At 49.4% G+C, this 57,671-nt stretch carries 53 protein-coding genes, 1 pseudogene and 1 riboswitch (1 of these 55 running past the window's edge); of the genes and pseudogenes, 44 read left to right on the top strand and 10 right to left on the bottom strand.

The features are described 5' to 3' along the window. Window positions 1-562, bottom strand: partial view of a sensor histidine kinase gene (locus tag ACUUHJ_RS30185; RefSeq protein ID WP_472300863.1) — the 5' end (the start) only. 818 nt of this gene lie to the left of the window's left edge; only the first 562 of its 1,380 coding nucleotides appear in the window; the start codon lies at window positions 560-562; its stop codon lies beyond the left edge, outside the window. Window positions 563-761: 199 nt separating this feature from the next. On the opposite strand from ACUUHJ_RS30185, the gene ACUUHJ_RS30180 reads away from it, so the two are divergent. The 8 genes from ACUUHJ_RS30180 (at window position 762) to ACUUHJ_RS30145 (ending at window position 8,889) form a co-directional block, all read left to right on the top strand. Further along, the gene (locus ACUUHJ_RS30180) at window positions 762-3,440 is read left to right on the top strand and encodes a sigma-54-dependent transcriptional regulator (RefSeq protein ID WP_472300862.1); all 2,679 of its coding nucleotides are present in this window, start codon (window positions 762-764) and stop codon (window positions 3,438-3,440) included. A 204-nt stretch (window positions 3,441-3,644) separates the two neighbouring features. Continuing rightward, a complete protein-coding gene (locus ACUUHJ_RS30175; RefSeq protein ID WP_015893830.1) occupies window positions 3,645-3,947 on the top strand; it encodes a PTS sugar transporter subunit IIB in 303 nt (100 codons plus the stop codon). 7 nt (window positions 3,948-3,954) lie between these two features. Next, on the top strand, window positions 3,955-5,307 hold the full coding sequence (celB, locus tag ACUUHJ_RS30170) for a PTS cellobiose transporter subunit IIC (protein WP_289675101.1): 1,353 nt from the start codon (window positions 3,955-3,957) through the stop codon (window positions 5,305-5,307). Window positions 5,308-5,328: 21 nt separating this feature from the next. Beyond that, a complete protein-coding gene (gene chbG / locus ACUUHJ_RS30165; protein WP_472300861.1) occupies window positions 5,329-6,075 on the top strand; it encodes a chitin disaccharide deacetylase in 747 nt (248 codons plus the stop codon). A 12-nt stretch (window positions 6,076-6,087) separates the two neighbouring features. Further along, the gene (locus ACUUHJ_RS30160; protein ID WP_144618589.1) at window positions 6,088-6,414 is read left to right on the top strand and encodes a PTS sugar transporter subunit IIA; all 327 of its coding nucleotides are present in this window, start codon (window positions 6,088-6,090) and stop codon (window positions 6,412-6,414) included. After that, window positions 6,411-7,733: a 6-phospho-beta-glucosidase gene (locus tag ACUUHJ_RS30155; protein ID WP_472300859.1), complete on the top strand. Its 1,323-nt coding sequence runs from the start codon at window positions 6,411-6,413 to the stop codon at window positions 7,731-7,733. The genes ACUUHJ_RS30160 and ACUUHJ_RS30155 overlap by 4 nt, the downstream gene beginning before the upstream one ends. A gap of 13 nt (window positions 7,734-7,746) precedes the next feature. Beyond that, window positions 7,747-8,586 carry a Cof-type HAD-IIB family hydrolase gene (locus ACUUHJ_RS30150; protein ID WP_289675098.1) on the top strand — a complete coding sequence of 280 codons (840 nt, stop codon included), beginning with the start codon at window positions 7,747-7,749 and terminating at the stop codon, window positions 8,584-8,586. A gap of 39 nt (window positions 8,587-8,625) precedes the next feature. Beyond that, complete coding sequence (locus ACUUHJ_RS30145; RefSeq protein ID WP_064200285.1) at window positions 8,626-8,889, top strand: HPr family phosphocarrier protein; 264 nt, start codon at window positions 8,626-8,628, stop codon at window positions 8,887-8,889. A gap of 65 nt (window positions 8,890-8,954) precedes the next feature. Here ACUUHJ_RS30145 and ACUUHJ_RS30140 read toward each other — a convergent pair whose 3' ends face one another. After that, a complete protein-coding gene (locus tag ACUUHJ_RS30140; RefSeq protein WP_472300857.1) occupies window positions 8,955-11,108 on the bottom strand; it encodes a sensor histidine kinase in 2,154 nt (717 codons plus the stop codon). Beyond that, window positions 11,086-11,778, bottom strand: a complete 693-nt coding sequence (locus ACUUHJ_RS30135) for a response regulator transcription factor (protein ID WP_172139418.1) — start codon at window positions 11,776-11,778, stop codon at window positions 11,086-11,088. Before ACUUHJ_RS30135 ends, ACUUHJ_RS30140 begins: the two co-directional genes overlap by 23 nt. A gap of 174 nt (window positions 11,779-11,952) precedes the next feature. On the opposite strand from ACUUHJ_RS30135, the gene ACUUHJ_RS30130 reads away from it, so the two are divergent. Then, window positions 11,953-12,573 (top strand): class I SAM-dependent methyltransferase, encoded by a 621-nt coding sequence (locus ACUUHJ_RS30130; RefSeq protein ID WP_472301257.1) that lies wholly within the window; start codon window positions 11,953-11,955, stop codon window positions 12,571-12,573. 19 nt (window positions 12,574-12,592) lie between these two features. Continuing rightward, a complete protein-coding gene (locus ACUUHJ_RS30125; RefSeq protein WP_472300856.1) occupies window positions 12,593-14,248 on the top strand; it encodes a DEAD/DEAH box helicase in 1,656 nt (551 codons plus the stop codon). A 59-nt stretch (window positions 14,249-14,307) separates the two neighbouring features. Here the strand turns inward: ACUUHJ_RS30125 and ACUUHJ_RS30120 are convergent, their stop codons facing one another. After that, the gene (locus ACUUHJ_RS30120; protein WP_289675094.1) at window positions 14,308-14,649 is read right to left on the bottom strand and encodes a DUF779 domain-containing protein; all 342 of its coding nucleotides are present in this window, start codon (window positions 14,647-14,649) and stop codon (window positions 14,308-14,310) included. Between the two features lie 3 nt (window positions 14,650-14,652). After that, complete coding sequence (adh, locus tag ACUUHJ_RS30115) at window positions 14,653-16,173, bottom strand: aldehyde dehydrogenase (protein WP_106779198.1); 1,521 nt, start codon at window positions 16,171-16,173, stop codon at window positions 14,653-14,655. 296 nt (window positions 16,174-16,469) lie between these two features. Between adh and ACUUHJ_RS30110 the strand changes: the two genes are divergently transcribed. The 18 genes and pseudogenes from ACUUHJ_RS30110 to ACUUHJ_RS30025 all read left to right on the top strand — a co-directional run bounded on the left by ACUUHJ_RS30110 (window position 16,470) and on the right by ACUUHJ_RS30025 (window position 37,521). Beyond that, window positions 16,470-16,670 (top strand): helix-turn-helix transcriptional regulator, encoded by a 201-nt coding sequence (locus ACUUHJ_RS30110; RefSeq protein ID WP_047070021.1) that lies wholly within the window; start codon window positions 16,470-16,472, stop codon window positions 16,668-16,670. Window positions 16,671-16,677: 7 nt separating this feature from the next. Further along, window positions 16,678-17,067 carry a hypothetical protein gene (locus tag ACUUHJ_RS30105; RefSeq protein WP_106779201.1) on the top strand — a complete coding sequence of 130 codons (390 nt, stop codon included), beginning with the start codon at window positions 16,678-16,680 and terminating at the stop codon, window positions 17,065-17,067. Window positions 17,068-17,173: 106 nt separating this feature from the next. Then, on the top strand, window positions 17,174-18,901 hold the full coding sequence (locus tag ACUUHJ_RS30100) for a sigma-54-dependent Fis family transcriptional regulator (protein ID WP_472301256.1): 1,728 nt from the start codon (window positions 17,174-17,176) through the stop codon (window positions 18,899-18,901). Between the two features lie 342 nt (window positions 18,902-19,243). Continuing rightward, a complete protein-coding gene (locus tag ACUUHJ_RS30095) occupies window positions 19,244-19,474 on the top strand; it encodes a hypothetical protein (protein ID WP_106779205.1) in 231 nt (76 codons plus the stop codon). A gap of 428 nt (window positions 19,475-19,902) precedes the next feature. Next, window positions 19,903-20,979, top strand: coding sequence for a tartrate dehydrogenase (locus ACUUHJ_RS30090; protein WP_472300855.1), 1,077 nt, complete (start codon window positions 19,903-19,905; stop codon window positions 20,977-20,979). A gap of 20 nt (window positions 20,980-20,999) precedes the next feature. Continuing rightward, window positions 21,000-22,424, top strand: coding sequence for an aldehyde dehydrogenase family protein (locus tag ACUUHJ_RS30085; protein ID WP_472300853.1), 1,425 nt, complete (start codon window positions 21,000-21,002; stop codon window positions 22,422-22,424). Next, complete coding sequence (locus tag ACUUHJ_RS30080) at window positions 22,421-23,191, top strand: SDR family oxidoreductase (protein WP_472300851.1); 771 nt, start codon at window positions 22,421-22,423, stop codon at window positions 23,189-23,191. The genes ACUUHJ_RS30085 and ACUUHJ_RS30080 overlap by 4 nt, the downstream gene beginning before the upstream one ends. A 62-nt stretch (window positions 23,192-23,253) precedes the next feature. Then, a complete protein-coding gene (locus ACUUHJ_RS30075; protein WP_087350432.1) occupies window positions 23,254-24,309 on the top strand; it encodes a TRAP transporter substrate-binding protein in 1,056 nt (351 codons plus the stop codon). Window positions 24,310-24,374: 65 nt separating this feature from the next. Continuing rightward, the gene (locus ACUUHJ_RS30070; RefSeq protein WP_289675086.1) at window positions 24,375-24,842 is read left to right on the top strand and encodes a TRAP transporter small permease; all 468 of its coding nucleotides are present in this window, start codon (window positions 24,375-24,377) and stop codon (window positions 24,840-24,842) included. A gap of 7 nt (window positions 24,843-24,849) precedes the next feature. Further along, on the top strand, window positions 24,850-26,124 hold the full coding sequence (locus ACUUHJ_RS30065) for a TRAP transporter large permease (RefSeq protein ID WP_472300849.1): 1,275 nt from the start codon (window positions 24,850-24,852) through the stop codon (window positions 26,122-26,124). Window positions 26,125-26,140: 16 nt separating this feature from the next. Further along, a complete protein-coding gene (locus tag ACUUHJ_RS30060; protein WP_472300847.1) occupies window positions 26,141-27,505 on the top strand; it encodes an FAD-binding oxidoreductase in 1,365 nt (454 codons plus the stop codon). 117 nt (window positions 27,506-27,622) lie between these two features. After that, window positions 27,623-29,281 (top strand): formate--tetrahydrofolate ligase, encoded by a 1,659-nt coding sequence (locus tag ACUUHJ_RS30055; protein WP_472301255.1) that lies wholly within the window; start codon window positions 27,623-27,625, stop codon window positions 29,279-29,281. 135 nt (window positions 29,282-29,416) lie between these two features. Next, a riboswitch (cyclic di-GMP riboswitch) is annotated at window positions 29,417-29,517 on the top strand. Window positions 29,518-29,589: 72 nt separating this feature from the next. Then, the gene (locus ACUUHJ_RS30050; RefSeq protein ID WP_289675083.1) at window positions 29,590-31,563 is read left to right on the top strand and encodes a methyl-accepting chemotaxis protein; all 1,974 of its coding nucleotides are present in this window, start codon (window positions 29,590-29,592) and stop codon (window positions 31,561-31,563) included. 114 nt (window positions 31,564-31,677) lie between these two features. Beyond that, window positions 31,678-32,535, top strand: coding sequence for a transporter substrate-binding domain-containing protein (locus ACUUHJ_RS30045; protein ID WP_289675081.1), 858 nt, complete (start codon window positions 31,678-31,680; stop codon window positions 32,533-32,535). 250 nt (window positions 32,536-32,785) lie between these two features. After that, window positions 32,786-34,327, top strand: a complete 1,542-nt coding sequence (cshA, locus tag ACUUHJ_RS30040) for a degradosome RNA helicase CshA (protein ID WP_289675079.1) — start codon at window positions 32,786-32,788, stop codon at window positions 34,325-34,327. A 489-nt stretch (window positions 34,328-34,816) separates the two neighbouring features. Then, window positions 34,817-35,335 (top strand): annotated as a pseudogene (locus ACUUHJ_RS30035) (PTS transporter subunit EIIC); the annotation flags it as partial. A 188-nt stretch (window positions 35,336-35,523) separates the two neighbouring features. Next, window positions 35,524-37,245, top strand: coding sequence for a phosphoenolpyruvate--protein phosphotransferase (gene ptsP, locus ACUUHJ_RS30030; protein WP_472300846.1), 1,722 nt, complete (start codon window positions 35,524-35,526; stop codon window positions 37,243-37,245). Window positions 37,246-37,263: 18 nt separating this feature from the next. Then, window positions 37,264-37,521: an HPr family phosphocarrier protein gene (locus ACUUHJ_RS30025; protein WP_064200074.1), complete on the top strand. Its 258-nt coding sequence runs from the start codon at window positions 37,264-37,266 to the stop codon at window positions 37,519-37,521. 65 nt (window positions 37,522-37,586) lie between these two features. Here the strand turns inward: ACUUHJ_RS30025 and ACUUHJ_RS30020 are convergent, their stop codons facing one another. Both ACUUHJ_RS30020 and ACUUHJ_RS30015 read right to left on the bottom strand, forming a co-directional pair. Continuing rightward, complete coding sequence (locus ACUUHJ_RS30020) at window positions 37,587-39,263, bottom strand: sulfatase-like hydrolase/transferase (protein WP_472300845.1); 1,677 nt, start codon at window positions 39,261-39,263, stop codon at window positions 37,587-37,589. Between the two features lie 129 nt (window positions 39,264-39,392). Beyond that, window positions 39,393-40,460 carry a YeiH family protein gene (locus ACUUHJ_RS30015; protein ID WP_289675074.1) on the bottom strand — a complete coding sequence of 356 codons (1,068 nt, stop codon included), beginning with the start codon at window positions 40,458-40,460 and terminating at the stop codon, window positions 39,393-39,395. A gap of 128 nt (window positions 40,461-40,588) precedes the next feature. Here ACUUHJ_RS30015 and ACUUHJ_RS30010 point away from each other — a divergent pair, with 128 nt between their 5' ends. Continuing rightward, the gene (locus tag ACUUHJ_RS30010; RefSeq protein ID WP_015893794.1) at window positions 40,589-41,485 is read left to right on the top strand and encodes a LysR family transcriptional regulator; all 897 of its coding nucleotides are present in this window, start codon (window positions 40,589-40,591) and stop codon (window positions 41,483-41,485) included. Window positions 41,486-41,531: 46 nt separating this feature from the next. Here ACUUHJ_RS30010 and ACUUHJ_RS30005 read toward each other — a convergent pair whose 3' ends face one another. From ACUUHJ_RS30005 to ACUUHJ_RS29995, 3 genes are all read right to left on the bottom strand, one after another. Continuing rightward, a complete protein-coding gene (locus ACUUHJ_RS30005) occupies window positions 41,532-43,088 on the bottom strand; it encodes a sensor histidine kinase (RefSeq protein ID WP_289675073.1) in 1,557 nt (518 codons plus the stop codon). Further along, window positions 43,078-43,755 (bottom strand): response regulator transcription factor, encoded by a 678-nt coding sequence (locus tag ACUUHJ_RS30000; protein ID WP_289675072.1) that lies wholly within the window; start codon window positions 43,753-43,755, stop codon window positions 43,078-43,080. Before ACUUHJ_RS30000 ends, ACUUHJ_RS30005 begins: the two co-directional genes overlap by 11 nt. Before the next feature lie 207 nt (window positions 43,756-43,962). Further along, window positions 43,963-44,550, bottom strand: a complete 588-nt coding sequence (locus ACUUHJ_RS29995) for a hypothetical protein (RefSeq protein WP_472300843.1) — start codon at window positions 44,548-44,550, stop codon at window positions 43,963-43,965. A gap of 329 nt (window positions 44,551-44,879) precedes the next feature. Here ACUUHJ_RS29995 and eutL point away from each other — a divergent pair, with 329 nt between their 5' ends. From eutL to mdh, 15 genes are all read left to right on the top strand, one after another. Next, window positions 44,880-45,527 carry an ethanolamine utilization microcompartment protein EutL gene (gene eutL, locus ACUUHJ_RS29990; RefSeq protein ID WP_289675070.1) on the top strand — a complete coding sequence of 216 codons (648 nt, stop codon included), beginning with the start codon at window positions 44,880-44,882 and terminating at the stop codon, window positions 45,525-45,527. A 38-nt stretch (window positions 45,528-45,565) separates the two neighbouring features. Beyond that, on the top strand, window positions 45,566-46,051 hold the full coding sequence (locus tag ACUUHJ_RS29985) for a BMC domain-containing protein (protein ID WP_289675068.1): 486 nt from the start codon (window positions 45,566-45,568) through the stop codon (window positions 46,049-46,051). Further along, a complete protein-coding gene (locus ACUUHJ_RS29980; RefSeq protein ID WP_472300841.1) occupies window positions 46,051-47,544 on the top strand; it encodes an acetaldehyde dehydrogenase (acetylating) in 1,494 nt (497 codons plus the stop codon). The genes ACUUHJ_RS29985 and ACUUHJ_RS29980 overlap by 1 nt, the downstream gene beginning before the upstream one ends. Before the next feature lie 49 nt (window positions 47,545-47,593). Continuing rightward, window positions 47,594-47,881 (top strand): ethanolamine utilization microcompartment protein EutM, encoded by a 288-nt coding sequence (eutM, locus tag ACUUHJ_RS29975; RefSeq protein WP_007720104.1) that lies wholly within the window; start codon window positions 47,594-47,596, stop codon window positions 47,879-47,881. 9 nt (window positions 47,882-47,890) lie between these two features. Next, window positions 47,891-48,667 (top strand): phosphate propanoyltransferase, encoded by a 777-nt coding sequence (gene pduL, locus ACUUHJ_RS29970; RefSeq protein WP_289675066.1) that lies wholly within the window; start codon window positions 47,891-47,893, stop codon window positions 48,665-48,667. Window positions 48,668-48,682: 15 nt separating this feature from the next. Beyond that, a complete protein-coding gene (locus ACUUHJ_RS29965; protein ID WP_015893786.1) occupies window positions 48,683-49,510 on the top strand; it encodes a hypothetical protein in 828 nt (275 codons plus the stop codon). A 4-nt stretch (window positions 49,511-49,514) separates the two neighbouring features. Further along, window positions 49,515-49,802 (top strand): EutN/CcmL family microcompartment protein, encoded by a 288-nt coding sequence (locus ACUUHJ_RS29960; RefSeq protein ID WP_007720099.1) that lies wholly within the window; start codon window positions 49,515-49,517, stop codon window positions 49,800-49,802. 2 nt (window positions 49,803-49,804) lie between these two features. Further along, window positions 49,805-50,146, top strand: a complete 342-nt coding sequence (gene eutS / locus ACUUHJ_RS29955; RefSeq protein ID WP_007720097.1) for an ethanolamine utilization microcompartment protein EutS — start codon at window positions 49,805-49,807, stop codon at window positions 50,144-50,146. Then, a complete protein-coding gene (locus ACUUHJ_RS29950) occupies window positions 50,143-50,586 on the top strand; it encodes a EutP/PduV family microcompartment system protein (protein ID WP_015893785.1) in 444 nt (147 codons plus the stop codon). Before eutS ends, ACUUHJ_RS29950 begins: the two co-directional genes overlap by 4 nt. A 93-nt stretch (window positions 50,587-50,679) precedes the next feature. Further along, complete coding sequence (locus ACUUHJ_RS29945) at window positions 50,680-52,140, top strand: sensor histidine kinase (protein ID WP_016739633.1); 1,461 nt, start codon at window positions 50,680-50,682, stop codon at window positions 52,138-52,140. After that, window positions 52,106-52,702 (top strand): ANTAR domain-containing response regulator, encoded by a 597-nt coding sequence (locus ACUUHJ_RS29940; protein WP_015893783.1) that lies wholly within the window; start codon window positions 52,106-52,108, stop codon window positions 52,700-52,702. The genes ACUUHJ_RS29945 and ACUUHJ_RS29940 overlap by 35 nt, the downstream gene beginning before the upstream one ends. Window positions 52,703-52,844: 142 nt before the next feature. Beyond that, window positions 52,845-54,305 (top strand): ethanolamine ammonia-lyase reactivating factor EutA, encoded by a 1,461-nt coding sequence (locus ACUUHJ_RS29935; RefSeq protein ID WP_289675061.1) that lies wholly within the window; start codon window positions 52,845-52,847, stop codon window positions 54,303-54,305. Between the two features lie 21 nt (window positions 54,306-54,326). Next, window positions 54,327-55,688, top strand: a complete 1,362-nt coding sequence (locus ACUUHJ_RS29930; RefSeq protein ID WP_087351204.1) for an ethanolamine ammonia-lyase subunit EutB — start codon at window positions 54,327-54,329, stop codon at window positions 55,686-55,688. A 20-nt stretch (window positions 55,689-55,708) separates the two neighbouring features. Next, window positions 55,709-56,650: an ethanolamine ammonia-lyase subunit EutC gene (eutC, locus tag ACUUHJ_RS29925; RefSeq protein ID WP_289675060.1), complete on the top strand. Its 942-nt coding sequence runs from the start codon at window positions 55,709-55,711 to the stop codon at window positions 56,648-56,650. A gap of 30 nt (window positions 56,651-56,680) precedes the next feature. After that, window positions 56,681-57,622 carry a malate dehydrogenase gene (gene mdh, locus ACUUHJ_RS29920; RefSeq protein WP_172139361.1) on the top strand — a complete coding sequence of 314 codons (942 nt, stop codon included), beginning with the start codon at window positions 56,681-56,683 and terminating at the stop codon, window positions 57,620-57,622. Window positions 57,623-57,671 lie beyond the last annotated feature (49 nt).

Genomic DNA, 57,671 nt, shown 5'->3' with positions numbered 1-57,671 from the left:
GAGTACGCATGATATAGATGAAAATAAAGACGAAAAACAACGGAACGATGATGAGTACGTTCGTGAAAAAGCTGTTCTTTTTCACGAGTGGATCTTTTTCTCGCATGTACTGTACGACAAGCAGCGTACAGGAGAACAGAAAAAACGGAATCACCCATGCCACCATAATCCAGTAGTTAAAAAGCAGCTCGGGATAAACGGGTGTAATCCAAAGCATCCCAAGCGGTAGGCTGAGAGCGGCATATTGTATCGTCAGCTTTACTCTGCGAGACAAGAATTCAGCTGAGTGCACGGAAAACATGAGAAACGTATAGGGCAAGCCCGCTTGGCAAACAAAAGAAGAGATACGGCTTACTAATATCAGGGTGTTCGTGGTCCCCGGCTTTGCGGCCAGGTAATCTGCAAAATGGGGCATGATCGTCTCGTCAATCGCGCCTGAGATAAAGCCCCCAGCCCCAACAAAGGCAGTTGCACAAGCCCAGCGGATCGACGTTCGTTTCGGGTCTGTGAACAGTACGAACAGACCTAATGCCCATATGGTAAACACGATGAAAACCATCATGGATTTGCTATCTCCTGTCAATCATTATTTATCTATTATATCGTACACCAGAGAGAGGAGACGGAAAAATAAATCATCGGGACAAAAACGGGGGAAGGGGGAAAAAAGCAGCAAGCAGGTTTTTCCAAATATTCGTGGAAATGAAAAGGATTGGTTGTGCATTTCGTGACTTTCTATCTATTCAACGGCGGGTGATAGAGTGAAACGATTAGATTTAATATTCCAGACGTTAGTAGACGCTGGTCCTGATAAAAAAGTAAGCGCTTCCGATTTGGCTGAGAGGCTTGGTTTGAGTCGAGCGAATGTGAGCAGTGATTTGAACCGTTTGTGGAAGGAAGGCCGAATCGCGAAGGAAGAAGGGCGTCCGACGCTGTTTTTTGCCAAGCAAGGAAACGATTCGCTCTATTTGGCGGAGACGTCGCTGGACCGGCTGGCGAAAACCAACAAGAGCCTGATCACGCGTATTGAGCAGGCAAAGGCGGCCGTTTTGTATCCGCCGAGAGGGATGCATTGCTTGATTTTGGGAGAAACAGGTGTAGGGAAGTCGTGGTTCGCCGGGATGATTCACGAGTTTGCCGTTGATATTGGACGCCTGGAAAAGCATGCTCCTTTCGTGATTTTTAACTGTGCTGATTATGCCAACAACCCGCAGCTCTTAATCAGTCAATTGTTCGGAGTCAAAAAAGGGGCGTACACCGGAGCGGAGATGGATCGCAAAGGACTCGTGGAAAAGGCAGACGGTGGCATTCTCTTTCTCGATGAGGTGCATCGGCTGCCAGCGGAAGGACAGGAAATCTTTTTTACCTTTATGGATAAAGGCATATTCCGCCGCGTAGGGGAAACAGAGATGGAGCGGACGGCTCAGGTGCAGATTGTCATGGCCACGACAGAAAATCCGGAGTCGAGTCTCTTAAAAACGTTCATGAGGCGCATTCCCATGGTCATCAAGCTGCCATCTTTAGTGGAGCGTGGCTTGGAAGAGCGCTTTCGTATTACAATGGAGATTTTTCAAGAAGAGGCTTTTCGGTTGGGGAGAGAGATTCAGATATCGGCCAATGCTGTGCAGGCATTCTTGTGCTATCACTGCCCGAATAACATTGGACAGTTAAAAACGGATATTCAGCTCACCTGCGCCAGCGCCTATGCCGAATTCATTTCGTTAAAAAAGAATCAGCTGCACGTATCGGTTCAGGATTTGCCGCATCATGTCAAGCAAGGGCTGCTTTTGGTGAAGGATTACAAACAGGAGCTAGATGAAATCATTGGGACGGAGCACAACTGCTTTGTCGTGCAGCCATCCAAGGAGGGCATCTGGATCGGACGAGAAACAGGAGATACGACGGACAGTGTCTATGAAAAAATCGAGCAAAAAATATATGAACTGCAAAACCTCGGTGTGAGTGAAGAAGAATTGGAGTTTGACATCGAGAATTACTTTACGACCTTTATCAAAGGCGTCCATCAACGCGTGAATAAGGGCGACATGGCCCGGATTATTGACCCGTTCATCATTCATCTCGTGGAAGAGATCGTTCGCTTCGCAGAGGCTAAGCTGGAGAAGATTTTGAGCCAGAAGGTGATCTTTGGTCTCGCGTTGCATATTCAGACGTCGAAAGAGCGCCTCGCACAAGGCAAGCAGATCGTGAATCCGCAAATCAACCACGTGCGAATCAAATACAAGAAAGAGTTTGCCGTGGCGCTAGAGTGCGTGCGCATGATAGAAGAAGCGATACTCATGGATCTGCCGATTGGTGAGGCTGGATATTTGACCATGTTTTTCGTGCTCGACGATGTCAGCATGGAGGAAGAAAGGGAAACAATCGGGGTGCTCGTTATTACGCACGGCAGCGGCGGTGCGACAGCGATGGTCGATGTGACGAACCGATTGCTGGTCACACAATATGCGAGAGCCATCGACCTGCCGCTTGAAGAAGATTCCATGAATGTTTTGGAAAAAGCACTGAAAGTAGCCAGAGAGATCGGAAGCAAGGCTGGACTGCTGTTGCTCGTAGATATGGGGTCGCTGCTCGGCTTTGGTGAGATTATTGAGCGGGAGATCGGCATTCCGGTCAAGGTCATTCCGATGGTCAGCACGCCGCATGTAATTGAAGCCACTCGAAAAGCCATGCTCGGTCATTCACTTGAGGATGTTTACCGAGATGTCTTGGGCATTTCGCTCTACCAGCGGGAGGAGCAGTCGAAGGAGCAGGTGCAAAAGCATATTCCGGCGCTGACGATCGTCGCTGCATGCCTGTCTGGGGAAGGCAGTGCCTTGTTTTTGAAAAAGCTGCTGGAATCGAGGCTCAGGTACGATGAGAGCCTGCTGGAGTTTGTGCCGCTGCAACTGATCGATAAGGCTCAAGCCCGCAGTCAGCTTCGAAAAATCAAGGAGGAGAGAAAAATTCTCTTCGTGGTGAGCAATTACATTCTCGACCGCGAGTTGCGCCACCATAGCATGGACGATGTTTTGAATGGAGAGGCGATGTCTGATATCCAGCAAGTGATCGATCTGGAAGAGGCTTACTTGAAGATGCAAGAGTCCCTAGGAGAGCACCTGCAAATGGTGGACGGACAAGATATTCTCGCAGACGTGAGGATGTGTGTCGGCCGTATGGAGGAGCGACTGAACAATTATTTGGTTTTTGACACGCGAATTGGGGCCTACTTGCACATCTGCTGTCTGGTGGATCGCTTGAAAACAGGGACGCAATCCGTGGCGTATATTCAAAAAGACAGTTTTTTGCTGGAGAACCGCAAGCTGTACAGCTTAATCCGACATGAATTATTGCCGCTGAAAGATAAGTATGAGGTAGTAATCAGCGAAGACGATGTTTGTTTTATCATGAATTTCTTCATACACAATAAAACACTGGCGTAACCAGTGTTTTATTTTTTGACTTTTCCTTATTCAAAATCAAACACTACAGCGCTTACATAAAAACACTAGTGAGAGTGACGGGCGAATGAGGTAGCGAAATATGCCTGACTATGCGGTTTTTTTGGTAAGCGCATACATTTTTGGTGTTTTGGCACGAAACTTGCTCTTTCAGTAAGGCATCACTCGTTGAGAGGAGGGGGTACAATGAATATTTTATTGTGTTGTGCAGCGGGTATGTCGACAAGCTTGTTGGTTCAAAAAATGGAGGAGGCTGCCAGAGAAAAAGGGTTGGACGCTAAAATATGGGCAGTTTCCGCAGATGAGGTAAAAAATCATATTGACCAAGCAGCGGTGCTCTTGCTGGGACCACAAGTTCGTTACAAGCTGACAGAGATGAAAAAAGAAGGGGCATCCAGAGGAATTCCTGTAGATGTAATCAGCACGGTCGACTACGGTACATTGAACGGGAAAAACGTGCTTGAGTTTGCGCTTCGTCTAAAACAGTAGGAGGGGGATGCGTGTGGGCGGATTTGTTTCATTTATGGAAAACCGCATGATGCCGGTAGCGGGAAAAATTGCGGAGCAAAAGCATCTGCAGGCTATTCGTGACGGAATTATCCTTACATTGCCTTTGTTGATCATTGGTTCAATGTTCCTCATCATTGGCTTCATACCTATACCTGGTTATGACGAATTCATGATTGGGATTTTCGGTGAAAAATGGCGGACCAAGCTGCTGTATCCGGTAGGTGCTACGTTTGACGTCATGGCCTTGATCGTCAGCTTCGGCGTCGCCTACCGACTGGCGGAGAAATACAAGGTCGACCCGCTATCGGCAGGAGCCATTTCTGTCGCATCCTTCTTGCTCGCTACTCCATATCAAATCATGTTCACCCCGGAAGGAGCGAGTGCAGCTCAAGAGGTGGGCGGAGTCATTCCTCTCACACTGATGGGCAGTCAGGGATTATTTGTCGCGATGCTATTGGGTATATTGTCGACAGAGATTTATCGCAAAATCATTCAAAAGAAAATTGTCATTACCATGCCAGACGGAGTGCCTCCCGCAGTTTCCCGTTCCTTTGTGGCATTGATCCCAGCTGGTGCGGTGCTTTTGGTGGTTTGGTTATTGCGTATCCTCCTTGAAAACACGTCCTTCGAAAGTATTCACAATATTGTGAAGGATTTACTCGTCGGACCACTCAGCGCTGTTGGCAGCAGCTTGATTGGGGCCATTTTATGCGTGCTGCTTATTCACATTCTCTGGGCCATTGGCTTGCACGGTGCGGCGATTGTCGGTGGCATTATGAGTCCCATTTGGCTGACGCTGATGGATCAGAACCGAGCAGCATTCCAGACTAATCCAAACGGTGAATTGCCAAACGTCGTCACTACGCAATTTTTTGACATGTGGATATTCGCTGGGGGATCGGGTGCTACGTTAGCCCTCGTCGTCTTAATGGTATTTCGGGCACGCAGTAAACAGATGAAAAACATTGGCCGTCTTTCGCTTGGACCTGGTTTGTTTAACATCAATGAACCTGTCACGTTCGGTATGCCAATTGTCATGAATCCGCTTTTGATCATCCCATTTGTTCTGGCGCCTGTCGTATTGGTCATAATCAGCTATTTGGCCATGTCATTCGGTTGGGTGGCAAAACCAAGCGGGGTAGCAGTTCCGTGGACGACACCATTGTTGATCAGTGGATATTTGGCTACTGGTGGGAAGGTATCGGGTATGGTTCTCCAAGCGGTGAACTTCGTGATAGCGCTCGCGATCTACTATCCGTTCTTCCGTCTGTGGGATAAACAAAAGGTAAGCGAAGAAAAAGCCAGCACTGCTTCCGATAGTAATGCTGTGTCTATGTAAAAGCTAGAGGAGAGGCTATCTATGAAATTGATTGTGAATGCAGACGATTTTGGGTATTCCAAAGGCGTCAATCTGGGCATCGTCGAAGCACATCGGGAAGGAGTCGTTACTTCTGCGACCTTGATGGTCAATATGGAGGGGTTCGAGCACGCTGTAGGGCTGGCCAAAGAACATCCGACGCTCGGAGTAGGCATTCATCTGGTACTCACATGTGGATCGCCAGTTAGTCAGGATGTACCATCGCTAACGGATGGAGAGGGGCGTTTCCGACGAGGGCAAGACCATCTGATTTCTGCTCAACTGGAGGAGATCGAGCGGGAGCTGCGGGCTCAATTGGCGAGGTTTGTTGCGTCGGGGCTCAAGCTGACGCATATCGACAGCCACCACCATGTCCATGCACATCCAGCCGTTTTGCCGATTGTTCTGAAGCTGGCAGAGGAATATAGGGTGCCAGTTCGCTATCCCTGGATGTCCGGGACACAGGAGCAGCGGGACCAATCGAGTGTTTTGACGACAGAAGGCTTTTCTCATCATTTTTATGGAGACGACCTAACCGTACAATCCTTCGTCAGGATCGTAGAGGACATGTCAGATTATCCTGTGGTTGAGATCATGACGCACCCTGCTTATTTGGACGAAGCGGTACTGACAGGCAGTTCATACGCAAAGCAACGAACCACAGAATTGAAGATCTTAACAGCAGCAGAGTTAAAGCAGTACATTCGTGATCAAAAAATACAGCTCGTGACTTTTAGCGAACTTGGATAGGTGGAGATAGATTTGGACCATACAGACGTTATTTTTCAACTAATACTTCACGGAGGAAACGCACGGAGTCTGGCAATGGAAGCGATCGCTCTGGCTAAAAATAGAGACTTGCCAGGCGCAGAGGACGCATTGAAGCGTGCGGGAGAAGAGCTCGGTCGTGCACACCAAAATCAAACGGCACTTATCCAGAAGGAGATTGCGGGCGAAAAGACTGAGATCAGTATGCTCTTGATTCACGCCCAGGATCATTTGATGAACGCAATTACAGTCAAGGATTTGGCTACGGAGTTTGTCGAGCTGTACAGCCAAATCCATGCAGGCAAGGAGGCAGGAGTATGAGCGGAATCAAAATTGTGACGATCGGTGGAGGGTCTAGCTATACACCCGAGCTGGTGGAAGGCTTCATCAAGCGCTACGATGAGTTGCCTGTCAGAGAGCTGTGGCTGGTGGATATTCCAGAGGGCGAGAAAAAGCTGCAAACAGTAGGCGCCCTGGCAAAAAGGATGGTAGAGAAGGCAGGGGTGCCTATCGAGATCCATTTGACGATGGATCGGCGAAAAGCACTTGCGGGTGCAGATTTTGTTACGACGCAAATGCGCGTGGGTCTCTTGGATGCGCGAATCAAGGATGAGCGAATTCCTTTGAAATACGGGGTGATCGGTCAGGAAACGAATGGACCTGGCGGCTTGTTCAAAGGCCTGCGTACCATTCCGGTCATTATGGACATTTGTCGTGACATGGAAGAGCTATGTCCAGATGCTTGGCTGATTAACTTCACGAATCCGGCTGGGATGGTCACAGAGGCAGTGCTGCGGTATACCAACCGCAAAAAGGTCATTGGACTGTGTAATGTTCCCATCGGGATGAAAATGGGTGTTGCCACTGTTTTAGGCGTCGAGCAATCACGGATTCATATTGATTTTGCCGGTTTAAATCATATGATCTTCGGACTGGGTGTTTATCTGGATGGGGAAAACGTCATTTCCCAGGTAATCGATAAAATAACGGGCGACCAATCGGGCATTACGATGCAAAACATTTTGGACCTTGGTTGGGATAAGGATTTCATCAAAGCATTGGGGATTCTCCCGTGCCCGTATCATCGTTATTACTACCAGACGCGCACGATGCTTGAGCATGAGCTGGAAGAAGCGGAGCAGAAGGGTACGCGGGCTGAAGTGGTCAAGCAGGTAGAAGCGGAGCTATTTGCGCTCTACGAAGATCCAGACTTAGATATCAAGCCTCCGCAGTTGGAGAAGCGTGGCGGGGCCTATTACAGTGAGGCTGCTTGCAATCTGATTTACTCCATTTACAACGACAAGCGCGATATCCAGACGGTAAATGTTCGCAGCAATGGGGCGATTGCCAGCATTCCGGATGATTCGGCAGTCGAAGTGAACTGCGTGATTACAAGAGAAGGGCCGATTCCTTTGGCTGTTGGTGACTTGCCCGTTCCCGTGCGTGGACTCGTACAGCAAATCAAATCGTTTGAGCGAGTGGCAGCTGAGGCAGCTATAACAGGTGATTACCATACGGCGCTATTGGCGATGAATATTAACCCGCTGGTGCCGTCTGATGTGATCGCAAAAAAAATACTCGATGAAATGCTGGAGGCGCACAAGGAGCATCTGCCCCAGTTTTTCAAGCCTGTCACATAAGGATGGAACTCGTGTGAAATACAAACTCCTCGCTTTGGATGTGGACGGAACGATTTTGATGTCGAACCACACCTTATCCAAAGTAACAGAGCGGGCCATTACCCAGTTAGTGCAGCAAGGAGTCCACGTCACACTGGCAACCGGCAGGGCATACCCATCGGCCAAATCGTTGGCGCAGCAGTTCCGGATCAGCGCACCGCTTGTTTCCCATGATGGCGCATACGTCGCAGACCCCAAGACGGATCACGTGCTGTATGTACAGCGTATTCCGCATGAGATAGCGGCGAGGATTACAGATATACTCGTATCGCATGGCTTGGATATCATGTTGCTGCATGAGGCTTATGCTGTCACGAATCGCACCTGGAAGTTGACGGATTTGTTTCCTCTGTTAAATGCCTGGACACTGCGCCAGCTCTGGAAAAATCAATACCCGCTCAAAATCCAGGCTTCGCGGTTGATAGCCGGATACGTTCGAAAACATGAGGTGTGCGCTCCGAAAATATTCGTCACGGGAGACGAGAAGCGTCTGTTGGAAGCAAGACAAGAGCTTGAGAAAGCCGAGCTTTCGGGGATTCGCGTGACGGCATCAGGCGCGAATAATTTGGAAATATTGCCTGTGGGCATCTCCAAGGCAAGTGGTCTTGCGGTAGTGAGTGAGAGGCTTTCGATTCAGCCTGACGAGATCGTTGCAGTAGGAGATAATTACAATGATGCAGAGATGCTCCAATTCGCCGGAATGGGTGTGGCGATGGGCAATGCTCCCGATGATTTGAAACAGCTGGCTCGGCATGTCACGGAAACGAATGATCGGCATGGAGTGGCGGAAGTCATCGAGAAGTTTTTCTTGTGAGAGGATTGCATGTACAAGGACAGGAAGGGAGGCGTGAAATTGATCCGAATGAATCTGGAAGTAGCCGTGAGTGGAGGTCTCCATGCTCGCCCTGCTTCTGTCTTGGTGAACCTACTCAATCAATACAGCTCGTCGGTCAAGATGATCTACAATGATAAGCAGGCTAATGGCAAAAGCATCCTCAGCGTAATGGCTCTGGGGGCAAAGACCGGAGATGAAATTATGTTTGAGGTGGAGGGGGCCGATGAGCAGGAAGTGGCTGCCAGTATTGAAGCCCTATTTGAAAGGAACTTTGCCATCTAACAGGGAGAAATTCACTTAATAAAGCCAGTGCCTGACGATCGGGCACTGGCTTTCCTATTTGATCCTTACGCGTGCTTGCGGAATACGACCGTGACTTTGAAATAATCGCCATCAATATCGATAGACAGCCTGCCGCCTTGCAGCTCTACGATGCTTTTTGCGATAGCCAAGCCGAGGCCAGAGCCTTCGGTATGACGGGATTGATCAGCGCGCTTGAACCGTTCAAACAGTTCCTGTGCATCAAAGTCGATTTCGTAGGCGGAGACATTTTTGAACGTCAGGATAACCTCGTCCTGTGTCTCTGCCAGATGGATCAGGACGCGCGTGTTCGGCATGGAATACTTCAGGGCGTTGCCGATCAGATTCTCGAATACACGCCATGTTTTCTTGCCATCCAGAGGAGCGACGATCTTCGGCTGTTCCGTCGTTACGCGGAAAGTGAGTGTCGATTGGTCGATTTTGTCACTGAATTCAGCGATGGATTGGTTGAGCAGGGAGGCTACATTCACTTGCTCGATATTCAGCTCAACCGCGCCGCTGGACATTTTGGCTGCGTCAAACAGGTCATCGATGAGGACGCGCAGTCGATCTGCTTTGCGATCCAAGACATCGACGTAGTTCTTGCGGTCCTCAGGTGTCAAATCTTCCTGCTTGAGCAGGGTAACGTAGCTGATAATCGACGTCAGCGGTGTTTTTAAATCATGAGAAACATTGGTGATCAATTCGGATTTCATGCGCTCGCTCTTCATCTGCTCTTCCATCGCGTGCTTGAGTCCCTTTGTGATGTTGTTGAGAGAGTGCGCGAGATCAGATAACTTCCCTTTTTTTACCTTCTGGATCGTAGTGTTCAGATTACCGCCAGCCATTTCGGAGGCACCTCGCATGATGCGGTTCATCAGTCCCAAGCGTCTAAGCGCGTATGGGAAAACCACGGTCATGTAAAACATGCCATACAAAAAGCTGAAAAACAGTAAGCCACCAGACCCTTCGACAAGCCCGACGAATCCGAAACCGATACTCATCCCGAACATAACAGTCAGGATGAACAACGTTGATACTTTAAAGAACATGCCGCGATTGGCATAGCTTTCTTGAAGAAGGACACGTTGTCTGGCGAAAATACTCTTTTGCCACTGCTGCGTAAATCTCTCAGGTTGGTTGTACATAAGCCATGCCTCCATGAATTGTAGAAGCAGGTAAGCAGTAAACAACGAAACGAACGTAAGGGTGAAGAAATGCTCCCCATCAATTGGCAAGAAGAAAAAGCGCACGTTCGCGATCATAATGAGATACGTGATGCCAAGCACGAACGACAGTACCATCCGAATATCCAACGGGATGAAGCGGAACAGTGCCATGCTTTTCACTACAATCGGTACTTCTAATGCTTTGCTAACTGGCAAATACCAGTAGCAGAATGCAAGGATGAGCAGAGTGCCCCCGAGCAGGACAAACTCGCCAATCAGCCGATCCCGAATGGAATCATAGTAAAGGGCATCTGTGTGGACCTGACTATATCCGTCTGGTTCTTTTGGGATATAAAAGATACCACTTAGTTGATTCAGTTGATAAGTGCGATTGATGCTTTCCAAATCCCCGTTCGTATTAGGGAGGTTAATTGTATAGCGCGCATATCGGGCCAGTTCCCATTCTGTAGGTTCTTGCGCGAGATTGGTGTAAACTTTGTTGCTCTTTTTATCGGTGACATAGTATTTGAAGGAGCCGCTTCGCAAGGTGAGGCTGTTTTTTTGTTCCTCGTACTCGGCATCTTTTTCGGCGATTCTGTTGTTCACCTGCTCCTGATAATGCAACGTTGCTTTCGCGATGTCTTCTTGCATACTTTGTGAATATTCTTCGGTTAATTGGGCGACTCTCTCCTTGTCCCCCTCACTTTTTGCCTGTTTTATCCTATCTAAGAACTGGTTATCTTCCTTAATCGTTCGAAGGGTTTCCTCATGCTCTTTTTTCAGCTGATTCGCTGTCTTCTCGTCGAGCTTTCCTGGAGTGTAGCCTGCATAATCTACATGAACCTTTTTCACCAGCTCAGCAAATGTCTCTAATTCACGATTGAAGCCTGAGCTTTGAAAATAATTATTCTCTTGGAGATTCTCGCGCTTATGGTACAGATCGGCCATCGTTAGGAGAGTAAGCGAAATACTCACGATCATAACAATGAGCACGGGCACCGCAAAGCGTTTATTTTTCGATCTTGTATCCAATTCCCCATACCACCTTCAAATATTTAGGTTCCTTCGGGTTGATCTCTATTTTTTCCCGAATGCGTCTCACGTGGACAGCCACCGTGTTTTCCGCGTTCATATAAGGCTCTCTCCAGACCCGTTCATAAATTTCCTCTATAGAAAAAACGCGACCCTTGTTTTCCATCAACAGCTCCAGGATCTTGTATTCGGTAGCCGTCAGCCTGACCTCGTTGCCGTCAATTGCTACATTTTTTGTACTCTTGTTCAAGGTCAAGCCGCGTACCTGAATCTCATCCTCTGTTATTTGAGCGCTTCCCAGATTGGTAAACCGTCTTAACTGAGATTTGACCCTGGCGATGAGCTCCAAGGGATTAAAAGGCTTCGTCACATAGTCATCGGCACCGATGTTGAGCCCGAGAATTTTATCGGTATCCTCTGACTTGGCAGACAGCATGATGATCGGGATGTTTTTTTTCTGGCGAATTTGAAAGGTGGCGGTCATTCCGTCCATTTTTGGCATCATGATGTCCATCAGGATGAGCTGGATCTCTTCGCGTTCCAGTACGTCCAGCGCTTCCTGTCCATTGCTAGCCTTGAATACGGTCATGGATTCATTTTTGAGATAGATTTCAATAGCATCGCGGATTTCTTCCTCGTCGTCGACTACGAGGACTTGATATTTGGTCATGATTCGTCCCACCTTATGAATGCATTCATGGTATTATCTTAACGCCCAGCTCTAACAAAACAGTAATGAAATGTCTTACAAATTTCTTAATAAACCCCGTTCAGGAAATGCTAGCTGATAGGATCAAGCCGATAAATAAGGTAAGATGTGAGGAAGAATACGAGAAAATTGGTGATGGCTTTGCTGGAATGGACAGGGGAGAGAATCATCCCCAAGCTGTTAAAACCTACGAATGGCATGCTGCTGGAGCATATAGCCAGATATTATTTTGCCGCACCTTATGTAAAAGGTCGAGTGCTGGATATCGCTTGCGGTACTGGCTACGGATGTCATATGATCGCAAAGGATCGAAAACGAGAGCTGACAGAACTGATCGGTGTCGATAACGATGAGGCGACGATATTTTATGCCAATCGGGAATACAACCATCAAAAGATTACGTATCAGCAGGGTGACGCGCTTGATCCAGCGCTTCCCGAGCAATTGGGGTTGTTTGATACGATTTTGAGCTTTGAGACCATTGAGCATGTCGCAGACGATTTGCTGTTTATGGATAACTTGTTTCGGATGCTGAAACCGGGTGGTACGCTCGTGCTTTCCAGTCCATTTGGCAGAGGGCGGGGCATGCAGACGAGTGAGCCCTTCCATGTTCATCAGCTGACGCCGGAAGAGTTCGCGGAGCTGTTTGTACGCTATTCTGACGTAGATATGTACTATCAGAGAGGCGTTACCTTTGAAAAAACACCTCGCGATGGCATACGGTACTTTATCGGCATGGCAGTATGTACGAAATAATAACGGATTTGATTTATGAATGGAGATGGCGAAACTGGCTGATTTTTTGGGATTGGGAATACATAAGGAACTGATAGATGCTCTACAAGCAAACGGGATTACCGAGCCTACACCGATTCAGGAAAAAGCAATTCCTGTTGTTCTGGAAGGAAAAGATGTAATCGCGCAAGCACAGACGGGAACCGGGAAGACACTCGCATTTGTCCTGCCGATCTTGGAAAACGCGGATCCACAAGCGACGCATGTTCAGGCGTTGATTCTTACCCCTACGCGGGAGCTTGCCTTGCAAATTACGGCAGAGGTAAAGAAGCTGACGGAAAAGCTGGAAGACATCCAAGTACTCGCGGTTTATGGTGGACAAGATGTCAATCAGCAACTGAGAAAGCTGAAAGGAAAAATACATGTGGTCATCGCGACACCGGGCCGTTTGCTAGATCATCTGCGAAGAGGGACGATCAATTTATCGCAGGTTTCGATGTTTGTCCTGGATGAGGCGGACCAAATGCTTCATATGGGTTTTTTGCCTGAGGTAGAAGATATTATGGCAAATACACCTTTTGAAAAACAGACCTTGCTGTTTTCGGCCACCATGTCAGAGCAGGTGCAATCTCTTGCGAAGCGCTTTATGCAAAAGCCGGAAAACATCAAAGTGCAGGGCAAGCGAATTACGTTAGATGATATTCGCCAAATTGCAGTGGAGACCACAGATCGTGCGAAGCAAGCTACACTGTGCAGTCTGCTGGATGAACAACGGCCGTTTCTGGCGGTGATCTTTTGCCGAACAAAGCGCAGAGCCAGTAAGTTAAATGCAGAGCTGCAAGGTCTCGATTATATGTCTGACGAGCTGCACGGCGATTTGTCACAGGCGAAGCGCGAGGATGTCATGAAGCGATTCCGCGAGGCTAGGATTCAGTATTTGGTCGCAACTGATGTGGCAGCGCGTGGGCTTGATGTCGAGGGAGTCACGCACGTTTTCAATTATGATATCCCGGAAGATGTGGACAGCTATATACACCGGATTGGCAGAACGGGGCGAGCCAAGGAAAAAGGGACCGCTTTTACCTTGGTAGCGCCGAAGGATTGGGGGCAGCTCAGGGAGATTGAAGAAGGGATCAATCTGTCTCTGGAGCGGCGTGAAATGGATCGCGGGGAACCGGGTGATCAAAAGAAACAGACACGACAGCAAAAGTCTGAGCCTGATCGATCCGGGAAGGGCGAGCGTCGCGGGGACAAGCAAGGTAGAGGCAAAGGGAAGCCAGCTGAGCGAAGACAGCAAGGCTCTGGGGAACGCCGAAGAGATGGGGAAGGGCGTCAACAAAAGAGCGGCGGTTTTGAGCGTAAGCCGAAGGAACGTGACCGTGTAGCAGGAGGTTTCGATCGTAAGCCGAAGGAACGTGACCGTGTAGCAGGAGGTTTCGATCGTAAGCCGAAGGAACGTGACCGAGCAGCAGGAGGTTTTGATCGTAAGCCGAAGGACGGTAATCGAGCAGCAGGAGGTACTGGACGTAAGCCGAAGGAAGGAAACCGTGCAGCAAGCGGTTTTGATCGTAAGTCTAGCGGCTCTAGCAAGAAGCCAGTATCTGCACAACGCAGTTCCGCCCGTCCAAATGCGAAACTAGGCAAAAGGACAAGCGCTGCTCCTGCAAATCGTACTTCTCGCAAAAAATCCAGATAGCAAACCAAGCAAAAAAAGACCGTTCCAGCCAACGAAGGGCGGGAGCGGTCTTCCTTTTTTTATGATTCGGGAAATACCCGTGAACGTGTGAGGAAGCGTACCCCCTCAGGCCCTTCCAGCGAAAACATTCCGCCCCGCCCATTCACGACGTCAATGATGAGCTGCGTATGCTTCCAATACTCATACTGGGCTTTGCCCATGTAGAACGGGCAGCCACCGATCTCGCCTAACAGGATGTCCTGCTCACCCACGAGAAATTCTCCGAGCGGGTAACACATGGGGGAGCTCCCATCGCAGCAGCCCCCTGACTGGTGAAACATCAGGTCACCGTGTTTGCCGCGAAGCCGTTCAATTAGTGCCAGTGCAGCATCTGTCGCGAGCACTTTTTCTGGCTGGCTCATTGATCAAAAGAAGCCCAGAGCTTGATCGCTGTAGCTGACCAGCAGGTTTTTCGTTTGTTGGTAGTGAGACAGCATCATTTTGTGTGTCTCGCGGCCAATACCGGACATTTTGTAGCCGCCAAACGCTGCGTGAGCCGGGTAAGCATGGTAGCAGTTGGTCCATACGCGACCAGCCTGGATTTCGCGGCCCATGCGGTAGGCTGTATTCGTGTCGCGTGTCCATACACCAGCACCCAAGCCATACAGCGTATCATTTGCCATGGCGAGCGCTTCTTCTGTATCCTTGAAGGTCGTTACGGAGACGACCGGACCGAAGATTTCTTCCTGGAAGATACGCATCTTGTTGTGGCCTTTAAAGACAGTTGGCTGGATGTAGTAGCCGCCCTCGAGTTCACCTGCAAGCTGTGCACGAGATCCTCCAATCAGGCATTCGGCTCCTTCTTGTTTGCCGATATCCAGGTAGGAGAGGATTTTTTCTACCTGCTCCAAAGAAGCTTGCGCGCCGATCATCGTATCTGTATCGAGCGGATTTCCTTGCTTGATATTGGCTACGCGTTGCAGGGCACGCTCCATAAATTGGTCGTAGATGCTTTCGTGGATGAGCGCGCGGGATGGGCATGTGCAAACCTCGCCTTGGTTGAGCGCAAACAGTACGAATCCTTCAATGGCTTTGTTAAAGAAGGCATCGTCTTTTGCAGCCACATCCGGGAAGAAGATGTTTGGCGATTTTCCGCCCAGCTCCAGCGTCACCGGAATAATATTTTGGGAAGCGTATTGCATGATCAAGCGACCTGTCGTCGTTTCACCCGTAAAGGCGATTTTCGCGATGCGATTGCTTGAAGCGAGAGGTTTACCCGCTTCCAGACCGAAGCCGTTCACGACGTTGACGACACCAGGAGGGAGCAGGTCGCCGACCAGCTCCATCAGCACCAAGATGGAAGCAGGTGTTTGCTCCGCTGGCTTGAGGACGACGCAGTTGCCCGCTGCCAAGGCTGGAGCCAGCTTCCAAGTAGCCATGAGGAGCGGGAAGTTCCAAGGAATAATTTGACCAACGACACCGAGTGGCTCATGGAAATGATAAGCGACCGTATCGTTATCGATTTCGGCGAGTGTACTTTCTTGAGCGCGGATCGCTCCGGCGAAGTAACGGAAATGGTCAATCGCCAGCGGGATGTCGGCCGCGAGTGTTTCACGAACGGGCTTGCCGTTTTCCCACGTCTCTGCGTTTGCCAGCATCTCCAGATTTGCTTCCATCCGATCCGCGATTTTTAACAAAATATTTGCGCGTTGTGCAACAGAGGTACGGCCCCACGCGTCTTTTGCTTCATGGGCAGCGTCCAGTGCCAGCTCAATATCTTCGGCTGTCGAGCGGGCTACCTCGCAAAAAACCTTGCCTGTTACAGGTGATACGTTTTCGAAATACTCACCTTTTACTGGCGGAACCCAATTACCCCCGATGTAGTTTTCATAACGATTTTTGAAAGTCACCTTGGAGCCGGCTTGGCCGGGCTGAGCATAGATCATTGCGAGCGCCTCCTCATTTATCACATATTTCTTTACAGTCCTCTCTAAAAGCAAGTCTTGTACCAACGTGAAAAAGCTCGAAATGACAGCGTTTTCTTGAGTAGATGAGGGTAGAAATTGTTCCATAATGGATCATGTTGTGTTCCGTATTGGGACAAAGGAGTGGATATCTGTCGGAAAATGACCGATGACGGCTAGGGGTGTAAAACATGTTTGACATGTCTCGTTGTCTTGCTCTATAGTTTGGGTGTAAAAGGTTTTTTACACCCACCTGTAAATGGAAGGTGAACAGCTCCATGAAAAATCGAATAAAGGAATTTCGAGAAAAAGGGAACATCTCGCAAGGCAGGCTGGCTGAGCTGTGCAAGGTTAGCAGACAGACGATCAATGCGATCGAGAACAACAAATACGACCCGAGCCTACAATTGGCTTTTGATTTGGCGAGCAATTTAGGGGTAACGATTGACGAGCTGTTTCAACCATACAGTGAGGAGTAGAGAAGCTATGAAAAAGTTCAACGTGATTGTTTCATCCATCCTATTGTTGGCGATTGCAGGGCACGGAGGCTATCGGTGGGTTCGTTATGAGATGCTGGATGTAAGCACAATCATTTTCGGTTGCATTGCACTGTCGTACTTGTTGAACTCGATCACCTGGGGAGACTACGAGGGCGGGAAATACAGTGAAAGTGACGAATTGGACAAGCATATCAAGACGCAAAGTGCGAGAATCGGATACTATGCGCTTATGGTGCTGTCTGCTGCGGTCCTGTTCCTGTCGGAAGGGGTTACTGCACTCAATGACATTCAAAATATTCCGTTGGCAGTTGTCGTCGGTTTGACGTTCATTGTGGCGCCAATTACGGAATTTTTCTATTCGCGGAAGTTCAGATAAATAGCAGCCAGTCGGACAAATGTGCTCGTGGTTCGACTGGTTTTTTCTATAGCAAAGACTCTCATGTTATACTGAGGGGGAATGATTTTTGGGGGAGGGAATCGTGTTGTCGACGATTGTTCAGCAATCTTGGAAGCGCTGTCAGGAATCGAACCTCAAGGCTACGGAGAAGACCAATGATCAAATCATTTCTGCCCGACGAATCAAAGAAATCATTCAGGATAATCACCCTCTGATTCGTGAGAGTCTCCCGCTTTTTAACAAGCTTGCTCCCTTTTTGTTATCGACAGAGCACATCGCACTCTTGTCTGACCGGGAAGGCAATATTATTCAAACGATCGGGGACCCGGTCTTCGCCAACCAGGCACAAAAAGTACAGCTGCAAATCGGAGCGAATTGGACAGAAAACTACAAAGGAACCAATGCGATTGGGACAGCACTGATCGCACAACAACCGATTCAGGTACAGGGAGAGCAGCATTACTTTTTGGAAAATCGCTTTCTTGCATGCTCGGCGGCACCTATTTTTTCTCCAGCGGGTGAGCTATTAGGCATCATTGACATAAGTACGCGTAAAGAATATTCTCATCCGTTTGCCCTAACCATTGCTTGCATGATCGCAGAGGCGCTGCAAAACCGCTTTTTGTTAGCAGATGCGGAGCGCGTGATTGCCTTACCAACTTCAACACGCCCAGGAGATGGTCGAGGGAAGCTGGCATTCGTCGGCTTGGATCGGGACGAGCGTATCGTGGGCCTAAATGAGGCCTCGCAACAGCAGCTCGGAAAGGAAGCCTTGGGAACAAGAGTAAGTGCGGAGCAAGAACGTGCTGGCCGTCATGTGAAAGATCATCGCCCGCGTTTTTGGTCTGCGGCACCCAACGTACAGCTGAAGCCGTTTCCGCGTCTAGCTGGTTCATGCCCGCTCTTCTTGCAGGCAAAGATGCTCGGACAAAAGGCGGCACAGGTAGATTTTCCTGTGATCATTTTGGGGGAGAGCGGTACCGGAAAAGAGCTGTTCGCTCAAATGGTCCATGAGACAGGGCCGCGTTCGCATGAGCCTTTTATTGCAGTGAACTGCAGTTCAATTCCAGAAAATTTAATCGAGAGTGAATTGTTTGGATATGAAAGTGGATCATTCACGGGAGCACATCGGGAAGGTAGAATCGGAAAGTTTGAAGCGGCGAAAAGAGGCACGATCTTTTTGGATGAGATCGGGGATATGTCTTTGCGTGCGCAAGCGGCACTTTTGCGCGTTTTGCAGGAAAAGGTCGTCACCCCGGTGGGGAGCAATCAATCCCGCCCGATTTATGCGCGGATCATTGCCGCTACGCATCGAAACCTGTCAGAGGAGATCAAGGCGGGACGTTTTCGGGCTGACCTGTACTACCGGCTCAAAGGAGTCTCCATTCATTTGCCGTCGTTGAAAAAGCGCAGTGATATCATCCAGGTGGCGGAGCATCTATTACAGCAGATCGACACAGAACAACCGTACATACTGAGCACGGAGGCAAAGGATAAGTTGCGTGCTTATTCGTGGCCGGGCAATATCCGGGAACTGCAAGGCGTGCTGATTCAAGCGGTGTTTTTGGCAGAGGGGAACACCATTGATTGCGATCACATCCAGTTGGAGGGATTGATGGAAGCCGATACGTCTAAGTCTGCGGATCATGACATTCCTTCGTTGCGAGAAACAGAGAGAAAAGCGATCAAAAAGGCGCTCGAGAAAAGTGGCGGTAATGTAAGCAAAGCGGCCAAAATGCTGCAAATCGGACGCAATACCTTGTATCGCAAAATAGAAGAATACCAGATTGGGGCACCGATTAATCAGGAATAGTCATAATGGCGTACATCCGAGATACGAGTAATTCTGGGTCACACACTTACAAAAAATGGTGATTGCATCTAAATGAAGAAGGACGATACAAAGCAGCACAAGAGGGGATAGACAGTGATAGCAGTCGTTCAGACGTTAAAATTGCGATTGATGAGTTATACAAAAGCGGAAAGCTTAAAAAAATAAATAAACCAAACAAAAAAGAGAGTACCTGGACACTAGAGAGATTTACAGGTAAAGAAGAGGATTATGCAGATCAAGATCTTCCCCCCTACTACGTAAGAAAAAAGAGAATCAGGAATAATCATTCCTGATTCTCCTTTTTGAAAGAAGGTGATATTTATGAAGAATAAATTAATCGTGTCTTTGGCTGCAACAGCAATAGTTATGGTGCTAGTATTTGGATTTTTATATGTGGGGACTGGAAATGATTACTATAGATACTCTGATGGACCATCTTCAGAGCAGATAGAAGCTTTAAAGAGTAATAAAATTGATTATATGATTAAAGAAGACGGATCTTTATGGATAAGAAGAAGTGATGAATTGAAAGTAGCACAATGTTGTACATAGTTATGTTGAGTAACCAAAATGAGAGATACAACAGCAACCGGATTTATGAATGGTTGCTGTTTCTTTTCCATCAAAGGAAAGCCGTAGCACATCTAGGGGTACAGCCGAGATACGAGTAATTTTGGGTCGCAAGCTTACAGCAATTGTCATTTTTCGAATACAGTTTGTGGCATGGCGGGAGAATTCGATAAAATCACCATTTGGAAATAAAAGTAAGACAATGTCGCTTGGCGTGAACAAATGTTGCAATGGGTGTTGCAACATTTTGTTGCGTTATCTTGCAATGTCACCATTCGAGTGATGCATGGAGTGGAACGGATGGAAGACTTTTATCCGGTCAGGGTGCATGATACGGAGCTTGGCATTAATCATGCAAGTGGATAGTGTGGTGTGAAGTCGAAAAATTTAGATTTTTAGGAGGGAGACCGTTGCTATACTATTCCATTGCAGTAATTCCAGGAGACGGAATCGGTCCCGAGGTCATGGAAGAAGGTCTGAAGGTGCTGGGAGCCATAGAAGAGAGTCACGGCGGCATTCGGTTTGCCCGTGATGTCATGGATTGGAACTGTAGCTACTATCTCCAACACGGCAAAATGATGCCGGAGAATGGACTCCACATTTTAAAAGACTATGATTTGATTCTGCTTGGTGCAATCGGTGCGCCTGAGGTACCTGACCATGTCTCTGTGTGGGAGTTGATCTTGCCGATTCGACGGGCATTCCAGCAGTATGTGAACCTTCGCCCGGTCAAGCTGCTCAAAGGTCTGGAAAGCCCTCTTCGCTATAAGGACCATGCCGATCTCGATTTCGTCGTGGTGCGGGAGAATACAGAGGGTGAGTACTCCAATATGGGCGGGCGGATGCATCAGGGGACACCGTACGAAATGGCGGTGCAAAACAACGTATTTACCCGGTATGGCACAGAGCGCATCCTCAAGTACGCTTACGCACTGGCGGAAAAGCGTTCGAAAAAGAGCGTGACCGCAGCAACGAAGTCCAATGGCATCAACCATTCCATGCCGTTTTGGGATGAGATCGTCAAGGAAGTCAGTCAGGAATACCCGGGAATCCAGACCAATCTGTATCACATCGACGCACTCGCTGCCTATTTCATCACGCGACCAGAAACGTTTGACGTCGTTGTCGCGAGCAACTTGTTTGGGGACATTTTGACTGATCTCGGGGCGGCAATCGTTGGAGGTTTGGGCTTGGCTCCTTCTGCGAACATCAATCCGGAGCGCAAGTACCCTTCCATGTTTGAGCCCATTCACGGCTCTGCGCCAGATATCGCGGGCAAAGGAATCGCCAATCCGATCGCACAAGTATGGAGCATCGCCATGATGATGGATCATCTCGATCTGCCAGAGCTCAGTGCTGTCATCATGAACGCTATCGAAAACGTTTTGCAAGATGGTAAGGTGCTCACTCCTGATCTTGGGGGGGCGGCGACCACAAAAGAATTGGGAGACGAAATCGTTCGCCACATCTATCAAACAACGAGATAAATATGAGGGAGGAAGAGGACATGGAAGCGAGATCGTATGATTTGTACATCGGTGGAGAATGGGTGAAGACCGAGAGCTACATCCCCGTCCTTCATAAATACACAGGCGAGTGCATCGCGCGTATTGCCAAGGCTGAGCAGCAGCATGTAACAGAAGCGGTGGAAGCTGCGTGGGAGACGTTTAAGACGGACAAATTGACTCCTTTTCAACGATACAAAATCTTGCTGAAAGCCTCTGAGCTCATGGAGGAACGCCGGGACGAGATGGAGCGATCCTTGATTCGTGAAGTGGGCAAAACACGCAAGGACGCGAGGAATGAGCTGGATCGGACGATCAATACACTGCGCTTGTCAGCAGAGGAAGCCAAGAAGATTCACGGGGAAATGATTCCGCTACAAGCAACGGAAGGCTCGGAAAACCGTCTGGGCTTTACCATTCGGGTGCCAAAAGGAGTAATCGGCGCTATTACGCCGTTTAACTATCCCTTGCTGCTCAGCACGCACAAGATCGCGCCAGCGCTTGCCGCAGGAAATACGCTGGTGGTTAAGCCAGCTACAGTCACGCCTATCGCAACCTTTCTGTTGGTGGAAATCCTGGAGGAAGCGGGCCTGCCAAAAGGCTATGTAAATATCGTGACAGGGGCAGGCAGTCAGGTAGGGGAATGGCTGCTGGATGAAGAGCGCATCGCCATGTACACCTTTACCGGGTCAGGAGAAGTCGGTCGCCGCATCAAGGAGCGAAGTGGCATGCGTCCCGTTGCGCTGGAGCTCGGCAACAACTCTCCCAATATCGTGCACCTCGATGCAGATTTGGAGCTGGCAGCCCGTCAAACAGCCGCCCGCAGCTTTCACAATGCTGGCCAGGCGTGCATTGCTGTTCAGCGCATTTACGTGCATGAATCGGTTATGCAGGCGTTCAGCGGCTTGTATATCTCGCATGTCCATCAGTTGAAGGTAGGGAACCCGGAGGACCCGGAGACGGATGTCGGACCGATGATCAGTGAAAAAGAAGCGAGACGTACAGAGGAATGGGTACAGGAAGCAATTAGCCAAGGGGCCAGATCGCTTTTGCCTGTCAAACGGGAGGGGGCTCTCTTTTATCCGGCTGTGTTGGTGGATACAAGGCCAGAGATGAAGGTGGTTTGCCGGGAAGTGTTCGCGCCCGTCGTCACGATCATTCCGTACAGTGACCTTGAAGATGCTTTTACACAAGCCAACGATTCGGAGTACGGTTTGCAGGCGGGGATTTTTACCCGTGATTTAAACGTCGCGATGAAAGCGGCACGCGTGCTGGAGTACGGCGGCGTAGTGATCAACGACGTTTCGACCTACCGCAATGACATCATGCCATACGGCGGAATCAAAAACAGCGGACTGGGCAAGGAAGGTCCACGTTACGCAGTCGAAGAGATGACCGAAGAGCGAATGGTGGTGATCAACCTATGAGCGGGCAGCTTTTGCAAGGAAAAACGGCGATTGTAACAGGGGCTGGGTCTGGAATGGGTAAGGCCATTGCGAAGCTTTTTGCGGACGAGGGAGCCAACGTCATCCTGGCTGATTTGAACAAAGAGGCGGCAGTAGCGGTCGCCCAAGAGCTGCCACAAGGGAAAGGTCATGCGGTGCAAACAGATGTGGCAGACGATACGAGCGTCGCTGCACTCGTGAAGGAGACGCTCGAAGCGTACGGCTCGATCGATGTCCTGATCAACTGCGCGGGTGTTCCCCAAGCGTTTACTCCCATTGAGGAGCTGACCCTGGAGCAGTGGGATCGTATCCTGTCTGTGAACACGAAGTCGATCTTTTTGACGACAAGGCATGCGGTTCCTTACATGAAGGAGAAGGGGAAAGGCAGCATCATCAACATCGCTTCGATTGCCGGGATCAGAGCCCGTCCGGGGCTGAATGCGTACTGTGCGTCCAAAGGGGCTGCTATCATGTTGAGCAAGGCATTGGCGATTGAGCTTGCCCCTTTTCAAATCCGGGTCAATGTCATCAATCCAGGGCCGGCAGAGACGCCGATGCTGGGCAAGTTTATCAATGGAGATGAAGCGGAAGTAGAAGCTGGGAAAAAGGATATTTTCATCAGCAGTGTTCCATTGGGCATGTTGATTCAGCCGGAGGATATCGCGCAGGCGGCTCTCTATTTGGCTTCTGATCTATCTAAAATTGTCACGGGCGAGGTTATGAATGTAGACGGTGGAAGGGGCATCTAGTAAAATGGACTAAATTTTCATATTATTTTAAAAATAAGAGAATCAACTGGGGGTACTATCGCATGTTTCGGAAGAAGGGGAGCTTCGTACTAGCGAGCATCATGTCTGTGTCTTTATTTCTAGCGGCGTGCGGAGGAGGAGGCGGTCAACAGACTGCTCCGCCTGCTGGACAAGCTGGGGGGACTGAAGCGTCGAAAAGTGACGGACAAAGCTATGTATTCAAAGCAGGGCATTCACTGACAGAGGATCATCCATACCATTTGGCGTTGAAAAAAATGGCTGAGGATGTCGACAAGCGCTCGAACGGAAAAGTAAAAATCGAGGTGTATCCGTTGAGCCAGCTAGGAGCGGAGCGTGAATTGACAGAGGCGCTGACCTTTGGAACGGCGGATATGTCGATTACCTCGACTGCGCCTGTGATGAACTTCCATCCGAAGCTGGGCGTGCTGGATCTTCCGTTCTTGTTTGAGAGCCGTGAGCAGGCGTACAAGGTACTCGACGGACAAGTCGGACAAGACCTGCTCAAGGATTTGGAAAACGCCAATCTGGTCGGGCTGGCTTGGGCTGAAAACGGCTTCCGCCATATAACGAACGGTTCAAAGGTGATCAAGAAGCCGGAGGATGTGGCAGGGCTGAAGATACGCACGCAGGAAAATCCGATTCATCTGGCTGCATTCGAAGCATTGGGAGCGAAGCCGACCCCGATGGCTTGGACAGAGGCGCTGACGGCGCTGCAACAAGGAGTCGTCGATGCCCAGGAAAATCCAGCGATTGTCGCGCAGACCTACAAGTTGTATGAATCCAAGCAAACGCAAATGGCCCTCACCGGGCATGTCTACTCAGCGGCGATGATCTTGTTCAGCAAGCCTGTATGGGATAAGCTCCCGGCAGATGTCCAGCAACTTCTTGCCGAGGAAGCCAAAAAAGCGGGACAGTACGAGCGCGAGTTGATGATCAAGATGGAAGAAGAGGCTATTTCCACTATTAAAGCAAAAGGTGTAGTCATTACCGAAGACGTGGATAAGCAAGCTTTTCGCGATGCGATGAAGCCTGTCTATGACAAGTTTTCCGGGCAGTTCGGCAAAGAGCTGGTGGATCAAATTGTAAATACAAAATAAACGGCAGAAGGGAGACGAGCCACTCTGGCTTTTCTCCCCTTTTTTCCTGCGAAAGGAGATTGTGTGTGGGCAACCTTGTTTCCAAAATAAACAGCATCCTTCGTTTTTTCATTATTGCCCTGCTGGCTATTATGGTGATCGCTGTCTTTCTGCAGGTGCTTTTCCGTTTTTTGCTCGACCAGCCCTTGGCCTGGACGGAGGAATTGGCTCGGTATTTGCTGATCTGGATCACGTTTCTGGGATCAGCGTACGCAATGTCGATCAAAGCACACATCGGTACGGAATACATTCAAAAGTACTTGTCGCCTGGCATGAACAAGCTGGTGCTGATCATTGCCGCTTTGTGTAGTCTGGTCTTTTTTTACGTCATGGTTCAGCAAGGTTACTTGTTATCAGCGAGAAGCATGACACAAACCTCACCCACTCTGCTCGTTCCAATGGGCTATGTATACATGGTGATTCCGATCAGCGGTGCCTTACTCATCATGAACGTGATCCATGTGACATGGAAAGACATTACCGGGAAGGAGTGACCAGATTGTGGGTACGATTTTATTTTTAACATTGTTGGTGCTCCTGATTGTGAACGTACCGATCGGGGTGGCACTGGGATTGTCTGTCGTTGTCGTGTTTATGCTGGAGGGGAACATTCCTCTTTTGGTTGTGATTCAGAAAATGTTTAACGGGACAGATTCCTTCCCATTGATGGCGATCCCGTTCTTCCTCTTGGCAGGAAAGCTGATGGAAACAGGCGGAATCTCTGCGAGGCTGATTCGTTTTGCGAATACGATTGTCGGGAACCTTCCGGGAGGATTGGCTATCGTGGCGGTCATGGGTTGTACCTTTTTTGCAGCGATATCGGGTTCTTCTGCCGCAACAACGGCAGCCGTAGGGGGGATTTTGATCCCGCACATGGTTAAAAAAGGGTATCATGTCCGGTTTTCTGCGGCCTTGCATGCAACAGGGGGAACGATCGGTGTCATGATTCCTCCGAGTGTGCCAATGGTTTTGTACGGGGTAGCAGCGAGTGCCTCGATTAGCGACTTGTTTATTGCCGGGATCGGACCGGGTATTCTCGTAGCGATCTCACTGATTCTGTACTCGTATTGGATCAGTAAGAAAAACGGCTGGGGTGGCGGTGAAAAGCATACGCCCAAAGAAATATGGGAGGCATTCAAGGACGCCATTTTGGCGATTCTCATGCCGATCATTATCCTTGGCGGTATATACGGAGCCATCTTTACTCCGACAGAAGCAGCAGTGGTAGCCGTGATATACGGTCTGGTTGTCGGGCTTTTCGTCTACCGGGAGATCAAGTGGAGGGACTTGGGGGAAATATTCGCGGGCTCTGCCAGCATGACAGCGGTCATCATGCTTATTATCGCGACCGCCAATGCATTTGGCTATCTGATGACGAGGGAAAACATCCCGCAAGAAATTGCGCAATTCATGCTGGGGATTACCGACAGCACGATCATTACGTTGCTCATCATTAACATCTTGCTGCTCATTTTGGGGACGTTTATGGAAACGGCGGTTACGATCATTCTCCTGACCCCGATCCTTTTGCCGATCACGAATTCTTTGGGCATTGATCCGGTGCTATTTGGGGTGATCATGGTCGTCAACTCCGCCATCGGTATGCTGACGCCGCCGGTTGGGATCAATTTGTTGGTAGCAGGAAATATTGCAAAGCTCCAGAATACGGAGATTGAGCGAGCGGTGATCCCGTTTTTGGTCATCATGATCGTCGATTTGATGCTCATCACCTATATTCCTGAAATCAGCTTATTCCTTGTCAACTTGAGCAAGTAACGGAGGGGGAACCAACGTGGATTACAAGCAAGCGTTAGTGGGATTGCTGGGGGAAGAACGAGTATCAACCAACCCCACTATACTGGAGCATCACAGCCATGATGAATCGTACCATACCCCGCATCTTCCGGATGTGGTCGTGTTTCCGCAGACGGCAGAGGAAGTCAGCCAAATCATGAAGCTGGCAAACGAAAAGCGCATTGCGGTAACGCCGTTTGGCATGGGAAGCAGTCTGGAAGGCCATGCGATTCCTTATGCGGGCGGAATCAGCATGGATTTTTCCTTGATGAACCAAGTGCGGGAGGTGCGACCGAAGGATTTCCTCGTGAGAGTCCAGCCAGGTGTGACGCGCACCCAGCTCAATAAAGAGTTGAAAAAGCACGGATTGTTTTTCTCCGTCGATCCTGGCGCGGACGCGACTTTGGGTGGGATGGCTGCTACAAACGCCAGTGGAACGACTTCTGTTCGCTATGGCGTGATGCGTGATCAGGTTCGCGATCTGGAAGTGGTGACGGCGGACGGACGTATCATCCGTACAGGGAGCATGACAGCCAAGTCCTCCTCAGGCTACCATCTTACTGGGCTGTTTGTCGGGTCGGAGGGAACGCTTGGTGTATTCACAGAGCTGACCTTGCGTGTTTACGGCATCCCTGAGGCGACAACGGCGGCGCGTGCCAGCTTTCCTTCTGTTCAGGATGCTGTCGATACCGTCGTAGATATTCTCGGAGCGGGTATTCAAGTAGCGCGAATTGAACTGGTTGATGAACGTTCCATCCAACAAGTGAATCTGTACAAAGAAACGAGCTACCCGGAAGCACCGACGCTGTTTATCGAGTTCCACGGAAGTGAACAAGGACTCGCGTATGATATCGATCTTGCGCAGTACATCGCCGATGGACATGGCTGCACACAGTTTCTCTTTGAAACCGATTCAAAAGCGAGGGCGCAGCTCTGGGACGCTCGTCATAACCTGGCGTATGCCTTCCTGCACAAATCCCCCGGGAAAAAGCTGATGGTGACAGATGTTTGCTTGCCGATTTCTGAGCTGGCAGGGGCCGTTGTGGACGCCCGACAAGCCATTGATCGCGCTGGGCTGGATGGAGCGATTGCAGGGCATGTCGGGGATGGGAACTATCACGCCATCCTCATGATCGACCTGAATGACCCCGAAGAAGTTGCGCGTGCCGAGGAAGTAAATGCGCATCTGGTGGAGTACGCATTGAGTCGGGGAGGAACCTGCACCGGAGAACATGGTGTGGGTGTGGGGAAAATCAAATACCAGCGCAAGGAACATGGAGAAGCACTGGACGTCATGCAAGCCATGAAGCATGTGCTGGACCCGAACGGCATTTTGAATCCGGGAAAAATTTTCGGGAAATAACAGAGAGCCTGCATTCTGAACGTTTGTCGGAATGTGGGCTTTTTCTTTTGCGTAATGTGTCGAAGAGGAGAGGAGAAAGGATGATTATGCAGAATGTAGAAGATTGGTAACTGGTGTATTACATTCAGGTGTGGCAGGGAGGCAAAAATGAAGTCTATTGTTGAAATTGCCAAGAGTGCAGGTATCGAAGAACAGCATTTGGAGCTATACGGAAAGTATAAAGCCAAACTATCAGATGAACTATGGGAGCAAGTGAAGGATCGCCCTAATGGCAAACTGATTCTGGTTACAGCGATGAACCCCAATCCGGCGGGAGCAGGCAAGACGCTCACGACGATTGGTCTGTCACAATCTTTAAATCATCTCGGGAAGAAAACAATGGCAGCACTTCGCGAGCCGTCCTTGGGTCCTTGCATGGGGATCAAAGGAGGCGCAACTGGAAGCGGCCAGGCACAAATTCTCCCGGCAGATGAAATTAACCTGCATTTTACAGGGGACATTCACGCGATTACAGCTGCACATAACTTGTTGGCAGCGATGATCGACAATCATATTTTCCATGGCAATCCGCGCGGGCTCAATCCAAAGAAAATCGTCTGGAAACGAGCTATGGACATGAACGACCGCGCACTGCGAAACATCGTGGTTGGTCTGGGTGAAGGCAATGGAATGACGCGTGAAGATGGCTTCATGATTACGACAGCGTCGGAAATCATGGCGATCTTATGCTTGAGTGAGAATCTAGCAGACTTGCGCGAGCGGTTGAACCAGATCATTATTGGCTACGATTTCAATGATCAGCCTGTACGGGCAGAAGAAATCAACGCGGTGGATGCGATGTGTGTTCTCTTGAAGGAAGCCATCAAGCCCAATCTCGTACAGACAATCGAGGGAACCCCCGTCATCATTCACGGCGGACCTTTTGCCAATATCGCGCATGGGTGCAGCAGTGTGATCGGAACCAAAATGGCCTTGAAGCTGGCAGATTACGTCGTAACAGAGGCTGGATTTGGTGCCGACTTGGGGGCCGAGAAGTTTTTTGACATCAAGTGCAGAAAAGCAGGTCTGACTCCGTCGGCTGCTGTCGTGGTGATTACGGTTCGTTCGTTGAAATACAACGGCGGGGTAAAAGTACCTGACTTGGCAGTGGAGAACTTGTCTGCTCTGGAAAAAGGCTTCGAAAACGTCAAGCGACATCTGGAAAACCTACAGAAGTTCGGTGTGCCAGCAGTGGTTGCCATCAATCATTTTGCGACAGATACCCAAGCAGAGATTGATGCTGTCATTGCACTGTGCCAAGCGGCTGGAGCCGAAGCAGCGCTCTCTAAAGTGTGGGCAGAAGGAGGAGCAGGCGGAGTCGAGCTGGCTGAAAAAGTAATTCGAGCAGCAGAACTGCCTTCGTCCTTCCGATTCTTGTATGAGGAAAACCTCAGCATTAAAGACAAGATTGAGACTGTCGTGAAAGAAGTATACCGTGGATCAGGAGTTGTCTTTTCGCCGTTGGCATTAAAAACGATGCAAAAGGTAGAAGAAATGGGCATGTCCCATCTGCCTGTGTGCATGGCGAAAACACCTTACTCTTTTACGGATCGTGCTGATCTGTTGGGGGCACCTGTAGACTTCTCGATTCAAGTGAGCGAAGTGCGCATATCAGCAGGAGCTGGTTTCATCGTGGCACTGACCGGAAGCCTGGTTACCATGCCAGGCCTCCCGAAAAAGCCGGCTGCGGAATCGTTATATGTAGACGAGGATGGCCAAGTGATTGGATTAAGCTAATCAAAAAGTGTGACAAAAAGCTGACAGCTGTAAAAGGTTGTCAGCTTTTTTTCCATTTTGAGGTTTATTGGCGGAAAGTTATGGGAAATGAAAGGTGAGATTGAAAAAAAGTGAACTTAATTGAAAAACAACAAGGAATGACAAAGGCAAACTTGCTGAAAGGCAGGGACGCAAAGCCACGGGTCTAAGGACGAAGGTCAAATGACTTTCGCAGCTAGGACAGCCGGGTTGCCATACCGTAGTCATGATGGGCTGTCGGTAGGCAGTCTTTTTTTTGTTGAAAAAAGAGAAGGGAGAAGGGATTCGGTATGAAAAATAGTTTGAAGAATAAGCTAATTATCGTTTTGTGCCTGCTGCTGGTGATAAGTTTGGGTACGGTTTGCGGTGCAAGCTATTGGAGTGCTTCCAACCTTTTGGCAAACAGTCTGGACAAAGAAGCTGAGCTGTCAGCTAGCAATCTCTCGATTCGTATCGATGGTTTCTTTCAAGAGAAAATTGAGATTGTAAGAGCGATAGGAGGGTTGATGTCGGCAGATCAAAATGTCGAACAAGACCTGAAACTCATTCAAGAAGCCCAAAAGAAAAACCCCGAGTTTGAGACGTTCTTCTTTTCGCATGACTTAAGCGGTAAGAAAGTGATCAATTTCAAGGGAGAAGTGACCGACATCTCGGATCGTCCGCATATTAAGGAGGCCAGCAAAGGGGAAGGGAAGGTTGTTGTCTCCGAGCCAGTCATTTCGAAGCGGACAGGGAATAACATCGTGACACTTGTCGTTCCATTGATGAAGGACAATCGTCAATACGGCTATATCGGTTCAACGATTCCAATCAATGAGATCCAAAAGAAGGTGTCCGAAGAGAAATTTGGCCAATCAGGCTACGCCTTTTTAGTAAGCAAAACAGGAACATTTATTTATCATCCGAATAGCGAGTACATTCTGAAGGAATCGATTCTCAATTTGGGTATTCTTGAACTTCAGACTGCTTTTGAAGATATCAAGCAAGGGAATCATGGAATCGCCCAATACGAATACGAGAATACAGAGCGATTTGCTTCCTATGCGCCAACCAATTTGAACTGGGGGATATTCATCACTGCACCCGTAGCGGAGCTACATGCACCTGTCGATCAACTGTTAGTCCGATTGACGGTTATTTCCCTCATCGTATTGGCGCTTGGGGTTGTCCTCGTTTATTTCTTGGCTGTACGCATGGTGAAACCGATTGAGCGTCTGAATCACGCAGTAAATGTAGTGGCGCAGGGGAATTTGAAAGAGACCGTGACGGTTGACGGAAAAGACGAGATTGCGGTTCTGTCCCGTGACTTTAACCAGACGGTATCACACTTGAAAAATTTGATCGAAGACGTATCACTGTCGTCTGATCAAGTTCAGCGTTTTAGTCAGGAAGTCTCCGAAGGCATTAAACAAGCGACGGATAACATCAACCAAATCGGCTTGTCTATCGAACAGATTTCTGAGGGAGCAGAGGCGCAGGCATCCAGCTCGCAGGAAGTCGCATTGTCGATGACTGACATGGCAGCAGGCATCGTGAAAATCGCGGAGACGTCTGCACATGTTTCTGAGGCTGCCCAGATCGCAACAGAGCAGGCTGAGCAAGGGACTGCTGTGGTAGAGCAGGCAGTTCGCCAGATGGGAAGCATTGGCGAGGGAACTTCGAAGGCGACTGTAGCCATCGAGCAGCTTAACAATCGCTCCAAAGAAATCGAAGGCATTCTCGATACGATCAGTCAGTTGACCTCGCAAATCAATTTGCTTGCCTTGAACGCTTCGATTGAGGCAGCACGTGCTGGCGAGCATGGACGTGGGTTTGCTGTAGTTGCTGGTGAAGTGAAAAAACTGGCGAACCAATCCGAAGAATCCGCATCGAAAATTGCAATGCTGATCGGGGAAATCCAGCAGGATACTCATCACGCAGTAGAGGTTATGACCGAGGGTAACCAAAACGCACAGCAAGGTATCCAACTGGTCGAAGAGGTTCGCGAAATCTTCGAGCATATTTTGGAATCTTCCCGGAACGTTGCCGCGCACATTTTGGAAGTATCCGCAGCATCTGAGCAAATGTCAGCAGGCTCCCAACAGGTGAGTGCTTCTGTAGACGAAATGCATAACATTGCAAAGCATGCTTCACTCGACGCACAAACAGTGGCAAGGGCAACCGAAGAGCAGCTTCAAGCCATCCAAGAAATTGGCAAGTCTGTCGAGCATTTGAACGCAGTGGCGGAAGAATTACAGCAAGGAATCGGCAGGTTTACGGTATAAGAAGCAGCTCATCAGGTTGTAAGTCCTCTTTTTGAAAGGGGGGATGCCATTAGGGGATGATGGAGTTTGTTTCTATAACTAAATTCATTACCGTTTAACAGGAGGAGAACCCAGATGAAAAAAATCACACAAACAATCTTGGCGAGCACACTCGCTGCAACTATGCTCATGACATCAGGAACAGGTGCTTTTGCCGCAACAGCGGTTAAGCCTGTCCAAACTGTAGCTGCTGAAACTGCTAAAAAACCGCAAACGAAGAAGTTTGAGTCTCGATTGGACGAAATCATTGCGAGAGGCTACATCCTCGTAGGTACTCCAGGTGACTACAAACCGTTTACATATTTGAATCCGAAAACAAACCAATTCGAAGGTTACGATATCGATGCGATGAAGGAATTCGCAAAAAGCCTGGGAGTAGAGGCGCGTTTTGTCCAAACCTCTTGGCCGACACTGATGGATGATTTGTTGGCAAATAAATTCGATATTGCTGTCGGAGGCGTTACGCGCAACACAGACCGTCAGAAAAAAGCGCATATGAGCGATCCTTATATTATGTTCGGTAAAGCTCCACTCATCCGTGCAGAAGACAAAGACAAGTACAAGAGTGTAGCAGACATTAACAAGCCAGAGGTGCGCATTGGTGTGAATCCAGGCGGCACCAACGAGAAATTCGTTCGTGAGCACCTGACAAAAGCAACTGTGACGGTTGAACAAAACAACCTCGACATTCCTGGTCTGGTAGCAAGCGGTAAGTACGATGTGATGATCACGGATACACTGGAAGCGCTTGTATATTCCAAAGCAGATTCCCGTCTGTACGCTGCTCTGACCGACAACCCGTTCACAAAGAGTGAAAAAGCGTACATGATTCACCGTGGAGATACGATTTTCGCTAACTACTTGGATCTGTGGATGGATGAAATGAAACTGCAAGGAAAGTTTGATGAGCTTTACAACAAATGGGTAAAATAGTCGAATAACAGACAAGCAGCCTGATTCTGGGCTGCTTTGTTATTTTTACAAGATTCTCACCAAAAAATCAAACAATTTGGGTATATAAGCTGTTTGCTTTTTCGGTCATTGCATGGTACGATTACAGCTATGTTCTTTAGGGCGCTACGTACAATCGGGATAAAAGGGCATGTTCCGGATCGTAAGGAATAGTGCCCTTTTTTTTGAGAATTTTATAGATGAAGGTATTGATAAAGGAGACTGACATTCATTGGCGACTTTTAATGATTTTGGCTTACACCACTCCATTGTTAGAGCATTGAGCAACATGGGTTTCGAAGAGGCTACAGCGATTCAGGATCAAACGGTTCCTGTAGCACTGCAAGGTCGTGACCTGATCGGTCAGGCGCAAACAGGTACAGGTAAAACGGCTGCATTTGGTATTCCGCTGATTGAACGCATGGATGAAACAAACGGAAATATTCAAGGGGTTGTACTGACCCCGACACGTGAACTGGCTGTTCAGGTGGCAGAAGAGATTAATAAAATTGCCCAATTTAAAAACATCTCTGCCCTGCCAATCTACGGTGGTCAAGACATCACGCGTCAAATCAAGGCGTTGAAAAAACGCCCGCAAATCATCGTAGCAACACCTGGTCGTTTCATGGATCACATGAGAAGAAAAACGATTCGTCTGGATGCCATCGAGGTAGTTGTTTTGGACGAAGCGGATGAAATGCTGAACATGGGTTTCATCGACGACATTAAGGAAATCTTGAAAGAGGTTCCAGAAAGTCGTCAAACCCTGTTGTTCTCCGCAACGATGCCGAGAGCGATTCAGGAAATCGCCCAACAGTTCATGAACGAACCAACCATCATTCAAGTAAAAGCAAAAGAAGTAACGGTACCAAACATCGAACAGCAATATATGGAAGTAGCAGAAAGACAAAAATTCGATGTTCTGTGCCGTTTGCTGGATATTCATTCGCCTGAGCTGGCTATCGTATTCGGTAGAACCAAGCGCAGAGTGGATGAGCTGTCCGAAGCGCTGACCAAGCGTGGTTATGGAGCAGAAGGTATTCACGGAGACCTGAACCAGGCAAAACGCGACAGCGTACTGCGCAAGTTCAAAGAAGGTACAATTGAAGTATTGGTGGCGACTGACGTTGCAGCCCGCGGTCTGGATATCAGCGGGGTTACGCACGTATTCAACTTTGACATTCCACAAGACTCCGAAAGCTACGTTCACCGTATCGGTAGAACGGGACGTGCTGGTAAAACGGGTCTCGCGATCACATTTGTTACTTCCCGTGAAATCGACCATCTGCGTCTGATTGAGCGTACGACTAAGCGTCGCATGGAGCGTCATGCCGTTCCTTCCATGGCAGAAGCGCTGGAAGGTCAACAAAAAATGACAGTAGACAAAATCCTGGAAGCGTCTGGCAGAGATGATCTGTCTGCTTACAAAACATTGGCAGAACAATTGCTGGAGGATGTTGATTCCGTAACGTTGGTATCCGCAGCACTCAAGCTGTTGACCAAAGAGCCGGATACGACTCCTGTTCGCCTGACGGAAGAGGCTCCTCTTCGTGTAGGGAAGAAAAAGCTGCCTCCAAAAGGAAAAGGTGGCTTCGGTTCCGGTTCCGGTTTTGGCGGAAAGCGTCCATCTCGCCCACGCAATGGCGAATATCGTCCACGTAGCGGCGAATCTCGCCCACGCAGTGGCGAATCTCGTCCGCGCAGTGGTGACTCTCGTCCACGCAGCGGTGACTCTCGTCCACGCAGTGGCGAATCTCGTCCACCACGCAGCTAGGAATCGAGCGGTAAAGCAAGTGAAGACTGATGTGCACATGTGCGCATCGGTCTTTTTTTTTGTGTGTTTGACTACCTGCGAATATTTAGGAAAATCCGTGACAAACTAGAGGTGCTTTGGCACGAATTTTCGCGCAGGGAGAGAGTCAAGCATGAGGAAAACAGCCATTGGGAGGCGGGATGTCGGTTCATGCAACTGGGCATTCCTTTGAACAAACAAAGGAGATTTCTGCGATCATGGAGCCAACAGATATAACGAAGACTGGAACAGTGATCAAAGTTGAATCGGAAAATTTATAAGGAGAAGGCTTCTGCAGCTAAGCGGAGGTCTTTTTTCTGTGGGCTATTAAGTTTTGGCAACAACGGATCAGACAAATTCGCGCTTTGATTTTGTTGTTAGCCCCTATGAAAACGCTTTATATTTGAGGTGTACACATTACCTTTTCAATCATGTCAACATCTCATAAATAGGGGTAAAGGAGGGTGCAGTATGGAGAGCGTGGAAACAAAAAACGCTTCGGGTGGAATACGAGTCTCGGTACAAAAGTTTGGACGATTCTTGAGTGCGATGGTCATGCCAAATATCGGTGCTTTCATCGCTTGGGGATTGATTACCGCTTTATTTATTCCAACAGGTTGGCGGCCTAACGAAGAGTTGGCCAAATTGGTCGGACCGATGATTACGTATTTACTGCCACTGCTGATCGGTTATACCGGCGGAAAAATGGTCCATGATGTTCGAGGCGGGGTCGTAGGTGCCGTTGCTACGATGGGGGTTGTCGTAGGTGCAGACATCCCGATGTTCTTGGGAGCCATGATCATGGGTCCTTTGGGTGGCTGGGTCATCAAAAAAGTGGACCAGTTGTTCGAAGGAAAAATTCGTTCCGGCTTTGAAATGCTGGTGAATAACTTTTCCGCGGGTATTGTTGGTGGGTTACTGACACTTTTGGCATTCAAGGCAATTGGGCCTGTTGTTGTAGGCTTGAGCAAGGCGCTTGCAGCGGCATTGGCATTCGACTATCCCGAGGATGCGGAGTCCGCACGGATACAAGCAAGCCTGAAAGAGTTTGGATGGGAAAATACATTACACAATTGTACCGGCATTCCGGCGGGTCATCCGCTTGAGGAGATCGTGCGCGAACAGGCACGCAGATTGAAGGAATGGTCAGGTAGCCATTGAGAGAGGCTGGTGTTACGATGTCCCAAAAGATCACAGGTGTAAAAGCTTCAGCAGGTATAGCCATTGGCAAGGCGTTTTTACTGACAACGCCCGATTTACAGATCAATACCGTAGCGATTGAAGATCCGGCGAATGAAATCCAGCGCTTTCAAGAGGCGTTGGCTCGAGCGAAAAGGGATTTGGAGGGCATCGTTCTGCGCGTGGAGCAGGAGATGGGGACGGATCATGCAGACATTTTCAAAGCTCACCTGCTCGTCTTGGAAGACCCGGAACTGGTCGATACCGTCAAAGATAAAATTACGAGTGAAAAGACAAACGCCGAAAGTGCCCTGAATGATGTGGCACAAGCATTCATCGGACTTTTCGAGCAAATGGACAATGAATACATGCGGGAGAGAGCAGCAGATATTCGTGACGTGACCAAACGTGTGCTTTCTTACTTGCTCGGTGTACCGTTTGCAGGACTTGGTGAGCTGACAGAAGAAGTGATTATTGTAGCAGATGATTTGACGCCTTCTGATACGGCTCAATTAGACCGTCGCTATGTCAAAGGCTTCCTCACAGACATTGGGGGTCGAACCTCGCATTCGGCGATTATGGCACGTTCTCTCGAGATTCCTGCTGTTGTCGGAACACAAGGGATTACTCGTGCAGTTCAGCCAGCGACGCTCATCATTCTCGACGGGCATGAAGGAACCGCGATTATCGACCCGAGTGAAGAAGAGATCGCTGACTACAAACGCAAGCAGGCTGATTACGAAGCGCAAAAAGCCGAACTGGCGAAGCTTGTGAACGATAAAACGATCACGTTGGACAATCATCATGTCGAGCTTGCCGCCAATGTCGGAAGCCCTGAAGATGTCGCTGGGGCAGTCGCCAATGGTGCCGAAGGTGTCGGGCTGTTCCGTACCGAGTTTCTGTACATGGGACGTAATGATTTCCCGACGGAAGAGGAGCAATACCTCGCATACAAGCACGTGCTGGAGCATATGGGCGATCGCCCGGTGGTTATTCGTACATTGGACATTGGCGGGGACAAGCATCTCTCTTACTTGGCTTTGCCAGAAGAAATGAACCCGTTTCTTGGACATCGCGCCATCCGGCTGTGTCTCGACAACCAAGAACTGTTTCGTACGCAGCTGCGTGCTCTATTGCGCGCAAGTGTACACGGCAATCTGAAAATCATGTTTCCGATGATTGCGACACTAGAGGAGTTCCGCCAAGCAAAAGCGATTTTGGAGGAAGAGAAAAAAACGTTGGTCAATCGCGGAATTGTAGTATCCGATCAGTACGAAGTGGGTATCATGATTGAGATCCCTGCTGCGGCACTGATGGCCGATCAATTTGCACGCGAGGTTGACTTTTTCAGCATTGGAACCAATGATTTAATTCAATACACAATGGCAGCCGACCGTATGAACGAGAAGGTCGCTTATCTCTATCAGCCTTACCACCCTGCTGTTTTGCGCTTGCTGCACAACGTCATTAAAGCAGGGCACACGCAGAACAAGTGGGTCGGTATGTGTGGGGAGATGGCGGGCGATCCAATCGCGATCCCGATTCTGTTGGGAATGGGTCTGGATGAATTTAGTATGAGTGCAGGGAGCATTTTGCCTGCGCGCCAACAGCTGAGTCGTTTGAGCGCAGAGGACGCAGCGAAACAGATTGATACGATTTTACAGATGAGCACTTCTGCGCAAGTGGAGGCGTTCGTGAAGGAATGGCTTGAGAGAGTGTAGGGAAGGAGGTAAATCAGAATGGTAGAGAAAAAAATAGTGGTTCAATTGGCGCACGGCCTGCATGCACGTCCTGCTGCGAACTTTGTGAAGGTGGCCACGTCTTTTTCCAGCGAAATTAAAATCATCAAAAATGAGAAAAATGTAAATGGCAAGAGCATCATGGGCATTATGGCAGCAGCGATTGGAAAAGGGGAAGAAATTACCCTGATTACGGACGGTGCCGATGAACAAGAAGCGATGGCAGCATTGGAAAAAGCATTGACCGAACAGGAATAGGGAAGAGAAAAGGAAAGCCGAAAAGCCCCTCGATTTGAGGGGTTTTTCTGTTGTTCCGGGAAATTTTACATAGATAGTAGTTGTGTGAAAGGCGGCGAAAAGGGGGTCAGTCGTTTTTGGGCTCGCTGTTCTTCTAAAAGCAGCTCCATTTTCAGGCGGACGCGCTCCGAGTGTGTGGTTTTGTAGAGGGGGGTAACCATATTCCGTGTTTCCAAAGGATCGGTCGTGAGATTGTACAATTCGTAATCAGTCATCGTAGGGTTGTATACATCCCCGGCAAAATAGCGGGAGTATTTCCATAAAGCGCTGTGCCCGGCAGAATTCATGCAGGCGATGACGGTTTCTATCCGATTCGGAGGAATGACAGAGTCATAGGGTTGGTGTTGCACGTTCACCTGATGCTGTCCTTTTGTCACATCGTCGTCCGTCATGAAGTAGATCGGCTCGCTGGGGATAGTGTCCGTTTCGTGGGTCAAGATGATGGGAGTAAGATCACGACCGACTAGAGGGCGTACCTCGCTATGAGTAAAGGTCAGCTCGTCACGAAGCCTGTCTGTGTCTGCTCCAGCCATCCCGAGTAGTGTCGGAAGAATATCCACATGACTGGTTAACAGCTCTGTGGAGGTCGCGTGTGGAAAAAGGAGCGGGTTGTGGATAATGAGGGGAATGTGAACCGCCTCTTCATAGGCACAGTACCATTTTTGATACAGCTTGCCGTGAGCACCCAACAATTCACCGTGATCGGATGTGAACACGACCAGTGTCTCGGGATAAAACGAGCTGGCGACGAGTGCCGCAAGAACACGCATCATTTCCCGATCGGCGTTTTTTTGGAGTTGATAGTACAGTCTTCGATAATGGGCTTGGTCCGAAATGGGTTGAAACGCTTGTGGATATACCTCTTGATAACTGGCTTGGCAGCGTGGCTTTGTCGCAAGTGATTCGTACTGAGTAGGGGGTGGGGCAACTGTGGGAACGGATTTATCCACATGGAAGCGAAAAAACGGTGAGCTCGCAGAGATATCCCCATAGATGGCGATATCATGTGGATTGACGAAAGACGCCACGATCAGCCAAGGGTGGTAGCTTTCCGCGGAGCCTTTCTCCTGATCTAGGGCATGGAGCAGCTCGATGACTTCACTGCTGTACACCACATCACGACCATTTACTCCGATGGCTGCGGACGAACCGGAGTTATGCGGCGCTATTCCATGCGGTTCGGGACCAATCCAACTGGAGAAGCCAAAGCCGTCCAGCCGATCAGCAAGCAAGTATAAGCGTTCCTTATCGGGATCAGGGACCCCTGTTCCAAGGGTATAGCTGGGGGTAGGAACATGGGTACCCGGTACCCAAATGTCGGCATCGGAAAAATGCCACTTGCCTTTATAGAAACAACGATAGCCTGCTTGGCGAAAATAATTTCCCATCGTCGGGACAGTATTGCGATCAAGCCAGAACATGTCGCTGTCGGCAGAGCGTTTAGCGGCGCCGCTGGTTTGGGTGACGCCGTGCAAAGAGGGATACTGACCAGTGAATAAGGTAGCTCTGCTAGGGCAACAGGCTGTGGAGCCAACGTAATGACGTTTGAATTCCAACCCATGCTCTCGCAAAAAAGCATGGGCGTGGAGTGTATCCTCCCTCCATTCACGTATCGCAGGCTCTTCATAAACAGGGGGAAATCGTTCCTGATCCACAATGATGAATAAGAAATTCGGTCGTCTCCTCAACCATTTTCTCGACATATAGTTCCCCCTCGGCAAAGATGTACACATCTTTATCAACATATGGGGATAATCTTTGTCCTTATCCACAAAAAAACTCGCCGATCATCAAGAAATCGGCGAATTCGGGTGTTTGGTTATCCACAGTTTTTATACCAATGCAAAGGAGAGTACCGACAAAAGAATCGAGGTAATACTCATGGCAATCAGTGGGCGCGCCGCTTTTGTCCGCAGTGCACGCAGATTGACATTGAGCCCGAGCCCGACCATCGCCATGGTGAGGACGAAGGTTGTGACATTGGCGATGCCATTATGGAACGCTTCTGAGACAGGAATGGATGTGCCAAGAACGTAGCTTCCAAAAACACTCATGGCGAGGAAGCCGATCAGGAACCAAGGGAATTCGATCTTGGTGCCACTTTGTAATTTCCCGGAGCGTTTCATCCAAACCATCAGGATAAAACAGAGCGGAACCAACAGGAGTACACGCCCCAATTTTGCCAGCAGGGCAATCGCTAGCCCATCTTGACCCGCTGGTGCAGCAGCCAATGCGACATGCGCAATCTCATGCAGACTAATTCCTGACCACATGCCGTATTCGACCGCGGACAGGGGAAGGAATGGACGGAGGATCGTGTAGGCAACGGCAAACAGAGTTCCGACGAGTGCGATCATACCTACCCCAATGGCGGTATCTTCATCCTTGGCAGCAACGATAGGGGAGACGGCTGCAATGGCCGCTGCTCCACAGACGCCTGTACCGACTCCGAGCATGAGGGAGAGGGAAGGATCTGCTTTCAGCCACTTGGCTATCAGCATCGTAACCGCAATGGCAAAAATAATGACACCAGCGTCATAGACGAGAAGCCCGAGACCTTGATTCAAGACGACGTCGATATTGAGCTTGAGCCCATACAAAATAATAGCCAGGCGAAGTAAACGTTTGGCGGAAAATTGAATCCCTGATCGCAATGCCTCCGGATATCCACGAAAATGCCGGTAGGCGACCGCGATCAGGATCGAACAGGCGAGAGGGCCGACCTGTTGAAAGCCAGGTATTTTTGCTAAGCCGTAGCCTGTCAGGGCGATGAAAAAAGTAAAAGCGATTCCAGCTATCCACAGCGAGAAGGATGCAGGTTTGCTTTCGTTGTTTTTTGCGGGCTGTACGCTGGCATTGCTTTCATTCAATGGCACGCTGCTTTTGATGGGAGTTGCCATTGCCATCACTCCTCGAAAAGTTTTACAAACACAGCATACGGCAACTGTTATAATAAGAAAAATAAATCATTACGATGATCATCATAAGTGAAATGAATGATTAGTGGTGGAAAGGAGAGTGAAGGCAGTTGGATCAGCATTTGCTTGTGTTCGTGACCGTTGCAGACAGACAAAACTTTTCTCGAGCTGCAGAAGAGCTCCACATGACGCAGCCTGCCGTTAGTCAGTATATTCATGCGCTCGAGCGCACGATAGGGACAAAGCTCCTGGAGCGAAGCAACAAATATGTTCGCTTGAATAAAGCGGGGGAGATTGTCTATCATCACGCTCGGGAGATCCTGGGCTTGTACACGCGGATGCAGAGTCTCGTGGATGATTTGATGAATACACCGAGCGGGCATTTGACGATTGGCGCCAGCTACACGTATGGAGAGTATGTACTGCCTCACGTCATTGCCCGTCTTCGTCAGTATTACCCAATGATTACCCCCACGATTACGATCCACAATTCCACCGTCATTGCTGAGCTGGTGGCGAAGCGACAACTCGACGTCGGGATTGTGGAGGGGGAGTATGTGGACGAAAAAATGTGCGTGGAGCCGTTTGCTGATGATCGTATGTATTTGATTGCTTCCCCAGAGCATCGATTGGCCGGGCAGTCTGAGGTCAGTATTGACGAGCTGATGAAGGAAACGTGGATTGTACGGGAAGAAGGGTCAGGCACGAGGGAAGCGGCTGAAAAAATGTTTCGCCAACTGCAATTCACACCGCACAAGCGAATGGAGTTCGGCAGTACACAGGTGATCAAGGAGTCAGTGGAGGCTGGCCTGGGAATTAGCCTGTTGTCTTATTGGGCCATCCGCAAAGAACGCAAGCTCGGCACGCTCTGTACATTGAAGGTGACGGGGACACCGGTTACCCGTGATTTTTCGCTCGTCACGAAGTCTGAAGAATTTCACACCAAAGCATTGGACATCTTCATGGATCTCATCCGCACACATGTGCCGGAGGGTGCCCATACGTAAAAGAGGAAGCGGCACGATTCATCGGTGCTGCTTCCTCTGTTCATTTTCATGCGGATGTATCTGGATGGGCCAGTGTCAGACGAAAGGTTGTTCCTACTGGAGACGACCGAATCAATTCGACATTTCCCCTGTGTGCTTTTGCCAATAGTCGCGAGATCGTCAGGCCCAGCCCCAATCCATGTTTCTTTTTGCGTTTGCTGTCGCCGCGATAGTACCGTTCGAAAATGAATGGAATCTCTGACTCAGGAATCCCTTTTCCATTGTCAGTCACGTCGATGGAGAGAAAATCGATTTGATTATGGACGCCGATCTCGATTTGCGTTGCATTTGCGGCAGCACTATTCCCCAATAAATTGAACAAAATTTGTTTGACATGTGATTCGTCGCCGATCCAAACGATTTCTGATCCAGTCGGGTTTACTGTCACAGATACGTCTGCAAATGACGGCAAGGCTTGCACCTGTGCGACTATCTGATCCAATGTGCTGTCGATCTGTATGGACTGCTTCTCGGCGAATACCTCACCTGCTTCCATCGACGAAAAATCGAGCAGGTCATTGACCATTGTCTGGAGTCGTTTGGCTTCGTCCATGCTGATTTGCATGAATTCATCGGCATCTGCACCCTTCACGACGCCGTCTTTGACAGCTTGGATCATCCCGCGAATCGAGGTGACAGGGGTACGCAGCTCATGGGAAACACCAGCCAAAAGGTCGGTGCGCATCCGCTCTAGTTGTCCAAGCCGTTTCGCCATTTCGTCAAAGGAATGAACCAGCTGACTGATTTCTGCTTCTTTGATTTTGGAGGAATTGGGCAAGGAAGGCGTATAATTTCCGCTGGATATTTGCTCTGCCGCTATTGCCAACTGCCGCAGGGGCTGTGTTAACGAGCGAGACAGGACATAGACGATGGCCCAACCGCACAAAGTGATGATTCCGATGGAAACCATGATCGTGATATAAGTGTGAACCAAATCATTGTTAAGGGGGGTACTGACGTAATAGGTGCCTGCGACTGTATTGTGTTCATAGTAAGGGACACCCACACGCAGCCAGGTAGCTCCCTTTGTGGCAACAACCTCCCGTATTTCTTTCGTTTTGTCCACCGGTTGGGCAGGAGTAGGCAACTGCGCAATGGTGGCGGTCATCGTCTGATTCACCATTTCCTTCTTGAACGTCTTGCCTGCATCATCGTAAATCTGTACCACGTGATCGATTGGGACAGTCGGCATGACTCGAAATGCGATCATGGCGGTAGTGGCTGCGGGTGTTGCGGTGTCAGGAATAGCCGGAGACGCAGGGCCAGTCACAGCAGTGACAGCGTGATTGGAGATACCTACAGTTGTTTGTGCCAAATCCTCTATCTTTACAGAAGAAGTCGAGGTGTCCTTGGCAAGCAACACCTTGGTATACGAATCAGCGAGCAACTCTGTTCTTGCTTCCAATACTTGAAACTGTTGTTCTGTAGCTGCTTTGTTAATCCAATAGATGCCAAAAAAGCCGATACCAAAAAGAATGATCGATAAAATCAAGGCATAGCGCCACGTCCAGTAGCGCAAGAGCGGCACGGCAGTCCTGTTGGCAGAGAATCGTTTAGTAAACACGTAGGCTGTACCCCATTCCTCTGATTGTGCTAATCTCCCCTTCGGAAGTCGGCCAAGGCAACAAGCTTTTACGCAAACGTTTCACAGCGGTATCCACAGAACGATCTCCTCCTTCAAAATCCATTCCCCACACTTGATCCAGTAATTGATCGCGACTAAAGCATTGGTTCGGATGTCGCGCCAGGAAAACGAGCAGCTGCCAATCCCGTGGCATCAAGGCAAGGGGTGTTTTCCCGATCAAGGCATTTTGGGCAGTAACATCTATGGAAAGTGTCCCGAGTCTGATCGTATCTGCTTCGGCGATATAAGAGGAACGGCGGAGCACAGCTTGTACACGTGCGAGCACTTCTTCTGGATCAAATGGCTTGGCGATGTAATCATCTGCCCCTTGTGCCAGGCCTTTGAGCTTGTCTGGCACAGTACCGCGCGCCGTGATGATAATGACAGGGCAGCTGCCGTATTGGCGAATCTGATCGAGTATATCCAAGCCGTCATGATCGGGCAGCATCAGGTCAAGCAGGACAAGATCCGGTTTCCAAGAGAAAAAAGTCGGGATTGCCTCGTGATTACCCTCATTCCATTTTACCTCATAGCCCGCCCGTTCCAGGTAGACCTGGACAAGTCGGGCAATCGGCATTTCATCCTCAATGAGTAGAATTCGTTTCACGAAGAAACACCTCCTATTTATCTCCAGTCAATTTGTACTTATCATAGCAATGATAGACATCATTTCGACTTACATCATTTGTAAAAAATGTTCTTGTTCAGTTGTTTAGCATAATGGAGTTATGTGTCCGTTAAATGGCGAAGGGCATAACTAAACCTCTGGGCAGTTTCCTGTCAGAGGTTTTTGTGTGTGCTTGAAAGGCAACGCTTATTTTTTGATGGCAGGTACTGAGACTGTTGTAACTTTTGTGATCTTGCCTTCTTTTTCGAGCTGTTTGATCAATTCGTCAACGGTGATTCCTTTCTCTTTTGCCAATTGCTCCAAGCTGATTGCAGGTTGAGTAAAGGAAGCTACTTCACCAGTGGTGATCGCGCCTTCTTTTTTAAGCTGATTGATCAACTCTTCCAAAGAGATACCCTTTTCTTTCGCCATTTCTTCCAGATTCATAGCAGAGTCCAGAGCGATGAATGCTCCGCCGTCCTTGTTTTCAAGATCGAGAGAAATGACTGTGAAGCCCGGAGTGGTGCCGTCTGGGTTGCTGGTAGCTGTTGCTTTCGTCAGTTTGCCTTCTTTTTCAAGCTGATTGATCAAGTCTTCCATGGTGATGCCCTTTTCCTTTGCCATTTGCTCCAGGTTAAAAATCGGTTTGAAAAGAGCATCTGTACCATCTTTGTTCACCATTTTCAGTGGAGCAGAAGAACCAGACGTTTTCGCTGGTTCACTTGCCGCAAACGCGGAACCTGCCATTGCGGATACTGCCAAAGCCATAACTGTCATTGCCATTTTCTTCTTCATTGTGAAATTCCTCCTTGGGGGGTCTTTAGACTGTAGTGAGCCTTGTTTGTGGGCTTGCCCGTCTCGGCTACAACACAAATTTAACGGGGGCGTGTGTCCGTAATATGACCGGAATATGGAAAAGTGACGGAATGCCGAAAACGCTTGCATTTTTCCCTGCCTTGTTCTACATTAGAGACAGGTAAAAGAGCACGTAAATCGCGTGTAATCTTCTACCCACAAGTGAATAATCAAAAGGCAAAGGTGCCCTTGAACACGGCTTATTTTTCGTGTTTAGGCACCTTTTTTTGCTTTTGATCAGGGATGTTGTCTTGAAAGGAGTGACACGCATGGAAAAACCAATTCGAGCGACGCCGCTTGCGATCCGACTGATTCCCAATGTCGATCCTCAATTTGCGGAGAAGCTGAACCTGCCTTCTCATATCCGAAGTCTGGGGCTTTTGACCTCCACGATTGACGATGTGGGGTATACGGCCATTGATGAAGCGACCAAAAAGGCAGCGGTAGAAGTTGTGTATGCCAAGTCGTTTTATGCAGGCTCAGGCCATGCGTCTGGACCGTTGTCCGGCGAGTTCATCGGGATGATCGGAGGCGCGACGCCATCGGAGGTGCAGAGCGGACTGGATGCAGCCGTTGCATTTATGGAGAGCGGAGCATGCTTTTACTCTTTGAATGATGAAGGGACGCATGCGTATTACGCCCATGTTGTGTCGCGGACGGGCAGCTATTTGTCCCAACTGGCGGGTATCAGAGAAGGTGAACCGCTTGCCTACTTGATCGCACCACCGCTGGAAGCCATGTATGGTATTGATGCCGCCCTCAAGGCTGCAGATGTAGAAATGGTTCAATTTTTTGGTCCACCAACAGAAACGAACTTTGGGGGAGCGCTACTCACTGGCAGCCAGTCGGCATGCACGGCAGCCGCCGATGCTTTTGCCGATGCCGTAAGAAGTGTCGCCCAACAGCCTGTCAAATGATAATAGGGAATTTCCCTCTTGAAGGGGAGGTAATGTAAATGCGCGCTACGTCATATTCACTCGGCATGATTGAGACATTGGGGTTGCCTGCTCTCATTGCTGCCGCAGACGCTGCTGCCAAAGCAGCTGACGTCAAAGTTGTCTCTTATGAAGGAGCGGACGCAGGAATCGTTACCGTGTATGTAATCGGAGATGTCTCGTCCGTACAGGCAGCAGTAGATGCTGGCGCTGACGCTGCGAGACGTGTTGGAAGATTGCTGCACTCACACGTGATTCCACGTCCTGACGAAAATGTACCAAAAATGCTTAAAAACCTGCTGAAACCGGAAGCAAAAGAAGAGGTTAAGGCAGAGCCGGCCCAAGTGCCAGCGACCAAATTGCAAGATCAGTCTATCAATGATCTGCGCAAAATGGCTCGTTCGTATGCGGACTTCCCGCTGACAACGAACGAAATCAACATGGCGAAGAAAGAAGATCTCATTCGTCTGTTGGAAGAGAAACAAGGCGGAGGTGACAAAGCCTAATGACACTCGACGCTGATCTGTATTCCATACAGGAAGTGCGTACCTACCTCGCACAAGCGAAGGAAGCACAGGCCAAGTTCGCTACTTACAGCCAAGAACAAGTCGATAGAATCATCGAAGCCCTGTCCAAAGCAGGCGTGGAGCATGCAGATCGACTCGCAGCTATGGCTGTAGAAGAAACAGGCTTTGGTAACATCGCGGACAAACGGATGAAAAACCTGTTTGCTGCTCAAGATGTGTACGCATCTGTGAAAGATGTAAAAACGGTTGGCATCATCCGTAAGGACGAAGAAAACAAGGTATGGGAAGTGGCACAGCCATTCGGTATCGTAGCTGGTATCGTCCCTTCTACCAATCCGACGTCCACGGTTATCTATAAATCGATGGTCTCCCTCAAGGCGAGAAATGCGATTGTCTTCAGCCCACATCCGTCGGCAGCCAAGTGCACGCTGGAAGCAGCGCGACTGATGGCACAGGCGGCAGTAGCGGCTGGAGCACCAGAAGGCTTGATCCATTGCGTTACCAAGCCTACGCTTCCAGCGACAAACGAATTGATGAAGCACAAGCTGACCAATTTGATTCTCGCGACTGGCGGAACGCCGATGGTACGCGCGGCATATAGCTCTGGCAAGCCTGCATACGGTGTGGGACCTGGTAACGTTCCGGTCTACATCCACCACAGCGCGGACTTTGCTGCTGCTGCCAAGCGCATCGTGCAGAGCAAAACGTTTGACTATGGTACAATCTGTGCTTCTGAGCAAGCATTGGTAGTAGAGGAATCCACCAAACACCAATTGATTGCTGCCCTGAAGCGTGAAGGCGCCTACTTCCTGAACGAGCAAGAAAAGGAAAAGGTAGCTGCCATCGTCACGATAAACGGCTCGCTGAACGCGAAGATCGTTGGCCGCTCTCCGCATGTGATCGCTCAAATGGCGGGTATTACCATCCCTGCTGATACGCGTGTCCTGATTGCGGAGGAGAACAATGTAGGTAAAGCATATCCGATGTCCGTTGAAAAACTGGCTCCGGTTCTTGCCCTCTACACTGTTCACGGCGACAGCGAAGCGTTTGCCCGTTGCCGCGAATTGCTGGAGCATGGTGGTCTTGGACATACAGCGGGTATTCACGCCCAGGATGAGAATGTCATCGCAGCGTATGGTCAAGCAATGCCTGCATCTAGAATTCCGGTCAATACAGGTACGACCTTCGGAGGAATTGGTGCAACGACTGGCGTACAACCAGCGTTCACACTTGGATGCGGCTCTTTAGGGGGCAACATCACTTCCGATAACATCGGTGTGAAGCATATGTTCAACATCAAGCGTGTTGCATTTGGTATCAAAGAAATGCCACAATCAACGCCAGCACCACAAGCTCCTGCGACACAAGCGGAAGAAGCTGTCCTACAGGCTGTCTCTTCCATGAACGTTGGCTTGAGCCGTGATGAGATCAAGAACATCATCAAATCCGTGTTAACAGAAATGACGTCTTAATGTCGTAAAACACTAAAATTTTGGAGATATAATTAAGGAGGAAATGAAAATGGCTGGAGAAATGTCCGCATTGGGAATGGTAGAAACAAAAGGTTTAGTAGGAGCAGTTGAAGCTGCTGACGCAATGGTAAAAGCAGCGAACGTAAAACTGATCGGTAAAGTACACGTAGGTGGCGGTCTCGTGACTGTTATGGTACGTGGTGACGTAGGTGCAGTAAAAGCTTCCACAGACGCAGGTGCCGCTGCTGCTGAAAAAGTAGGAGAGCTCGTATCTATTCACGTTATCCCACGCCCTCATGGAGACATTGAACTGATCCTGCCTAAACTCGAAGGGTAATAAATCCTTATGGCAGTGATTACAGAAGCATCCTTGAGAGCCATGCATAAGTCAGGCATTCCAAACCCCTTTCTCGTTGAGAAAGGGGATAAAATAACACCAGCAGCGGCAGATTTCTTGAAAGGAAGAGGGATTCAAGTGAAACAAGTTGATCAGAACCAGCAGCCTTCCACCAATCAAGCTGCCGAGGCAGTGCGAGAAATTCCTTTGGGCGTATCTAACCGTCACATTCATTTGTCGCAAGCAGATGTCGAGAAGCTTTTCGGAGCCGGACATCAATTGACGCCAATGCGTGATTTGTCGCAACCGGGCCAGTTTGCTTGCCAGGAAACAGTCACCATCGTGGGACCAAAAGGCAGCATCCACGGGGTTCGCGTTTTGGGACCAGCTCGTGGCGCGACACAAGTGGAAATTTCCAGAACAGACGGCTTTACAGTAGGTGTTCAAGCCCCTGTGCGTATGTCTGGAGATATTGAAGGTACACCAGGTATGGTACTTGTAACGGCAAAAGGGACTGTAGTAATGGACAAAGGCGTAATCGTTGCGAAGAGCCATGTTCATATGTCTCCAGCAGATGCCGAGCAATATCAAGTGAAGGATGGCGATACGCTGATTCTGGCGACGCAAAGCGATCGTCCTATCATCTATCCAGATGTAGTCGTTCGTGTACATCCGCAGTTTGCACTTGATTTCCACGTGGATACGGATGAAGGAAATGCCGCTAATTTGAAAACGGGCGACCGGGTAAAAGTGATCGGCAAGAACGGGCAATTTTACTCCGGCTAACGGAGGTTGAGCTTGATGGACATCAGAGAAATGGTGGCGTCGATTACGAAAGAAATTTTGCAATCGATGAATACAGAAAAGCAAAGCAGCACAGCGCCTCGTGTCCTGTACGTTTTTTGCGACAGCCAGGCTCATGAGGCGTTTCAGGATCATTTTATCCAACTGAAAAACCACGGGATCTGCCATGACATTCTCTTCCTGGACGGAGAAACCTCTTCCTGGTTGGGAATGCACAAGATCGAATGTGGGGGAGCAGGCAAAATTCTTACAGCAGACGAGTACGCCCCTGCCCCGTTGGAAGTGCCGAAAGATTATGTCGGTATCGTGATTCCAGAAATCGATTTGGATAATGCAGCGAGAATTGCTTCCGGTCTAAAAGGAACAATCAAAGCGGAAATCGTCTTTTCCGCGTTGGTGACGGGTAAATTCGTCATTGCTGGTTCCGATGTGCCAGGGATCAAGCGTGCAGACCGTCGTACCCTGCAAACATTGACACTGACACCTGCTTATGAAAAGCTGTTCAACCGTCACGTTGAAGGCATGAAGGAGCTGGGTGTGGAGTTTGCGGAGCAACGCCGTCTGGCTGATCGCGTGGTTTCCAAGCTGAAGTCTCAGCTACAAAAAGTGGAGACTACTAGCAAGACAGAACAACCGACATTGACTCCTTTGGATGAGCAAGAAGCCGTCTTTTCCGGGAAGCTGTTGACAGCGGATTGGATCAGATCGCAGCCTGAGCTTCGCGATACGACTTTGATCGTGAAAAAAGGTGCAATTGTTTCTCCGCTTGCTTATGACAGCATGAGAGAACGCGGCATTACGGTCAGCTATTTAGGAAAAGGGTGATCGCATGTTTTTGGGAAAAGTGATCGGCAGCGTCTGGGCCACGCAAAAAGAAGCAGGTATGGAAAATCTCAAGCTCATGGTGGTTCAGCCGATTGATTGGCGTGGCGAAGAAGGCGGACAAACCGTTATCGCAGCGGACAGGATCGGTGCGGGAATCGGGGAGCAGGTTATCGTCTCTCGTGGGACGCCTGCCCGTATCCTTTTCTCCGGCACCAGTGTGCCGATCGATGCGATCATCGTAGGCATCGTGGATTCGTTTGAGGTGCCGGGTGCCGCAGGAAGAGAGGAATAGGAATGGAACAGGAACGTTCACGAGTCATCCAGGAATTCGTACCAGGGAAACAGGTCACGTTGGCTCATGTAATCGCAAACCCTGACCCAATGCTCTATACCAAGCTAGGTATCAATGAGGCCGGTGCTATCGGCATCTTGACTTTGACGCCTACCGAAACAGCCATTATTGCCGCGGATATTGCGACAAAGGCTGCTGGCGTCGAGCTTGGGTTTCTCGATCGTTTTACAGGTTCACTGATTGTCGTAGGCGATGTATCCGCTGTTGAGATGGCAGTCGAAGCGGTCAATCAGGTGCTGAGCGAAAAACTGCGGTTTACACCGGCATTGGTGACGAAATCATGACCGGCCGTGTAATGATTATCGGTGCAATTGAAGCAGGAAAGTCTTCTCTGGTGCGGGCGCTGTTCAATGACGAACAGCCTGCCCGGAAGACACAAGCGCTCGAATATCGGGACTGGGCGATTGACACTCCGGGTGAGTACAGCGAAAACCCGATGTTTTACCGCACGCTTATGGCTACCTCTCTTGAGGCGAAGATCATTGTAATGGTGCAGGATGCTACGCGGGAGCGCAATTATTTCCCTCCTGGCTTTTCACAAGGGTTTCCACAATCGTGTATCGGGGTTATTACCAAAATGGATCATCCTGATGCAAATGTGGAGAGGGCAGAACAATTCCTGCGTCAATCGCTCGGCAATGCAAAAATTTTCCGGACCTCCTCGCTCACGAGTGAGGGAGTGCCAGAATTGCGAGCGTATTTGCAACAAATTGTAAACGAGTAAGCGTGATCAACCAGTATTACACCCCTTTCCGCCGTAGCGTGTCTGTGAGAAAATGAAGTCATATCAACTCCTAGCAGGTGAAAAGAGGTTCACATGCAATCAATACGAGAAGTGTGCAAAGCGTCCACGACGTTGAGTGATGACGACATTCGGATTGTGGAGGATCTGGCTTCCAAGCTTCAGATTTTTGCTGATCTGTCTCAAGCGGACATGTTTATCGATTGTCCAACGGTAGATCGGAGCGCTGCGATGGTAGTCGCACAAGCTGCACCGAGTACGGCACGCTCTATGTACAGTGGATCGGTCGTAGGGCATCTGGCGACGGCGATTAATGAGCCGGCCGTTATGTATTGTCTGACTACAGGCAAGCCCGTCATCGGTTCGCGTGGGGTTTCACAGGAGCAGGTCGTGATGCGACAAAGTGTCGTACCCATCACGAATGCGGCTGGAAAAACAATCGGGACCTTGATAACTGAACAAGATATATCCAAACAGGTGGAACAGGAAAAGAACGTCGAAATGCTCAAGGAAACAACAGAGCATTTAAGCGAGACGCTCATCCAGTTCGCTGTGCCTGATCTGCCCATTTCGTCGCTGTTGCACGAGGGCATGATTTTGTTTGATCAGAGTGGGGTTATCACGTACGCTAATGGCCGTGCCCACAAGCTGCTCTCCTTGATTGGCTTTGAACGGCCGGAAAAGGGAGAGAGCATCGAACGTATTTTTTCCTGGAGAGTTACCCCGGAGAATTTTGTACGCAACGGGGGTTATATTCAGGAGGAGCTGTCAAAAGGCAAACATTTTATTATGATGAAAGCGGTTTCGTCCGTCCGCAAACAAGACATTATTGGGGGATTCATTCTCCTGCGAGACATATCGGACATTCGGGAAAAAGAAAAGCAATTGATGATCAAATCCGCGGTGATCAAAGAAATTCACCACCGGGTCAAAAACAATTTGCAAACCATCTCTAGCCTGTTGCGCTTGCAAATGCGGCGTTCGCAGTCCAACGAGATTGAAAAGGTATACCGGGAAAGCATCAATCGCATCAACAGCATCGCCATTATTCACGAATACTTGGCACAGGATGGTCTGGAGCAGATTGACTTCAAAGAGATTTTAACCAAAATATCGAAAATAATCGTCTCTTCGATGAGACGTTCTGAGCAAGCTATACACGTCGTGGTGACGGGCGAATCGGTGTATCTGCCGTCCAACAAAGCAACATCGTTTGCTTTGATCGTCACCGAGCTGATTCAAAATTGCATGATTCATGGTTTTCATGAGCAGCAAGAAGGGAAAATCTCTATTGCACTGGTTGCCAAGGAGGACTTCGTGAGTCTGTCTGTGACAGATGACGGGGTAGGCATCGAGGACATGGAGCAAATCCACAAAAAGGGCCATCTCGGCTTGAAAATTGTCGATACACTGGTCAGGGAAGACCTCGAAGGCACGATGCATTTCCGCAACACTGGGAACGGAACAGAGGTTACCATACTCTATCCGATCCAAAAGGAGGATGAAGATGACACAGCCGAAGATTATGGTGGTTGATGACGAGCCGATTATTCGCATGGATTTGCGCGAGATGCTCGAAAATGAAGGGTATTTAGTGGTTGCCGAGGCGAAAAACGGAGAAGAGGCAGTCGAACAGGCCCATCGTCACAAGCCCGATCTGATCATCATGGATGTGAAAATGCCTGTCTTGAATGGAATCAAGGCAAGCAGTATCATTCGTTCCTTTTCAGACAGTTCCATTCTTCTTTTGACGGCTTACAGCCAAAAGGAACTCGTCCAGGATGCCAGAAAAGCGGGTGTGACGGCTTACTTGGTGAAGCCGGTGTCGGAGGATGACTTGATTCCCGCAGTAGAAATCGCACTCAGCCAAAAGGAAAAAGTCGTTTCCCTGAAGAAGGATATCAATGATCTGAAGCAAAAGATCGAGGATCGCAAGGCAGTGGAAAAGGCAAAAGGAAAGCTGATGAGTGCCCTATCCTTGGAAGAGGATGCGGCTTACAAATGGATGCAGCAAGTAAGCATGCAACGGCGCATGCCGCTTGTGAAGCTGGCAGAGGAAATTTTGTCGGGCGAGCAGGCCATTTTTACCCAAGACTAGTACTGACGTTATCATAAAAAGCATTGACAAGTAGATACGAAGAGAGCAAAGGCGCTTGAATCAGACCGGGAGCAAGGAACCGGCTGTTCAAGCGTTTTTTCGTAGGGCCCGTCTGACACGCCAATGGTTCAAGGAGGTTCATATGGACGAACAATGGATCCAAAGCGTCGGGATCGATGTGGGAACGAGCACGACCAAAATGATCGTAAGCCGATTGCGATTGGGTCGCATGTCCAGCACGTTTTCGCTGCCGCGTTATCAGATCGTGGAGCGACAATTGCTGTATGCGAGTGAAGTACATTCCACACCGCTCATCGGATTTGATGAAATCGACGCTGACGGAATCGGAGCGATTCTTGCAGCCGAGTACGACAAGGCACAAATCAGCTTGTCTCAAATCAAGTCCGGGGCGGTCATCATTACCGGAGAAACAGCCAGCAAAAAGAACGCACAGCATATCGTTCATCTGCTGGCGGAACGCTCCGGGGATTTCGTGGTAGCGACAGCAGGTGCTGACCTCGAAGGCGTGCTGGCGGGCAAGGGTGCTGGTGCAGAAAAACGCTCGCAAGCCATAAAAGGTGTGGTCGTCAACGTCGATATTGGCGGAGGAACAGCGAATGCAGCCTACTTCCAACGTGGCCGAGCGATTGCGACGGTAACATTCCACGTCGGAGGAAGGCTGATCCGTCTTAGTCCGCAGGGTGTCGTTCAATACGTGTCGCCGAACATTCAACAATGGCTGACGGCAAAAGGACTGCGTATTCAAGTCGGACAGGAAATCGGATTCGCGCAGCTCACAGAGGTTGCCGAACAGCTGGGACGCAGTATGCTCGATTATTTGACGGGGAAAGAGCGCCAAGTATCAGGCTTGCTCGTAGTAGGACCGCATTTGCGCGATTCCATCCCTGTTGCTGAATTGACAGTCTCAGGCGGTGTAGGTCTGCTGATGAGTGGACCTCCCGTCACAAATATTTCGGATGCGAGCCGATACGGCGATTTTGGCCCACTGCTCGGATATGTCCTCCAGCAGGAGCGCGAAAAAGGAACGTATCCGGTACAGTGGCTAGACCCGGATCAAACGGTACGGGCAACGGTAATTGGCGCGGGGATGCAGAGCACGGAGATTAGTGGTTCAACCGTGCATATCAAGCCAGAGCTGTTGCCGATCAAAAATATTCCGATTCTCAAGCTAGAGCTTACCGAGGAACAATTGGCAGATGCCACACAACTGCGACAGGAAGTGGCTTCGATCTACCAACTGGGTGAGCGCCTGTTTGAAAAAACGACAGGGATTCCTTTCGCACTCGCGATCTCCGGCATCGGGTACTGCTCGTACGCTCTGCTACAGACGCTGTCCCAAGAGCTGTCGGAGCAATACCGGGCAACTTTTCCCGAGAGTCAAACCATGGTCGTGATCTGTGAAACAGATATGGCGAAAGCACTCGGGCAGGCCTTGGCGCTGCGTTGCAAAGGGGCACCGGAAATCATTTGCATCGATCAGGTGCGTGTGGAATACGGCGATTACATCGATCTCGGTGAGCCGATCTCGGGAACGATCATTCCCGTCGTCGTCAAAACACTCGCGTTTGATGAAAGGCCGTAACGTAAGAAGGGGTGGACGTTGATGAACACGAAAACGACTGTGCTTGGACAGACCTATCAATTTCGCGATTTGAAAGAAGTTTTCGCGAAGGCTAATGAAGATAAATCAGGCGACCAGCTGGCTGGTATCGCCGCTGCTGACTCCCGGGAACGTGTAGCTGCCAAGCAAGTTTTGGCTGACCTGACATTGGCGGATATCCGCAACAATCCGATGGTTCCGGCAGAAGAAGACGAAGTATCGCGTGTGATCGAAGAAGGCATCAACGAAAAGATTTACAACGAAATCAAAAACTGGAGCGTAGCTGAGCTGCGCGAGTACATCTTGAGCCATCAAGCAGGCGATAATGAACTCAAGCGAATCAGCCGTGGCTTGTCCAGCGAGATGATCGCAGCGACTGCCAAGCTCATGAGCAACCTGGACTTGATCACGGCTGCGTCCAAGATTAAAGTTGTGACGCATGCCAACACAGCAATCGGTCATAAGGGCGTACTGGCTTCTCGTGTACAGCCGAACCATCCATCCGATAACGTACAAGGCATCAAAGCGTCTCTGTACGAAGGATTGAGCTACGGAATCGGCGATGCGGTCATCGGGATCAACCCGGTTATCGATACAGCCGACAGCGTCAAGGATATTTTGAACATGACCAAAGACGTGATGACCAAGTTTGATATCCCGACGCAAAACTGCGTATTGGCTCACGTATCCACACAAATGCGTGCCATCCGTAATGGGGCACCAGCAGACTTGATCTTCCAAAGCTTGGCAGGCAGTGAAAAAGGAAACAAGGCATTTGGTATTGATGTAGCACTGCTGGATGAAGCAGATGAACTGATGCGCAAAGAAGGCACCTCCTACGGGCCGAACTTCTGGTATTTCGAGACAGGTCAAGGCTCTGAGCTGTCTGCCGAGGCGCATCACGGCATGGACCAGGTAACGATGGAAGCGCGCTGCTACGGACTTGCTCGCAAGTACAATCCATTTATCGTAAACACAGTAGTTGGCTTCATTGGACCTGAGTATTTGTACGACAGCCGCCAAGTAATCCGCGCTGGACTGGAAGACCATTACATGGGCAAAATGCACGGTTTGCCGATGGGCTGTGACGTATGCTATACGAACCACATGAAGGTCGATCAAAACGACATGGATAATCTCGGCATTTTGCTCTCGTCGGCAGGCGTTAACTTCGTGATCGGCGTAGCGATGGCAGACGATGTCATGCTCAACTATCAATCGACGAGCTTCCATGATATTGCAGCATTCCGTGAAGTGATGGGACTGCGACCTGCTCCTGATTTTGAAAAATGGCTGGAGAAAATGGGCATCATGGAAAACGGTAGGCTGACTGCAAAAGCAGGCGATCCGACAATCTTCATGTAAGATCAGGAGGTGAAAGACGGATGGAACAACAATTAGATTTCTTAGTAGATAAAGTAGTAGCCGAGCTGCAAAAGAAGCTGGGTGAGGCCACAGAACAAGCTCCGTCACCAAAAGCAGAGACAGGCTTGATTCAACTGAGATCGGAGACAAAGGCAGAGCCAGTAGCGAATGCGACAGCCGCACCGACAACGGCTCCTGTAGTGAACGAGCAGCCTGCTCCATCAACAGAACCAGAGAGAACCACACATGTACCGAATCCGAAGTACAAGGAAGGCTTGGATGAACTGCTGTCCAGCACGCCAGCGCGCATCGGGGTTTGGCGTACAGGTGTGAGACCTTTGACCAAAACCATGCTCGAATTGCGTCGTGACCATGCTGCGGCTGTAGATGCTGTATACGGTGAAGTCAGTCAAGCGGTGCTCGACCAGTTCTCTCTGTTCACAGTAGAAACACAGTATGACAACACGGAAAACTATCTAAAGCGCCCAGACATGGGACGTATCCTCACCGAAGAAGGCGTACGCTTGCTGCAAGAGCGCGGTCAAAAGAAGCCACAGGTACAAATCGTCGTTTCAGACGGCTTGAGTGCCGCTGCGGTGGATGCGAACCTGAAAGACGTGCTTCCATCTCTGATGGACTCTCTAAAAAGCTACGGACTGACCTGCGGCACTCCGTTTTTTATCAAGGGCGGACGCGTAGCCAGCATGGATCACGTCGGCGAGATTTTGGAGCCAGAAGTATTGGTGCTCTTGATCGGAGAACGACCAGGACTGGTTACGGCACATTCCATGAGTGCGTACATGTGCTACCGTCCACGCAAAGGTATGGTAGAATCAGAGCGTACAGTGATCTCGAATATTCATCGTCAAGGTACATCTCCGGTTGAGGCGGGTGCCCACATCGGGACTATTCTCTCCAAAATGCTGGAGCAAAAAGCAAGTGGTGTAAAACTAGTCTTGTAATAGAACCAATGACGACGAGGAGGATTCTACATGACATTCCGCAGAAAAAAAGTAGCCGTAATCGGTAGTGGTTTTACGGGAGCGACAACTGCGTTCATCATGGCGCAAAAAGAGCTGGCTGACATCGTATTGGTGGATATCCCACAATTGGAAAACCCAACGAAGGGGAAAGCACTTGACATGATGGAGGCTTCTCCCGTTCTCGGCTTCGATGCTAGCATTACAGGTACTTCTGACTACAAAGACATCGAAGGCTCCGATATCGTAATCATCACAGCAGGGATTGCTCGCAAGCCAGGTATGTCTCGCGACGACTTGGTAGCAACCAATGCATCCATCATGCGCTCTGTTGCTGAGCAAGTGAAAACATATGCACCAAACTCCATCGTACTCATCCTGTCCAACCCGGTAGATGCGATGACCTATACATTCTACAAAACGTCCGGCTTCCCGAAACACCGCGTAATCGGTCAATCCGGCGTACTGGATACAGCTCGCTTCCGTACGTTCGTAGCGATGGAACTGAATGTATCCGTAAATGACGTAACAGGCTTCGTATTGGGCGGCCACGGGGACGACATGGTGCCACTCTTGCGTTACTCCTACGCTGGCGGCATCCCACTGGAAAAATTGATCCCACAAGATCGTCTGGACGCTATCGTCGAGCGTACACGCAAAGGCGGCGGCGAAATCGTAGCTCTCTTGGGCAACGGTTCCGCTTACTATGCACCTGCGGCAGCTCTGGTAGAAATGGCAGAAGCGATCTTGAAAGACCAGAAGCGCATCCTGCCATCCATCGCTTTACTCCAAGGCGAGTATGGCTACAACGATATCTACCTGGGCGTACCAACTCTCTTGGGTGGAAACGGTATCGAGCAAGTCATCGAGCTGGATCTGACTGCTGCTGAGAAAGCAGCCTTGGATAAATCCGCAGATTCCGTTCGTGCGGTTATGAAAGTAGCTATGCCATAAGCACAGTATGAAAATGAAAGCTTCGCCAGATATCTTGGCGGAGCTTTTT

This window comes from Brevibacillus schisleri (assembly GCF_055685845.1).
Note: the sequence above shows the minus strand (reverse complement) of the source record. Positions and strands in the feature narration are given on the sequence as shown.

Excerpts from the sequence above, each read along its gene's own strand:
- chbG (WP_472300861.1), top strand. The coding sequence starts at position 5,329 with ATGAAATTGATTGTGAATGCAGACGATTTTGGGTATTCCAAAGGCGTC.
- ACUUHJ_RS29945 (WP_016739633.1), top strand. The coding sequence starts at position 50,680 with ATGCAATCAATACGAGAAGTGTGCAAAGCGTCCACGACGTTGAGTGAT.
- ACUUHJ_RS29985 (WP_289675068.1), top strand. The coding sequence starts at position 45,566 with ATGCGCGCTACGTCATATTCACTCGGCATGATTGAGACATTGGGGTTG.
- ACUUHJ_RS30175 (WP_015893830.1), top strand. The coding sequence starts at position 3,645 with ATGAATATTTTATTGTGTTGTGCAGCGGGTATGTCGACAAGCTTGTTG.
- ACUUHJ_RS30135 (WP_172139418.1), bottom strand. The coding sequence starts at position 11,778 with ATGACCAAATATCAAGTCCTCGTAGTCGACGACGAGGAAGAAATCCGC.
- ACUUHJ_RS30020 (WP_472300845.1), bottom strand. The coding sequence starts at position 39,263 with ATGTCGAGAAAATGGTTGAGGAGACGACCGAATTTCTTATTCATCATT.
- adh (WP_106779198.1), bottom strand. The coding sequence starts at position 16,173 with ATGATCTATGCTCAGCCCGGCCAAGCCGGCTCCAAGGTGACTTTCAAA.
- ACUUHJ_RS29935 (WP_289675061.1), top strand. The coding sequence starts at position 52,845 with ATGGACGAACAATGGATCCAAAGCGTCGGGATCGATGTGGGAACGAGC.
- ACUUHJ_RS30155 (WP_472300859.1), top strand. The coding sequence starts at position 6,411 with ATGAGCGGAATCAAAATTGTGACGATCGGTGGAGGGTCTAGCTATACA.
- ACUUHJ_RS29940 (WP_015893783.1), top strand. The coding sequence starts at position 52,106 with ATGAAGATGACACAGCCGAAGATTATGGTGGTTGATGACGAGCCGATT.
- ptsP (WP_472300846.1), top strand. The coding sequence starts at position 35,524 with ATGTCCCAAAAGATCACAGGTGTAAAAGCTTCAGCAGGTATAGCCATT.
- ACUUHJ_RS30015 (WP_289675074.1), bottom strand. The coding sequence starts at position 40,460 with ATGGCAACTCCCATCAAAAGCAGCGTGCCATTGAATGAAAGCAATGCC.
- eutC (WP_289675060.1), top strand. The coding sequence starts at position 55,709 with ATGGAACAACAATTAGATTTCTTAGTAGATAAAGTAGTAGCCGAGCTG.
- ACUUHJ_RS30110 (WP_047070021.1), top strand. The coding sequence starts at position 16,470 with ATGAAAAATCGAATAAAGGAATTTCGAGAAAAAGGGAACATCTCGCAA.
- ACUUHJ_RS29980 (WP_472300841.1), top strand. The coding sequence starts at position 46,051 with ATGACACTCGACGCTGATCTGTATTCCATACAGGAAGTGCGTACCTAC.
- ACUUHJ_RS30095 (WP_106779205.1), top strand. The coding sequence starts at position 19,244 with ATGAAGAATAAATTAATCGTGTCTTTGGCTGCAACAGCAATAGTTATG.
- ACUUHJ_RS29965 (WP_015893786.1), top strand. The coding sequence starts at position 48,683 with ATGGACATCAGAGAAATGGTGGCGTCGATTACGAAAGAAATTTTGCAA.
- ACUUHJ_RS30075 (WP_087350432.1), top strand. The coding sequence starts at position 23,254 with ATGTTTCGGAAGAAGGGGAGCTTCGTACTAGCGAGCATCATGTCTGTG.
- ACUUHJ_RS30025 (WP_064200074.1), top strand. The coding sequence starts at position 37,264 with ATGGTAGAGAAAAAAATAGTGGTTCAATTGGCGCACGGCCTGCATGCA.
- ACUUHJ_RS29930 (WP_087351204.1), top strand. The coding sequence starts at position 54,327 with ATGAACACGAAAACGACTGTGCTTGGACAGACCTATCAATTTCGCGAT.
- ACUUHJ_RS29995 (WP_472300843.1), bottom strand. The coding sequence starts at position 44,550 with ATGAAGAAGAAAATGGCAATGACAGTTATGGCTTTGGCAGTATCCGCA.
- ACUUHJ_RS30045 (WP_289675081.1), top strand. The coding sequence starts at position 31,678 with ATGAAAAAAATCACACAAACAATCTTGGCGAGCACACTCGCTGCAACT.
- ACUUHJ_RS30085 (WP_472300853.1), top strand. The coding sequence starts at position 21,000 with ATGGAAGCGAGATCGTATGATTTGTACATCGGTGGAGAATGGGTGAAG.
- ACUUHJ_RS29960 (WP_007720099.1), top strand. The coding sequence starts at position 49,515 with ATGTTTTTGGGAAAAGTGATCGGCAGCGTCTGGGCCACGCAAAAAGAA.
- celB (WP_289675101.1), top strand. The coding sequence starts at position 3,955 with ATGCGTGTGGGCGGATTTGTTTCATTTATGGAAAACCGCATGATGCCG.
- ACUUHJ_RS30050 (WP_289675083.1), top strand. The coding sequence starts at position 29,590 with ATGAAAAATAGTTTGAAGAATAAGCTAATTATCGTTTTGTGCCTGCTG.
- ACUUHJ_RS30080 (WP_472300851.1), top strand. The coding sequence starts at position 22,421 with ATGAGCGGGCAGCTTTTGCAAGGAAAAACGGCGATTGTAACAGGGGCT.
- ACUUHJ_RS29950 (WP_015893785.1), top strand. The coding sequence starts at position 50,143 with ATGACCGGCCGTGTAATGATTATCGGTGCAATTGAAGCAGGAAAGTCT.
- mdh (WP_172139361.1), top strand. The coding sequence starts at position 56,681 with ATGACATTCCGCAGAAAAAAAGTAGCCGTAATCGGTAGTGGTTTTACG.
- ACUUHJ_RS30125 (WP_472300856.1), top strand. The coding sequence starts at position 12,593 with ATGGAGATGGCGAAACTGGCTGATTTTTTGGGATTGGGAATACATAAG.
- pduL (WP_289675066.1), top strand. The coding sequence starts at position 47,891 with ATGGCAGTGATTACAGAAGCATCCTTGAGAGCCATGCATAAGTCAGGC.
- eutM (WP_007720104.1), top strand. The coding sequence starts at position 47,594 with ATGGCTGGAGAAATGTCCGCATTGGGAATGGTAGAAACAAAAGGTTTA.
- ACUUHJ_RS30105 (WP_106779201.1), top strand. The coding sequence starts at position 16,678 with ATGAAAAAGTTCAACGTGATTGTTTCATCCATCCTATTGTTGGCGATT.
- eutL (WP_289675070.1), top strand. The coding sequence starts at position 44,880 with ATGGAAAAACCAATTCGAGCGACGCCGCTTGCGATCCGACTGATTCCC.
- ACUUHJ_RS30120 (WP_289675094.1), bottom strand. The coding sequence starts at position 14,649 with ATGAGCCAGCCAGAAAAAGTGCTCGCGACAGATGCTGCACTGGCACTA.
- eutS (WP_007720097.1), top strand. The coding sequence starts at position 49,805 with ATGGAACAGGAACGTTCACGAGTCATCCAGGAATTCGTACCAGGGAAA.
- ACUUHJ_RS30130 (WP_472301257.1), top strand. The coding sequence starts at position 11,953 with ATGGCTTTGCTGGAATGGACAGGGGAGAGAATCATCCCCAAGCTGTTA.